47 protein-coding genes (1 of these 47 cut by a window edge) are annotated in these 56,878 nt (G+C 70.6%); 10 read left to right on the forward strand and 37 right to left on the reverse strand.

The annotated features are described in order from the left end of the window. The 7 genes from ACWIHT_RS38390 to ACWIHT_RS38420 all read right to left on the reverse strand — a co-directional run. On the reverse strand, nucleotides 1-169 hold the start of the coding sequence (locus ACWIHT_RS38390) for a beta-xylosidase (protein WP_456173141.1). 1,148 nt of this gene lie to the left of the window's left edge; the window shows 169 of its 1,317 coding nt (coding positions 1-169); its start codon is at nucleotides 167-169; its stop codon lies off the left edge, out of view. A 197-nt stretch (nucleotides 170-366) separates the two neighbouring features. Then, entirely contained in the window at nucleotides 367-852 is a 486-nt protein-coding gene (locus ACWIHT_RS38395) for a hypothetical protein (protein WP_456173142.1), read from the reverse strand. A gap of 203 nt (nucleotides 853-1,055) precedes the next feature. Continuing rightward, complete coding sequence (locus ACWIHT_RS38400; RefSeq protein ID WP_456173143.1) at nucleotides 1,056-1,409, reverse strand: cytidine deaminase; 354 nt, start codon at nucleotides 1,407-1,409, stop codon at nucleotides 1,056-1,058. Between the two features lie 36 nt (nucleotides 1,410-1,445). Beyond that, a complete protein-coding gene (locus ACWIHT_RS38405; protein WP_456173144.1) occupies nucleotides 1,446-1,805 on the reverse strand; it encodes an MmcQ/YjbR family DNA-binding protein in 360 nt (119 codons plus the stop codon). Further along, nucleotides 1,802-3,109: a hemolysin family protein gene (locus ACWIHT_RS38410; protein WP_262058241.1), complete on the reverse strand. Its 1,308-nt coding sequence runs from the start codon at nucleotides 3,107-3,109 to the stop codon at nucleotides 1,802-1,804. The genes ACWIHT_RS38405 and ACWIHT_RS38410 overlap by 4 nt, the downstream gene beginning before the upstream one ends. 21 nt (nucleotides 3,110-3,130) lie before the next feature. After that, nucleotides 3,131-3,628 carry an rRNA maturation RNase YbeY gene (ybeY, locus tag ACWIHT_RS38415; RefSeq protein ID WP_456173145.1) on the reverse strand — a complete coding sequence of 166 codons (498 nt, stop codon included), beginning with the start codon at nucleotides 3,626-3,628 and terminating at the stop codon, nucleotides 3,131-3,133. A gap of 12 nt (nucleotides 3,629-3,640) precedes the next feature. Next, nucleotides 3,641-4,696, reverse strand: a complete 1,056-nt coding sequence (locus ACWIHT_RS38420; protein ID WP_456173146.1) for a PhoH family protein — start codon at nucleotides 4,694-4,696, stop codon at nucleotides 3,641-3,643. Nucleotides 4,697-4,957: 261 nt separating this feature from the next. On the opposite strand from ACWIHT_RS38420, the gene ACWIHT_RS38425 reads away from it, so the two are divergent. Further along, nucleotides 4,958-5,710, forward strand: coding sequence for an FAD binding domain-containing protein (locus ACWIHT_RS38425; protein WP_456173147.1), 753 nt, complete (start codon nucleotides 4,958-4,960; stop codon nucleotides 5,708-5,710). Between the two features lie 61 nt (nucleotides 5,711-5,771). Here ACWIHT_RS38425 and ACWIHT_RS38430 read toward each other — a convergent pair whose 3' ends face one another. The 3 genes from ACWIHT_RS38430 to ACWIHT_RS38440 form a co-directional block, all read right to left on the reverse strand. Continuing rightward, nucleotides 5,772-6,947, reverse strand: coding sequence for a carbohydrate kinase family protein (locus ACWIHT_RS38430; protein ID WP_456173148.1), 1,176 nt, complete (start codon nucleotides 6,945-6,947; stop codon nucleotides 5,772-5,774). 187 nt (nucleotides 6,948-7,134) lie between these two features. Then, a complete protein-coding gene (locus ACWIHT_RS38435) occupies nucleotides 7,135-8,424 on the reverse strand; it encodes a glucarate dehydratase family protein (protein WP_456173149.1) in 1,290 nt (429 codons plus the stop codon). After that, complete coding sequence (locus tag ACWIHT_RS38440) at nucleotides 8,421-9,371, reverse strand: 5-dehydro-4-deoxyglucarate dehydratase (protein WP_456173150.1); 951 nt, start codon at nucleotides 9,369-9,371, stop codon at nucleotides 8,421-8,423. The genes ACWIHT_RS38435 and ACWIHT_RS38440 overlap by 4 nt, the downstream gene beginning before the upstream one ends. Nucleotides 9,372-9,489: 118 nt before the next feature. On the opposite strand from ACWIHT_RS38440, the gene ACWIHT_RS38445 reads away from it, so the two are divergent. Beyond that, nucleotides 9,490-10,272: an IclR family transcriptional regulator gene (locus tag ACWIHT_RS38445; RefSeq protein ID WP_456173151.1), complete on the forward strand. Its 783-nt coding sequence runs from the start codon at nucleotides 9,490-9,492 to the stop codon at nucleotides 10,270-10,272. Between the two features lie 22 nt (nucleotides 10,273-10,294). Here ACWIHT_RS38445 and ACWIHT_RS38450 read toward each other — a convergent pair whose 3' ends face one another. Beyond that, complete coding sequence (locus ACWIHT_RS38450) at nucleotides 10,295-11,497, reverse strand: serine hydrolase domain-containing protein (protein WP_456173152.1); 1,203 nt, start codon at nucleotides 11,495-11,497, stop codon at nucleotides 10,295-10,297. Nucleotides 11,498-11,858: 361 nt separating this feature from the next. Between ACWIHT_RS38450 and ACWIHT_RS38455 the strand changes: the two genes are divergently transcribed. Then, nucleotides 11,859-13,070: an MFS transporter gene (locus ACWIHT_RS38455; RefSeq protein ID WP_456173153.1), complete on the forward strand. Its 1,212-nt coding sequence runs from the start codon at nucleotides 11,859-11,861 to the stop codon at nucleotides 13,068-13,070. On the opposite strand, the gene ACWIHT_RS38460 is transcribed toward ACWIHT_RS38455, so the two are convergent. From ACWIHT_RS38460 to hrcA, 12 genes are all read right to left on the reverse strand, one after another. Beyond that, nucleotides 13,064-15,256 (reverse strand): hypothetical protein, encoded by a 2,193-nt coding sequence (locus ACWIHT_RS38460; RefSeq protein WP_456173154.1) that lies wholly within the window; start codon nucleotides 15,254-15,256, stop codon nucleotides 13,064-13,066. The two genes, ACWIHT_RS38455 and ACWIHT_RS38460, sit on opposite strands and share 7 nt — an antisense overlap. Next, the gene (locus tag ACWIHT_RS38465; RefSeq protein ID WP_456173155.1) at nucleotides 15,253-15,792 is read right to left on the reverse strand and encodes a hypothetical protein; all 540 of its coding nucleotides are present in this window, start codon (nucleotides 15,790-15,792) and stop codon (nucleotides 15,253-15,255) included. The genes ACWIHT_RS38460 and ACWIHT_RS38465 overlap by 4 nt, the downstream gene beginning before the upstream one ends. 156 nt (nucleotides 15,793-15,948) lie before the next feature. Continuing rightward, nucleotides 15,949-16,938 (reverse strand): adenosine deaminase, encoded by a 990-nt coding sequence (locus ACWIHT_RS38470; protein WP_456173156.1) that lies wholly within the window; start codon nucleotides 16,936-16,938, stop codon nucleotides 15,949-15,951. 20 nt (nucleotides 16,939-16,958) lie between these two features. After that, nucleotides 16,959-17,864, reverse strand: coding sequence for a ribonuclease Z (locus ACWIHT_RS38475; protein ID WP_456173157.1), 906 nt, complete (start codon nucleotides 17,862-17,864; stop codon nucleotides 16,959-16,961). A gap of 10 nt (nucleotides 17,865-17,874) precedes the next feature. Beyond that, nucleotides 17,875-18,228: a histidine triad nucleotide-binding protein gene (locus ACWIHT_RS38480; RefSeq protein WP_456173158.1), complete on the reverse strand. Its 354-nt coding sequence runs from the start codon at nucleotides 18,226-18,228 to the stop codon at nucleotides 17,875-17,877. A 117-nt stretch (nucleotides 18,229-18,345) separates the two neighbouring features. Further along, the gene (locus tag ACWIHT_RS38485; protein WP_456173159.1) at nucleotides 18,346-21,588 is read right to left on the reverse strand and encodes a S41 family peptidase; all 3,243 of its coding nucleotides are present in this window, start codon (nucleotides 21,586-21,588) and stop codon (nucleotides 18,346-18,348) included. A gap of 70 nt (nucleotides 21,589-21,658) precedes the next feature. Then, complete coding sequence (locus tag ACWIHT_RS38490) at nucleotides 21,659-22,225, reverse strand: hypothetical protein (RefSeq protein ID WP_456173160.1); 567 nt, start codon at nucleotides 22,223-22,225, stop codon at nucleotides 21,659-21,661. 88 nt (nucleotides 22,226-22,313) lie between these two features. Further along, entirely contained in the window at nucleotides 22,314-22,706 is a 393-nt protein-coding gene (locus tag ACWIHT_RS38495) for a VOC family protein (protein ID WP_456173161.1), read from the reverse strand. Between the two features lie 112 nt (nucleotides 22,707-22,818). Then, the gene (locus ACWIHT_RS38500) at nucleotides 22,819-23,577 is read right to left on the reverse strand and encodes a 16S rRNA (uracil(1498)-N(3))-methyltransferase (protein ID WP_456173162.1); all 759 of its coding nucleotides are present in this window, start codon (nucleotides 23,575-23,577) and stop codon (nucleotides 22,819-22,821) included. Then, on the reverse strand, nucleotides 23,574-24,650 hold the full coding sequence (locus ACWIHT_RS38505) for a nitronate monooxygenase (protein WP_456173163.1): 1,077 nt from the start codon (nucleotides 24,648-24,650) through the stop codon (nucleotides 23,574-23,576). Before ACWIHT_RS38505 ends, ACWIHT_RS38500 begins: the two co-directional genes overlap by 4 nt. Before the next feature lie 133 nt (nucleotides 24,651-24,783). Next, on the reverse strand, nucleotides 24,784-25,917 hold the full coding sequence (gene dnaJ / locus ACWIHT_RS38510) for a molecular chaperone DnaJ (protein ID WP_328683406.1): 1,134 nt from the start codon (nucleotides 25,915-25,917) through the stop codon (nucleotides 24,784-24,786). Then, the gene (gene hrcA / locus ACWIHT_RS38515; RefSeq protein WP_043676478.1) at nucleotides 25,918-26,934 is read right to left on the reverse strand and encodes a heat-inducible transcriptional repressor HrcA; all 1,017 of its coding nucleotides are present in this window, start codon (nucleotides 26,932-26,934) and stop codon (nucleotides 25,918-25,920) included. It abuts the gene before it with no gap. Between the two features lie 172 nt (nucleotides 26,935-27,106). Here hrcA and ACWIHT_RS38520 point away from each other — a divergent pair, with 172 nt between their 5' ends. Together ACWIHT_RS38520 and ACWIHT_RS38525 are read left to right on the forward strand one after the other, a co-directional pair. Further along, a complete protein-coding gene (locus tag ACWIHT_RS38520) occupies nucleotides 27,107-27,826 on the forward strand; it encodes an MBL fold metallo-hydrolase (protein ID WP_456173164.1) in 720 nt (239 codons plus the stop codon). A gap of 34 nt (nucleotides 27,827-27,860) precedes the next feature. Beyond that, nucleotides 27,861-28,670, forward strand: a complete 810-nt coding sequence (locus ACWIHT_RS38525; RefSeq protein ID WP_456173165.1) for a DUF3097 domain-containing protein — start codon at nucleotides 27,861-27,863, stop codon at nucleotides 28,668-28,670. Here the strand turns inward: ACWIHT_RS38525 and ACWIHT_RS38530 are convergent. From ACWIHT_RS38530 to ACWIHT_RS38545, 4 genes are all read right to left on the reverse strand, one after another. Then, the gene (locus tag ACWIHT_RS38530; RefSeq protein ID WP_456173166.1) at nucleotides 28,648-29,226 is read right to left on the reverse strand and encodes a Uma2 family endonuclease; all 579 of its coding nucleotides are present in this window, start codon (nucleotides 29,224-29,226) and stop codon (nucleotides 28,648-28,650) included. The genes ACWIHT_RS38525 and ACWIHT_RS38530 overlap by 23 nt on opposite strands. Nucleotides 29,227-29,324: 98 nt before the next feature. Beyond that, complete coding sequence (hemW, locus tag ACWIHT_RS38535) at nucleotides 29,325-30,557, reverse strand: radical SAM family heme chaperone HemW (protein WP_456173167.1); 1,233 nt, start codon at nucleotides 30,555-30,557, stop codon at nucleotides 29,325-29,327. 28 nt (nucleotides 30,558-30,585) lie between these two features. Beyond that, the gene (locus ACWIHT_RS38540; RefSeq protein ID WP_456173186.1) at nucleotides 30,586-30,774 is read right to left on the reverse strand and encodes a hypothetical protein; all 189 of its coding nucleotides are present in this window, start codon (nucleotides 30,772-30,774) and stop codon (nucleotides 30,586-30,588) included. A gap of 22 nt (nucleotides 30,775-30,796) precedes the next feature. After that, nucleotides 30,797-32,707 carry a SpoIIE family protein phosphatase gene (locus ACWIHT_RS38545; RefSeq protein ID WP_456173168.1) on the reverse strand — a complete coding sequence of 637 codons (1,911 nt, stop codon included), beginning with the start codon at nucleotides 32,705-32,707 and terminating at the stop codon, nucleotides 30,797-30,799. Between the two features lie 201 nt (nucleotides 32,708-32,908). Between ACWIHT_RS38545 and ACWIHT_RS38550 the strand changes: the two genes are divergently transcribed. Both ACWIHT_RS38550 and ACWIHT_RS38555 read left to right on the forward strand, forming a co-directional pair. After that, nucleotides 32,909-36,970, forward strand: coding sequence for a HAMP domain-containing protein (locus ACWIHT_RS38550; protein WP_456173185.1), 4,062 nt, complete (start codon nucleotides 32,909-32,911; stop codon nucleotides 36,968-36,970). Nucleotides 36,971-36,986: 16 nt separating this feature from the next. Next, nucleotides 36,987-37,571, forward strand: coding sequence for a response regulator (locus tag ACWIHT_RS38555; RefSeq protein WP_456173169.1), 585 nt, complete (start codon nucleotides 36,987-36,989; stop codon nucleotides 37,569-37,571). A gap of 23 nt (nucleotides 37,572-37,594) precedes the next feature. Here ACWIHT_RS38555 and ACWIHT_RS38560 read toward each other — a convergent pair whose 3' ends face one another. Then, nucleotides 37,595-39,487, reverse strand: coding sequence for an AMP-dependent synthetase/ligase (locus tag ACWIHT_RS38560; RefSeq protein WP_456173170.1), 1,893 nt, complete (start codon nucleotides 39,485-39,487; stop codon nucleotides 37,595-37,597). Between the two features lie 250 nt (nucleotides 39,488-39,737). Next, complete coding sequence (gene lepA / locus ACWIHT_RS38565; RefSeq protein WP_456173171.1) at nucleotides 39,738-41,612, reverse strand: translation elongation factor 4; 1,875 nt, start codon at nucleotides 41,610-41,612, stop codon at nucleotides 39,738-39,740. A 299-nt stretch (nucleotides 41,613-41,911) separates the two neighbouring features. On the opposite strand from lepA, the gene rpsT reads away from it, so the two are divergent. Continuing rightward, nucleotides 41,912-42,178: a 30S ribosomal protein S20 gene (gene rpsT / locus ACWIHT_RS38570; RefSeq protein WP_019074070.1), complete on the forward strand. Its 267-nt coding sequence runs from the start codon at nucleotides 41,912-41,914 to the stop codon at nucleotides 42,176-42,178. Between the two features lie 244 nt (nucleotides 42,179-42,422). Here the strand turns inward: rpsT and holA are convergent, their stop codons facing one another. From holA to leuS, 8 genes are all read right to left on the reverse strand, one after another. Then, the gene (gene holA / locus ACWIHT_RS38575; protein WP_456173172.1) at nucleotides 42,423-43,412 is read right to left on the reverse strand and encodes a DNA polymerase III subunit delta; all 990 of its coding nucleotides are present in this window, start codon (nucleotides 43,410-43,412) and stop codon (nucleotides 42,423-42,425) included. 122 nt (nucleotides 43,413-43,534) lie between these two features. Beyond that, nucleotides 43,535-43,780, reverse strand: a complete 246-nt coding sequence (locus tag ACWIHT_RS38580) for a hypothetical protein (protein ID WP_201056499.1) — start codon at nucleotides 43,778-43,780, stop codon at nucleotides 43,535-43,537. Nucleotides 43,781-43,828: 48 nt separating this feature from the next. After that, nucleotides 43,829-44,635 (reverse strand): arylamine N-acetyltransferase family protein, encoded by an 807-nt coding sequence (locus tag ACWIHT_RS38585; RefSeq protein ID WP_456173173.1) that lies wholly within the window; start codon nucleotides 44,633-44,635, stop codon nucleotides 43,829-43,831. A gap of 122 nt (nucleotides 44,636-44,757) precedes the next feature. Then, entirely contained in the window at nucleotides 44,758-47,376 is a 2,619-nt protein-coding gene (locus ACWIHT_RS38590; RefSeq protein ID WP_456173174.1) for a ComEC/Rec2 family competence protein, read from the reverse strand. After that, nucleotides 47,373-48,503: a helix-hairpin-helix domain-containing protein gene (locus ACWIHT_RS38595; RefSeq protein ID WP_456173175.1), complete on the reverse strand. Its 1,131-nt coding sequence runs from the start codon at nucleotides 48,501-48,503 to the stop codon at nucleotides 47,373-47,375. The genes ACWIHT_RS38590 and ACWIHT_RS38595 overlap by 4 nt, the downstream gene beginning before the upstream one ends. A gap of 175 nt (nucleotides 48,504-48,678) precedes the next feature. Next, complete coding sequence (locus ACWIHT_RS38600) at nucleotides 48,679-49,524, reverse strand: DegV family protein (protein ID WP_456173176.1); 846 nt, start codon at nucleotides 49,522-49,524, stop codon at nucleotides 48,679-48,681. Between the two features lie 108 nt (nucleotides 49,525-49,632). Continuing rightward, complete coding sequence (locus ACWIHT_RS38605; protein ID WP_456173177.1) at nucleotides 49,633-50,364, reverse strand: hypothetical protein; 732 nt, start codon at nucleotides 50,362-50,364, stop codon at nucleotides 49,633-49,635. Between the two features lie 163 nt (nucleotides 50,365-50,527). Further along, on the reverse strand, nucleotides 50,528-53,416 hold the full coding sequence (leuS, locus tag ACWIHT_RS38610) for a leucine--tRNA ligase (protein ID WP_456173178.1): 2,889 nt from the start codon (nucleotides 53,414-53,416) through the stop codon (nucleotides 50,528-50,530). 430 nt (nucleotides 53,417-53,846) lie between these two features. Here leuS and ACWIHT_RS38615 point away from each other — a divergent pair, with 430 nt between their 5' ends. Continuing rightward, the gene (locus ACWIHT_RS38615; protein ID WP_456173179.1) at nucleotides 53,847-55,139 is read left to right on the forward strand and encodes a cytochrome b/b6 domain-containing protein; all 1,293 of its coding nucleotides are present in this window, start codon (nucleotides 53,847-53,849) and stop codon (nucleotides 55,137-55,139) included. Next, nucleotides 55,136-56,749 carry an NADH-ubiquinone oxidoreductase-F iron-sulfur binding region domain-containing protein gene (locus ACWIHT_RS38620; RefSeq protein WP_456173180.1) on the forward strand — a complete coding sequence of 538 codons (1,614 nt, stop codon included), beginning with the start codon at nucleotides 55,136-55,138 and terminating at the stop codon, nucleotides 56,747-56,749. Before ACWIHT_RS38615 ends, ACWIHT_RS38620 begins: the two co-directional genes overlap by 4 nt. The last annotated feature ends 129 nt before the right edge of the window (nucleotides 56,750-56,878 follow it).

Below are 56,878 nucleotides of genomic sequence, written 5' to 3' on the forward strand. Positions count from 1 at the left end.
TGCCGTCGATCGGCGGGATCCCCGCGATCGCCGGCGGGATGCAGTGCGTGGCGAAGTCCACGTTCGTCGACGCGCCGGCCGGACAGGCCAGTGCGCCGCCCGTGGCGACCGCGAGCGCGGTCACCCCGAGCAACGACGCCCAACGGCGTCTTCGGGATGTCGTAGCCATGGCTGTGCCCCCTCCTGAGGACGGTGGGCACAGCGGCTCGTCCGCGCCCACAGGGGGCATTGATGTGGGGATCGCGCGAGAAGTCAATGGAGACGGACAAATAAACTGATGGGCCGTCAGCTCCCGCCCAACAGCGGGAGTTGACGGCCCAGTTGAGCCCGTGGGGGGAATTGTCGGGTGCCTTCTCAGGCGACTTCTCAGTCGAACACGAACGGACCCGGCGACTGCGCCCCGGTGGCCGTGCACGTCACGGCGATGCCGAAGATGGTCATCTTCAGCGAGCCGCCGTACGCCTCCAGGCTGTCACCGGAGGCGACGGTGCCACTGAGCGGACCGACGGTGACGGCGTCACCGGTCGCCATGGCCGGGTTCACCGTCCCGCTGAAGACGGTCGTGCCACCGCTCGCGTTCACGAACGTGAAGGAGGAGGCGATCGAGTTCTGCGCCAGGGCCAGCGGGGCGGTGATGGACGAGTTGACGGTGACCGTGGCCGCCGTACCGTCCTGCGTGGCCGTGATGGTGGCCGCGCCGCCGCCGAAGATGCCGCAGTTCGCGGTGATCGTCGCCGTCTGGGGAGTGACGGCGAGCGCGCTGGGCGCGAACGCCAGCGAGGTGGCCGCGAGGACCCCCGTCACCAGTGCCGCACCTGTTCCGATTCGCTTGCTTCTCAGCTTGCCTTTCATGGATCCGGATCCCTTCCCGAGTCTGGGAATGCCATGTGGGGATGGACGGGAGAAACACCTCAGCCCCACTCGCGGACGCGGTGCGGTGCGCCACGCGAGCAGAATCTGACGGTCCGTCGGAACTTACGGTTCCATTGATGCGCGGGAGACGGGGGGAGAGCAAGGGCGAAATCTGGACGGGTTACTTCCGGACACGGTTCCTGTCAGCCCGCGGTCACCGTCAGCCGCACAGCCCCGTCCGGCCCGGCCACCAGCACGGGCGTCTCCGGCCCGCCCAGATCCCGTACCGCCGCACGATCCTCGACGGACGCGGACTCCGCCTCCGTCACCACCGCCGCCGCCTCCAGCGACTTCGCGCCGGACGCCACCGCCATCGCCACCGCCGTCTGGAGCGCGCTCAGCTTCAGCGACTCAAGGGCGACGGTCCCGGCGACATACGTCCGCCCGGTCTCGTCCCGTACAGCGGCACCCTCGGGCACACCGTTGCGGGCCCGGGCCGAACGGGCCAGGGTGACGATCTTGCGGTCCTCGGGGTCAAGCGCGCTGCTCTCGGTCATGAACAGAGCATACGAAGGACCGGTCCCGCACGTCCCTCAGGGCCGGTCGAGGCGGAGCCGTTCCGCACGCGGCAGCCCCGCGACGACCAGGTCGTACGAGTCCTCGATCAGCTCCTTGAGGAGCCGGTCGGGAAGGCCACCGTCCACCGTCACCGTGTTCCAGTGCCGCTTGTTCATGTGGTACCCGGGGATGATCAGCCCCTCGTGCTCCTCCCGGAGCCGGATCGCGTCCTCCGGGTCACACTTGAGGTTGACCGTGAGGGGCCGCCCGTCCAGCCGGGTCAGCGCGAAGAGCTTGCCCAGCACCTTGAAGACGGACATCTCGGGAGAGAAAGGGAAGTCCTCCACCGTCGCGTTGAACGACAGGCAGAACGCGCGCAGTTGCTCGGGGCTCACTCCGGTTTCGTCTCCTCCTCCGGCGGACCGCCCGGGCCCACCGGCTCCACCAGCACCGTCACGATCTTGTTGCGGCGACCTGCCGAGGCCTCCGCCGTCAGCCGCAGTTCGCGCCCGTCGGGCAGCTCCACGACCGACGACGCCCCGGCGATCGGGACCCGGCCCAGCGCCTTCGCGAGCAGCCCACCGACCGTCTCCACGTCCTCGTCGTCGTAGGCCTCGAAGCCGTACAACTCGCCCAGGTCGCCGATGTCGAGGCGGGCGGTGACCCGGTAGCGGTCGTCGCCCAGCTCCTCCACCGGAGGCAGCTCCCGGTCGTACTCGTCGGTGATCTCGCCGACGATCTCCTCCAGGATGTCCTCGATGGTGACGATGCCGGCCGTGCCGCCGTACTCGTCGATGACGACGGCGACGTGATTGCGCTCCTGCTGCATCTCGCGCAGCAGATCACCGGCGTTCTTGGTGTCCGGCACGAAGCTCGCGGGCCGCATGGCCGTAGAGACGAGTTCGGACTCGGCGTCGCGGCTGATGTGCGTCTTGCGGACCAGGTCCTTCAGGTACACGATCCCGACGATGTCGTCCTCGCTCTCACCCGTGACCGGAATGCGCGAGAAGCCGGAGCGCAGCGCGAGGGTGAGGGCCTGACGGATCGTCTTGTACCGCTCGATGACCACCAAGTCCGTGCGGGGGACCATGACTTCACGCACGAGGGTGTCGCCCAGCTCGAAGACCGAGTGCACCATCCGGCGCTCCTCGTCCTCGATCAGCGACTCCTTCTCGGCGAGGTCCACCAGCGCCCGCAACTCGGCCTCGGACGCGAACGGGCCGCGCCGGAAACCCTTGCCGGGAGTGAGCGCGTTGCCGATGAGGATCAGCAGATACGGGATCGGGCCCATGATCCGCGCGAGCGGCAGCAGCACGTACGCCGCCGCCGTGGCCGTGTTCAGCGGATGCTGCCGCCCGATCGTGCGCGGTGACACCCCCACCGCGACGTACGACACAAGGACCATGACGCCGATCGCGGCGAGCAGCGCGGGCGCGGTCCCGTGGATCTCCTGAAGGCACTCGTAGGTGACCAGCGCGGCGGCGGCCATCTCGCAGACCACCCTGACCAGCAGGGCCACATTGAGATAGCGGGTCGGGTCGGCGGCGACCTGCGCGAGCTTCGCGCTGCCGCGCCGACCGGACCGTACGGCCTCCTCGGCGCGGAAGCTGGAGACGCGCGCGAGGCCCGCCTCCGCGCAGGCGGCGAGCCAGGCGACCACGACCAGGGCGATGGCGCCGACGACGATCTGAGGACTCATGAGACGTGGTGCCCCGGTCCCCTAGGAGACCGTCGGCGCCGGGGAGGGGCCGTCGTGGCCCTTCTCCGCGCGCCAGCCGTCCACGATGGCGGCCTGAAGGCCGAACATCTCGGCCTTCTCGTCGGGCTCCTCATGGTCGTACCCGAGGAGGTGCAACACACCGTGGACGGTGAGGAGTTGGAGCTCCTCGTCCATGGTGTGCCGCGTCTCGGCCTCGGCCCCCTGCTTCGTGGCGACCTCCGGGCACAGCACGATGTCACCGAGGAGCCCCTGCGGAGGCTCCTCGTCGTCCTTGCTCGGCGGACGCAGCTCGTCCATCGGGAAGGACATGACATCGGTCGGCCCGGGCAGGTCCATCCACTGGATGTGCAGCTGCTCCATGGCGTCGGCGTCCACGGCGATCACCGACAGTTCGGAGAGCGGGTGGATGCGCATCCGCGCGAGCGCGTAGCGGGCGATGTCGAGGATCGCCTGCTCGTCGACCTCGGTTCCGGACTCGTTGTTGACGTCGATCGACATGGTCGTGCTGATCTACTTCCGCTTGTCACGGGCACCCTTGTGGGTGCCGTTCTCCGTACCGTTCTCGCTGTCGTACTTCTCGTACGCGTCGACGATACGGCCGACCAGCTTGTGCCGTACGACGTCCGCCGACGACAGGCGGGAGAAGTGCACGTCGTCCAGCCCCTCCAGGATGTCCTGCACCTGCCGCAGCCCCGACTTCGTCCCGCTCGGCAGGTCCACCTGCGTCACGTCACCGGTGATCACGATCTTCGACTCGAACCCGAGCCGGGTGAGGAACATCTTCATCTGCTCGGGGCTCGTGTTCTGGGCCTCGTCCAGGATGATGAAAGCACTATTAAGGGTGCGGCCCCTCATATATGCCAGCGGCGCCACCTCGATCGTCCCCGCTGCCATCAGCTTCGGGATCGAGTCCGGGTCCAGCATGTCGTGCAGCGCGTCGTAGAGCGGGCGCAGGTACGGGTCGATCTTCTCGTAGAGCGTGCCAGGGAGGAAGCCGAGGCGCTCGCCCGCCTCGACCGCCGGGCGGGTCAGGATGATGCGGTCGACCTGCTTGGTCTGGAGGGCCTGGACGGCCTTGGCCATGGCGAGGTAGGTCTTGCCGGTGCCGGCGGGGCCGATGCCGAAGACGATCGTGTTCTTGTCGATCGCGTCGACGTAGCGCTTCTGGTTGAGGGTCTTGGGGCGGATCGTGCGGCCTCGCGAGGACAGGATGTTCTGGGTGAGCACCTCGGCCGGTGTCTCCTCAGGGCCATCCCCGTTCTCGCTCGCCCTGAGCATGGCGATCGAGCGTTCCACTGCGTCCTCCGTCATCGGCTGCCCGGTGCGGAGCACCAGCATCATCTCGTCGAACAGGCGCTGGATGAGGGCGACTTCACGGGCATCGCCGACCGCGCTGATCTCATTGCCCCGGACGTGGATGTCGGCCGCCGGGAAGGCCTTCTCGATCACCCGCAGGAGAGCGTCGCCGGATCCCAGGAGGGTCACCATGGCGTGCTGGGCGGGGACGGTGATCTCTGCTCTCGCCTGTCCCCGCGCGGGGGTGTGAGCTGTGGGTGTCTGAGTCATGGGCCGGCTCGTAGGCCTTGCTCGTCCTCCTCGATACGACTCGCCCGCCACAAGGGCGGCCTGGTGATTTCCAGGGTACGCCGGGCCACTGACATCGCCGTAGGGCTTTTCGGTGACCGTCGGGCCACGAATTGCGAGGTGTGCCCGGCGCAGGGAGCGTGCACAGGTTGACGCAGTGAGCCCTGTTCGCGCCCCCTCGTATGTACGGACAATGCGCTATGTCCGTCAGGTAAGCCATGCAGGGAAAGCAGGTCGGCCGCTGTGTTCGTGCGTCTGCCCACGTCCGTGTCCGAAGCGCAGGAGTGTCTGGCCGAGGGGGCGATACCCGTCGGCGGGGCGACGCTTGTGTGGGCCGGCTGGCAACGGGACGGTTTTCCCGAGCAGGCGGTGTCCCTGCGGAAACTGCCCGAGGCCAAGGTGATCGGGGACGGGACGCTGGGCGCGGCCGTACTGCTGCACGAGATCGACGCGCGGGTGCCGGAGGTGCTGCGGCGGGCGGCGGCCGGGGTGGGGACGGGTGCGGTGCGCCGGGCCGCGACGGTCGGCGGGAACATAGTGGGCAGCACGCTGCGCTGTCTGCTGCCGGCCGCGCTGGTGCTGGACGCCCGCGCGGTGGTCCTGGAACCGGACGGTCCCGTCGAGACCGACCTCGCCGAGCTGCTGGCGAAGCGCCCGCTGCTGCTGAGTCTGCGGTGGCGGGAGCCGGTGGCCACCGGTTATCGCAAGCTGACCGAGGTGCTGCGGGGCGAGGTTCCGTTCGTGGTCGCGGTCGCCGTGACGGGGGTGGACCGGCTCACTCTGCGGGTCGCCGTGCGTGACGGGTATGACGTGCTCAGCGAGGCCGTTCCCTACGACACCCACGACACCGACGGCGCCCACGGCGCCCACGACACCGACGTCCGGCGGATTCTCGGGGCCCTGGCCCTCACCCCGCTCGGCACACTGCCGGAGGCGGTCTTCGAGGCCGTACGGGAAGAGGTCGTCGGGGTGGTGGAGCGGGCGGGGGCCCGCTGATCCGGACAGTGCAGGAACGGTTCACCCGACCCGGGCAGCCCGGGGGCCAGCCGACAGCCCCCTACGTCGACCTGCCGAACCCGATCGTCGGGACCGCCCTCCGCAGCGGCCAGGGACTGGCCTCGCCCTGTTCCTCCGGGACGAGTCCCGCCAGGAACGCGTACCGGTTCAGGGCGGTCGGGTCCTGGCCCTCGACGGACTGGACCTTGCGCCACCAGGCGCCGATCTCCGACCAGCCCGGTGCGGAGAGGGAGCCGCCGAACTCCTGGACGGAGAGGGCGGCGGTGAGGCCGGCGAAGGCGAGGCGGTCGGCGAGCGGCCAGCCGGCCAGGGTGCCGGTGACGAAGCCGGCCACGAAGACGTCCCCGGCGCCGGTGGGGTCGAGGGCCTCGACGGCGATGGCCGGGACCGAGGCGGATTCCCCGGTGCGGCGGTCCACGGCGTAGGCGCCGTCCGCGCCGAGGGTGACGACCGCGAGGGGTACGTGTTCGGTGAGGGCGTGGGCGGCGGCGCGGGGGCAGTCGGCGCCGGTGTAGCGCATGGCTTCCTCGGCGTTCGGCAGGAACGCCTCGCAGTGCGCGAGGTCGGCGAGGCCCGCGAGGTCCCAGGCCCCGGTCTCGTCCCAGCCGACGTCGGCGAAGATCTGGGTGCCCTCGCTCGCGGCCTGGGCGACCCAGGGGGCCTGTTTGCCGGGGGTGAGGGAGGCGATGGCGGCACGCGCGCGTGGCGGGCGGTCGGGAGCTCCGCCTTCGCTGAACTCGGTCTCCGGGGGCGGCTCGTGGCCGTGGGAGACCATCGTGCGTTCGCCCTCGTAGGCCATCGACACGGTGACCGGGGAGTGCCAGCCGGGTACCGAGCGGGAGGCTGAGAGGTCGATGCCCTCGCCCTGTTCCAGCGCGTCCCAGCAGTACTCGCCGTAGTGGTCGTCGCCGAAGGCCGCGGCGAGGGAGGTGCGCAGGCCGAGGCGGGCGAGCGCGGTGGCCATGTTCGCCACTCCCCCGGGGCTCGACCCCATCCCGCGCGCCCAGGACTCGGTGCCGCGCACGGGGGCGGATTCGAGGCCGGTGAAGATGATGTCGAGGAAGACGGTGCCGGTGAGGTACACGTCCCAGGGCGGGTCGTCCGGCGCGCGCAGTCCGGCGAGGGGATCGACCTGGGCCGGACAGGATCTCCTCTCCCGGTCGCCCTCCTGGTCGGCCGACGATCCCTCTCCGGTGGACGCGGTGGACGCGGTCACGGTGCGCTCCCTGACGTGATGCGGATCAGGCCAGTGTGCACCACCACGCACGTGTGAGGGCGGCTCCCGCTCCGGACCCGCCCGTCGCGCCCGTGTCGGGCAACCGCAGGTCCGGGCCGTACGGTGCGGACCGGGTGCCCCTCGGCCGCCCGCGACGGGCGGCCGTCAGGATCCGGTCACGCGGCGCCTACCAGCGGGGCATCGAGGGCGCCACCCACTCCGGGTCGGTGATCCGCATCGCCGCCGCGTCGTCGCGCTCGCGCAGCGAACCGTCGTCGTCGAGCCACCGCTGGTGCAGCAACTCCAGCTTGGCGCGGTCGAGTTGGACGCCGAGGCCGGGCGCGTCGGAGACGGTGACCTTGGCGTCGGTGAAGGTGAGGCGTTCGGTGAGGACGTCCTCGGACTGCCAGGGGTAGTGGGAGTCGCAGGCGTGGTGGAGGTTGGGGACCGTCGAGGCGACGTGGGTCATCGCGGCGAGGCTGATGCCGAGGTGGGTGTTGGAGTGCATGGAGATGCCGACGCCGAACGTGCGGCAGATGGCGGCGAGTTGCTGGGTGTTGCGCAGTCCGCCCCAGTAGTGGTGGTCGGAGAGCACCACCTGTACGGCATCGCGCGTGAACGCCTCCTTGATCTCGGCGAAGGTCGTCACGCACATGTTGGTGGCGAGCGGCACGTCGGTCCCGGCGGACACCTCGGCCATGGCGGGGGTGCCCAGCGCCGGGTCCTCCAGGTATTCGAGGACGTCCCCCAGCTCCTTCGCCACCTTCAGTGAAGTCTCCACGGACCAGGCGCCGTTGGGGTCAAGGCGCAGGGGGTGGTCGGGGAAGGCCGCGGCCAACGCCCGTACGGCGGCGATCTCTTCGTCGGGCGGGAAGACCCCGCCCTTGAGCTTGAAGGAGGTGAAGCCGTACCGCTCCTTGAACTTCCGTGCCTGCTCGACGACTCCGGCCGGGTCGATCGCGGCGCCCCAGTCGTCCTTCTCGCTCGCCACGCCCTCGGGGTGGTCGGCCCACTTGTAGAACAGGTAGGCGCTGTACTCGACCGCGTCCCGCACCTTGCCGCCGAGCAGCGCGTGCACGGGAAGGCCAAGTGCCTTGCCCAGGGCGTCGAGGCAGGCGACCTCGAAGGCGGAGACGACGGACAGGCGCAGCTTGTCGGCGGTCTGGACACCGCGCAGTCCGCCGACGTCGACCTGCGAGGAGGTCCGGGAAGCGTCGACCGCGACCTCGTCGGCGACGGTGAACAGGCCGTTCAGGTCACTGACTTGACGGCCGATCAGTTTGCGGGCATACGGCCGGGCCAGTTCCAGGTACTTGGTGTCGCCGTAGGTCTCGCCGAGGCCGGTGATGCCGCCGGCGGTCTCGATCTCGACGATCAGGCGCGGGGTGTAGGGCTGGTGGACGCCCTGGGTGTTGAGCAGCGGCGGGTCGGCGACCAGGATCGGGGTGAGCCGGACGTCGGCGATGGCGAGGTTCACAGCGCGGCTCCTACGAGGTCGAGTCCGGTGGTGAGCAGGGCGGTGAGGTCGGCCAGGTCGGCGGCCGTGGGGTCGGTGAGCGGGGCGCGCACGGGGCCCACCGGGCGACCGCGCAGCCGGGCCGCCGCCTTGACGAGCGAGACCGCGTATCCCGGTACCCGGTCGCGGAGTTCGACGAACGGGACGTAGAACTCGCGGAGCAGTTTGTCGACCGTCTTGTCGTCGCCGTCCCGCAGCGCGGCGAAGAAGGCGTTCGCGAGTTCGGGGGCGAAGGCGTGGACGGCGGAGGAGTAGGCGGGGACGCCGACGGTGGCATAGGCGCGGGCCTGGATCTCGGCGGTGGAGGCGCCGTTGAAGAAGAGGAAGCCCTCGGGGGCGGCGAGGGTGAGGCGTTGGAGCCGGTCGAGGTCGCTGTGGCCGTCCTTGAGGCCGATGACTCCGGGGATGCCCGCGATGCGCTTCAACGAGTGTGCGGTGAAGGCGACTTGGCCGCGCTGGTAGGCGATGAGCGGGAGCCGCGTGCGGGCGGCGAGCTGTTCGAGCTGGGCCACCAGGCCGTCCTGCGGGGCGGCGACGAGGTAGTGCGGGAGGACAAGGAGCGCGTCGGCGCCGGCCTCCTCGGCGATGCGGGCGAAGCGGGCGGCCTGGGCCCAGCCGTAGCCGACGCCCGCGACGACGGGGACGCGGCCGGCCGCCTCCTCCACCGCGATGGTGACGACCGTGCGGTACTCGTCCTCGTCGAGTGAGAAGAACTCGCCGGTGCCGCAGGCCGGGAAGATCGCGCCGGGGGCGGTGGCGGTCTGGGCGGCGACATGGGTGCGGAAGCCGTCGGGGTCGAGGGAGCCGTCTTCGTGGAAGGAGGTGAGCGGGAAGGAGAGCACGCCGCCCGCCATCCCGTCCCGCAGCCTGCGCACCACGGTCTCCGTTTCGCCGTTCACCTGGGCCATCTCTTGGCCATCTCCCTATGTAGACGTCATCCACGTATGAAGACAAAGGTTAGGTACGCGAACCGCAGCCGTCAATGGGGCCCGCCGCGCCTCGGCCACCGCTCGCTACCATCTCCCCATGTCAGAGCCCGGTGGCGTCCGCGAGGTGAAGTCCGCCGCCCGCACGGTCGAGCTGCTCGAACTGCTCGCCGCGCGCGGCGACCGTCCCGCGCGCCTCCAGGAACTCGCCGACGAACTGGGCGTACCGCGCAGCTCGATGTACGCCCTCCTCCAGACCCTGATCGCACACGGCTGGGTCCGCACCGACAGCACCGGCTCGCTCTACGGCATCGGCATCCACGCCCTGCTCACCGGCACCAGCTATCTGGACTCCGACCCGCGCGTGCGGACCGTACGGCCGTATCTCGACGAGGCGTCGCAGGCGCTCGGCGAGACGATCCACCTGGGGCGGCTGGACGGGCGGGACGTCGCCTATCTCGCGACGCGGGAGTCGCACGAGTACCTGCGGACCATCAGCCGGGTGGGGCGACGGCTGCCCGCGCATGTCGGCGCCCTCGGCAAGGCGCTGCTCGCGGAACGGGACGACGCCGAGCTACCGCCCGGGCCGTACGAGGCCGCGACCCCCAACACCCGCACCACACGGGAGGCGTTGGCCGCCGACCTCGCGGCGGTCCGCGCCCGCGGCTACTCGGTCGACCGCGAGGAGGGCGTCCTCGGGATCGTCGGCTTCGGCTTCGCGCTGCGCTACGACAACCCGCCGCTGGACGCGATCAGTTGCTCGGTGCCGGTGGTCCGGCTCACGCCGGAGCACGAGGGGCGGATCGTCGCCGTGATGCGGGAGGTCAGGGCGAAGATCGAGGCGACGGCGCCCGCGGCCGGCGGAGCGGTCCACTGGCGTTAGCGGTGGCTCGCCGGTGAGCCGGTCAGTCGAAGAGGGCGCAGTTGAGCGCGTCCATCAGGGCCGCGCCGGTCTGGTGCGCCTGCCTGGTGGGAAGCGTGGACGTGGCGAAGAAGAAGGAGGCCGTGCGGCGGCCGGTGGAGTCGGTGACGTTGTAGGTCGCGTAGCCCGGGACGATGCCGACGTGGTCCCAGACCGTGCCGCAGTCGGTCTTCGCCGTCTCGATGCCCAGCCCGTAGCCGAGTTCGTCGGGGTCGTCCGGCCCGATCTCCGGCACGGTGGTGCGCATCTCGGCCAGTTGGGCGGCGGGCAGCAGGCGGCCCGACATCAACGCGCCGTAGAAACGGGACCAGTCACCGGCGGTGGACACGACCGCGGCATCCGCTCCGTCGGCCGTGACGTAGTCGCCGGTGACGTCCACGTGGTCGTCGTGCCGCGGTCCCGCGTAGTTCCTAAACTCCTCGGGGACGCCCGGTGGCATGTGGGCGGCGTCGGGTTCGTAGCCGTGCGCGTGCCGGTCGCGCCAGGCGGGGCCGGTGGCGTAGAAGGTGTGCCGGAGCCCCAGGGGTCCCGCGATCCGGTCCCGCACCAGCGCCGCGAGGCTCTTTCCGGTGGCCTTCTCCAGGACGGCGCCGATCGCGATGTAGTTGGTGTTGCTGTACGACCACTCGGTGCCGGGCTCGAAGAGTGCCGAGTGCCCGCGCACCAGGCGCAGGATTTCCCTCGACGTCCACACGTGGGTGTCCTGGCCGGTGAGGGCCGGTGCGAGGGCGGGGTCGTCGGTGTAGTCGAACAACCCGCTGGTGTGGTTGAGCAGCATGCGCAGGGTGATCGCCCCGCCGTCGCGCACCTGGCCGGGCAGCCACTTGTCGACCGGGTCGGTGAGGGCGAGCCGGTGCTCGGCGACCAGTTGCAGGACGAGGGTGGCCATCACCGTCTTGGTGTTGGACGCCTCCCGCACCTCGTCGTCCACGCCGAGCCGATGGTCCTTCCTCGTCCAGGCGGCCTGCTCGGAGATCTCGATGGGCCGACCGTGACCGTCGTCCACCCGCACGGTCACCCCGGGCACGCCTTCCTCCACCAACTCCCGCGCAAGCTCCCGCAGTTGAGCGCGTCTCTCCGCGGTGCCGTCCTGTCGTACCGCCACGCTCCGGGGGACCGTGCTCGCACTCGACGGGGTCGCGGCGAGGGGCACGACGAGGGCCGCGGACACCGCGACCGCCGCCATCGCCCGTAACCCCGCCCGTCGCGGGCGCCGTCCGACGCCCACATTCACACGCACATTCATATTCACACGCACTTCATGCTCCTTCGAGAATCCGGGAAGACCATGGGGCTGTGGGGCTGTGGGGCACGAACTGGAACCGACGCGCCCGGTCCGCACCCGTCGGCACGGGAAATTGGGCGCTCGTTTACCCGACGCTCCCCGCACCAAACACAACGTGCCCCACATCACACCCCCCGCCCTCCTTTCGCCCTTTTTTCACAACCGTGTGCTTGATACAAATTGCCCGCGCGTTCCTGTCCGTCGACGGTCGTCGCCCATCCCCCTTTTTGAGCCGCTTCTTTCGCATGCCCTGGGAACGCCCGTGTCCGCCCGCAGCACCACCACGCCCTGGCCCCTCGTCGCCCTTTTCACGGCCGGGTATCTCGCCCCCTACCTCCTGCCCACCACCGTCGGCCGCCTCGACGCCGGGCTTCCGCTGTCGGCCACGCAGGCCGGTGCCGTCGGCAGCGCGCTGCTGCTGAGTTCGGCGGCGGCGGGCTTTCTGCTCGCCTCGCGCGTCGACCGGATCGGCCCGCGCACCCTCGCCCGCATCGGCCTCGCCCTCGCCGTCCTCGGCTACGGCTCGGCCGCCCTCACCCACTCCGTACCGGCGGTCATCCTCGGCGCGATCGTCGGCGGCTTCGGATCGGGTACGGCCACCACGGTCGCCGCGTCCGGCATCGCCGCCGAGCGAGACCCTCACCGCGCTTCCACCGTCGGCCTGTTGTGCGTGTCCGCGCTCGCGAGTGCCGTCTATCTGACCGTGCCGCATCTCGGCGCGGGCCACGGCCAGCCGCTCGCCGCGATCGCGCTGACCGCGCTCGTCGTATGGCCACTCACCGGCCGCCTCCCAGTGCGTACGGCGACGACGGGGCACGCGCGCGTGGAGGCTGCCGGGCTCCCCCACCGCCGGGCCGGACTGGTCCTCGCCGCCACCCTGCTGTGCTGGTCCCTCGCACAGAACTCCCTCTGGGGCGTCAGCGGCCGCATCGGCATCACCCAGGCCCACCTCTCCGAGGTCACCGTCGGCGCGGTCTTCGCGATCGCGCTCGGCACCGGGCTCGTCGGCGTGATCGGCGCGGGCGCGCTCGGCTCCCGGCTGGGGCGCGCGGTACCGATCGGCGCGGGGACGGCGCTCATCGCGGGCTGCATCGTGCTCAGCGCGTCCGCGCACGACCTGAGGACGTTCGCGACCGGCGAGATCGCCTGGAACACCCTCTACCCGATCGTCCTGTCCTACGTCCTCGGTCTCGCCGCCTCCCTTGACCCGCGCGGGCGTTGGGCGGTCCTGGTCGGCTCGGCCTCGTCGCTGGGGACGGCGGCCGGGCCGCTCGCGGGCAGTGTGCTGTCGGCGTCCGCCGGGTTCCCGGCGATGGGCGCGATCCTCGCGGCGGGGCTGATCGTGATCGCCGTACCGATGACCGGAGTCGCCCTGCACGCCGGTGGACGACTGCTGCCGGGCACCGTCCGGCGGCGCGGCGGCACCCCGGCGGGCGAGCGCCGCCCCGGGGTCCGGGAAACCGTGACCTACTGAACCGGGCGGGCGCCTCCACGCGCCCGGCGGTGCAGATACCAGCCTGCGCCGGTGAGCAGCGCGGCCAGGACGACCACCGTGCCCACGGCTGCTCCGGTGGCGGCGAGGCTGCCGGTGGTGGAGGGGGAGGGGGAGCCCTCGGTGGTCGTGCCTCCTGTCGTACCCGCTCCCGTAGTACCGCCCGTAGTCAAACCGGGCGTGCCACCGGGCGTGCCACCGGAGGTGCTTGTCCCGCCCGTAGTACCCGTACTACCCGTGGAACCCGTAGTACCTGAGCCGCCGGACGTTTCTCCGCCCGTGGTCCCGCCGTCCGTCCCGCCGTCCGCTCCCCCGTCCGTGCCCTCGCCGGGCTCGGTGACCGTGAGGGTGATCGGTGAAGTGCGGGTCGTGCCAACGGAGTTGGCGAACTCGGCGCGGTAGCGGTAGCCGTTCTGCGAGGTCTTCGCGGTGAAGGTGTACGCGTTCTGCGTGGCGCCCTCGATCGTGGACCAGGTCTGGCCGTCGTCGGGGCTGGTCTGCCAGCGCACGGTGGGCTGCGGGGTGCCGTCGGCCGCCGCGACGAGGGTGACCTCGTCGTCGGGTGCGGCGGACTGGTCGGTGGGTGACTGGGTGACCTTCGGGGACATCCGGCGGTCGAGTCTGAGGACCTTGGCCTCGGCCTGGTCGGTGACGTAGACGGTGGCTCCGCCGGGGGTGACCGCGACGCCCGCCGTCGTGTTGGCGCGGCTGCCCGGGAGGGCCAGCGTCTCGGCCGCCTTCTCGAAGGTCGCGCTGTCGAAGACCTGGAGGGAGCCGATGAAGTCGGCGCCCGCGTCGGCGTTCCCGTAGTCCTCGCGGAGGACGAACGCACGGTGGGTGGACGTGTCGAAGGCCATGGCGGTGGCCCGGTCCACGTCCTCCAGTGTGGCGAGGAGCTTGGCATCGCGGTCGTAGACGAGGACCGAACTGCCGCTGCCCACCCAGACGTTGCCGGTCTCCGGGTCGGGTTCGACGAAGTAGACGGCGCCTTCCGGGAGTTCGGCCGTGGCGGTGACGGTGAAGGTGGTCGTGTCGATGCGGCGCAGTTGGCCGCCGGAGAGGCCGGTGGACCAGGCGGCCAAGTGCGCGGTGTCCACGCCGAGTTCGGAGCCGCCGTCGAGGGTGAGCGTGCGTCGCACGACACCCGTCGCGGTCTCGATCTCGGAGAGCGTCGGGCCCTGAGCCACCAGGACCGTGCTCGCGGTGGTGCCGGGGCCCGCGCCGGTGACCGCCGCGCCCGTCAGCCAGACGCCCTTCGCGGCCGTGTCGCCGTCCTTCGCCGTACCGGTGCCCCTCAGGGGGTAGTGGAAGACCACGCCGTCGCCGGAGAGCGGGGCAATGATCTGCGGGACCACGCGGGCGGCGAGCGCGCCGGTGGAGCCGGGGGCCTGCGGGATGTGGCTGAGGAGTGTGCCGTCGGCCGGGTCGAGGGCGTAGAGGCCCTGTTCGCTGACGTCGGCCGTGTCGACGATGTTGTCCGAACCTACGTACAGCTTCCCGGAGTTGGGGTGCAGCATCAGGTCCAGGGGGCGGCCCGCCGTGGTGAACTCGGCCGCCCGGACGTAGCTGACGGTGCCGGCCGGGACGTCCACGCCCTCGCCGCCGTCGCCGTCGCCGTTGCCGGGGTCCTGGCCCTCGAAGGCGACGGGGATGCGTACGTCCTGCGTACGGTCGCCCGCGTCGCGGTGGTCGACGCGGGTGACGACCGAGCAGACGACCTGGGTGCAGTCGAGGCTGCCGTCCTTGGCGGTGACCTCGATGTCGACGGCGAACGTGCCGCCCGTGCCCCAGAGTTGGGCTAGTCCGCCCGCGTACGGGTCGCCCTCGGGGACTATCCACGCCGACGAACCACCCGTGCCGCTCGCATCGGCGCCGCCGAGGCAGGGGCTGGGGATGCGGTTGTCGCCGTTGTCCTTGCAGACGGCGACGTAGATCGCCTTGGCCGTGTCGTAGCCCTCGCCGGTGACGTGGAGCGTGTCGCCGGCCGGGGCGAGTCCGGTGGAGGCGGAGACCGTGAGCCGCTGGCCGTCCTTGCCCAGGGCCGTCCTCGGGGTGCCGGCGGCGGCCTGCGCGCTCGGGCCGGTGCCGAACGCGCCGAAGGCCAGGGCGGAGGCGGCGGCAAGGGCGGCGGCGCCCAGGAGCGCCGCCGGACGTCTGGCGACCGTCACTGGAAGGTGACCGGGACGTGGACGTCGTACTTGCGGTCCTCGCTGTCGAAGTGGTCGGCGCGGGTGACGATCGCGCAGTCCACGTCCTCGCCGCACACCCGGCCGTCGTCGAGCGTGGCCTTGACGAAGATCGACACGCTGAACGTGCCGCCGGTGCCGAACTTGGAGCTGTTGGCGAACAGTCCGCCGAAGGTGTTGTTGACCCAGTGCGAGGCGCCCGTCGTGCCGCTCTCGTCCTGGCCGCCGAGACACGGCGTCGGCTTGGCCGCGCCCTGCGCACCGCTGACCGCGCACAGGCCGACGTAGACGCCCTGGCTCGTGTTGTAGCCGGAGCCGCTGACCGTGACGACCTGGCCCGCCGCCGTCGCCGTGCCCGGCGCGGTCAGCGACAGGTTGTACGTCGTGCCGCCGTCGACCACCGAACGGGTCGAGGTCGCGGCGGAGGCCGAGGTCGCCAGGCCCAGGGTCAGCGCGGCGGACGCGGTGACGGCCAAGGCGGCACGGGCGGCGGTGCGGGTGGACAGGACGGATCTCATGGTGGGAGTGCCTTCCGGTCGGCGGCCGGATCGACGGCCGCATCAACTTAGGTAAGGCAAACCTAAATACGATCTTCAGTTGTTTGTCAAGGAAAGGCAAAGGACTTCGGCCGGCCTCAATCAGCCGATTCCCTAAGGAAGTTGGGGGCGCGACGGCTAGAAGACGTACGCCTCGACCTCGGCGAGATACCGTGCCCGGCGTTCCTCGTCGTCCTCCAGGAAGGACGCGACGAAGGAGTTCCGGGCCAGTTCGCGCAGCCGGTCCTCGGTCAGGCCGAGCGCCTCGCGGATCGCGTCGAAGTTGTCGCCCGCGTAGCCGCCGAAGTAGGCCGGGTCGTCGGAGTTGACCGTGCACAGCAGGCCCGCGTCGAGCATGGCGGGGAGCGGGTGCTCGGCGAGGACGTCCACCGCGCGGAGCCGGACGTTCGAGAGCGGGCAGAGGGTCAACGGGATGCGGTCCCGGACCAGCCGCGCCACCAGGTCCGCGTCCTCCATGCAGCGCAGGCCGTGGTCGACGCGCTCGACGCCGAGCACGTCCAGCGCCTCGGTGATGTAGGCGGGCGGGCCCTCCTCACCGGCGTGCGCGACCCGTCGTAGGCCCAGCGCGGCGGCGGCCTCGTAGACCTCGCGGAACTTGACCGGCGGGTGGCCGACCTCGGCCGAGTCGAGGCCGATGCCGGTGATCCGGTGGAGGTACGGCTTCGCCGCGTCCAGGGTCTCCATGGCCGAGTCGGCGGACTCGTCGCGCAGGAAGCACATGATCAGCCGGGTCGAGATGCCGTGGTTGGCCTCGCTGTCGCCGAGCGCTCGCCACAGGCCCTCCACCACCGTGCCCATGTCCACGCCCCGCGCGAGGTGCGCCTGCGGGTCGAAGAAGATCTCCGCGTGCCGTACGCCCTGCGCGGCGGCGCGGGCGAGATAGGCGTTGGCGAGGTCCTCGAAGTCCCGCTCGGTGCGCAGGACGGCCATCAGCTCGTAGTAGAGGTTCAGGAAGAACTGGAGATCCTCGAAGAGGTACGCCTTGCGGAGGTCTTCGGTGTCCGCGTACGGCAGCTCGACGCCGTTGCGGGTCGCGAGCGCGAAGGCCAGCTCGGGTTCGAGGGTGCCTTCGATGTGCAGGTGCAGTTCGGCTTTGGGAATGGGCATCGAAGTATCGTACGGGTGTTTTATCGCCGTTTCGGAACCGGCACCCTGAGTAGATCGTGCGCCACGGTCAGCTCCCCCTCGAAGCCCGCCGCCCGCGCCTGCCGCTCGAACTCCTCCGGCTCGGAATAGCGCTGGCTGAAGTGGGTGAGGACCAGGTGGCGGACTCCGGCGTCCCGGGCCACTCGGGCCGCCTGCCCGGCCGTCAAGTGGCCGTGGTCCACGGCCAGTTGCTCATCCTCGTCGAGGAACGTCGACTCGATCGCCAGCAGGTCGCAGCCCTCCGCGAGGGCGTGCACTCCGTCGCAGAGGCGGGTGTCCATGACGAACGCGAAACGCTGGCCGTGGCGGACCTCGCTGACCTCGTCCAGCGTGACGCCGTCGACCGTGCCCTCGCGCTGGATGCGGCCCACGTCCGGGCCCTTGATGCCGTGCGCGGCGAGGCGGTCGGGGAGCATGCGGCGGCCGTCGGGTTCGGTGAGACGGTAGCCGTAGGACTCGACGGGGTGGGAGAGCTTGTGGGTCTCCAGGGTGTAGGCCGGTGTGGTGGCGATCGCTCCGTCATCCGACACCGGCGACTCCGTGATGCCCACCGTCTCGCGGTACGCCGTGGCGTAGCGCAGGCGGTCGAAGAAGCGCTGGCCCGAGCGTGGGTAGTGCGCGGTGATCTCGTGCGGGACGCGGTCCAGGTTGATGCGCTGGATGACGCCCGCGAGGCCCAGGGAGTGGTCGCCGTGGAAGTGCGTGACGCAGATGCGGTTGAGGTCGTGCGCGGCGACACCGGCGCGGAGCATCTGGCGCTGGGTGCCCTCGCCGGGGTCGAAGAGGATGCCCTCGCCGTCCCAGCGGAGGAGGTAGCCGTTGTGGTTGCGGTGCCGGGTGGGGACCTGGCTGGCGGTGCCGAGGATCACCAATTCGCGTACGGACATGGTGAGTTGGCTATCCGGGCGGCCACTGCATGCCGCGGCCGCCCATGACGTGGGCGTGGGCGTGGAACACGGTCTGGCCCACGCCCGTGCCGGTGTTGAAGATCACGCGGTAGCTGTCGAGCTTCTCGTCCGCCGCGACCTCGCCGGCCTCGCGGAGGACGTCGGCGGCGATGGCCGGTTCGGCGGTGGCCAGGGAGGCGGCGTCGGGGTAGTGGACGCGGGGGATCACCAGGACGTGGATCGGGGCCTGGGGGTTGATGTCCCGGAACGCGACGGTGGTGGCTGTCTCTCGGATGATCGTCGCCGGGATGTGTCCTGCGACGATCTTGCAGAACAGGCAGTCGTCCTGAGGGTCCCCTGGCATGTGCCGCTCCTCAACAGATTGATCGAATATGGGGCATCGTAGCGTCGTTGAGTGCGGCGCCGTCGTGGCTGGTCGCGCCCACGCGGCGGAGCCGCACATCGATACAGCCCCGCGCCCCTAGGTGGGCAAGGTGGGCGGGGTTTTCGCGGGACTGGTCTCCAGTGACTCCAACGCCAGGCGGATCGCCTCGTCCAGTTGGGTGTCCCTGCCCGCCGCGTAATCCTGAGGCCTCTGGACCACCTCTACGTCCGGGTCCACGCCGTGGTTCTCCACCCCCCACCCATAACCCTCAAGCCAGAACGCGTACTTGGGCTGAGTGATGAGTGTGCCGTCGACCAGGCGGTAGCGGCTGTCGATGCCGATCACCCCGCCCCACGTGCGGGTGCCGACCACCGGGCCGATGTCCAACGCCTTGATCGCCGCGTTGACGATGTCGCCGTCGGAGCCGGAGAACTCGTTGGCCACGGCTACGACCGGGCCGCGAGGGGCGTCCTCGGGGTAGCTGTAGGGGCGCATGCCGCGCGGTCGGTTCCAGCCGACGATGCGGCGGGCCAGTTTCTCCACCACCAACTGGGAGGTGTGGCCGCCTCGGTTGTAGCGGACGTCGACCACCAGGCCCTCGCGGGCCACCTCCACGCGCAGGTCGCGGTGGATCTGGGCCCAGCCGGGGGCCTGCATGTCGGGGACGTGGAGGTAGCCGAGTCGGCCGCCGGACTTCTCGTGGACGTAGGCGCGGCGGTCGGCGACCCAGGCGTGGTAGTAGAGGGGTTCCTCGTCCGCGAGGGGGACGACCACTGCGTGGCGGGGGTCTCCGCCGTCCGCCGGGGAGATGGTCAGCTCGATGGGTTTGCCCGCGGTGCCTACGAGGAGCGGGGCCGGGCCGGTGACCGGGTCGACCGGTTGTCCGGCCACCGCGAGGATCGCGTCGCCCGGGCGGACGGCCACGCCGGGTGCGGCGAGCGGGGCGCGGGCGGCCGGGTCGGAGGTCTCGGAGGGCAGGACGCGGTCGATGCGCCAACTGCCGTCCTCGTGGCGGGAGATGTCGGCACCGAGGAGGCCCTGGCGTTCGCCGTTGCCGTAGCCGCCGCGGGGGGTGACGTAGGCGTGCGAGGTGCCGAGTTCGCCGTGCACCTCCCAGAGGAGGTCGACGAGGTCGTCGTGGGTGGCGACGCGGTCGAGGAGCGGGCGGTAGCGGTCGAGGACTCCGGCCCAGTCGACGCCGCTCATGTCGGCGCGCCAGAAGTTGTCGCGCATGATGCGGCCGGTCTCGTCGAACATCTGGCGCCACTCGGCGGCCGGGTCGACGGTCTGGCGGACGCGGGAGAGGTCGACGTTGATGTTCGAGTCGCTGTCGTCGTCCTCGGAGGAGGCGCGGCGGTCGCTCGGGACGACCCGCATCTTGTGGTCGGTGCGCAGCAGGACGCGTTTGCCGTCGCCGCTGACCTCGAAGTGCTCGGCGTCCCCCGCGAGGTGCTCGATGCGCTGCTGGGCGAGGTCGTAGCGCTCCAACTCGGTTTTGGGGTCCGGGTCTTCGGGGGTCGCGCGGGTGGCGCCGAGGACGCCCTGCACGGGGTGGCGCAGCCACAGGACGCCGTCCTTTGCGGCGCGCAGGTTGGAGTAGCGGCCGGCCTCGACGGGGAACGGGACGATGCGGTCGGCGAGGCCTTCGAGGTCGATACGGGTGGTGGGGCGGCCCTCGCTGTCGGGGGTCTCGTCCTTGTCGGGGGTCTCGAAGGGGCGGCCGTGGCGCTGCGGTCCGAAGGGGGACGGGGTGGTGGCGGCGAGGGTGATGAGGTGCGGGCGGTCGCCGACCACGAAGGCGAGGTCGAAGACGTGTTCGTCGTAGACCGGGTCGAAGGAGCGGGTGGAGAGGAAGACCAGGTGCTTGCCGTCGAGGGTGAAGGCGGGGGCGTAGTCCTGGAAGCGGAGCGGGGTCGCCTCGGTGACCGAGAGGTCGGTGGTGTTGGCGAGTTTGAGCTGGCGCAGCGGGCGCGGGCCGGGGTGCGACCAGGCGAGCCAGGCGGAGTCGGGCGAGAAGGAGAGGCCGGAGGCGTCGCCGTCCTCGCTGCGGTCGACCTCGTGGACCTCGCCGGTCTCGCGCTCGACGAGGAGGACGCGACCGTCGTGCGAGGCGACGGCGACGCGGCTGCCGTCGGGGGCGACGGTGAGCGCGAGGACGCGGCCGAGCTGTCCCGCGGCGATACGGCGCGGGGTGTCGCCGGGGGCGAGGCCGGTGGCGGGGGCGAACTCCAGGGCGTCGTCTCCCTCGGCGTCCGTCGCCCACACCACCCACTCCTCGCCGTCGACGCGGAAGGTGTGGGGCAGCCGGGCGCGGACGCCGGGGGTGGCGGCGAGGGCGCGGGCGGGGCCGGAGCGGTGGGTGATCCAGTGGACGGCCCCGCGGACGGCGACGGCGCTGCCGCGTGCGGTGTGGTCGGGCGAGGCGGAGCCGAACCAGCGGGCGGCGGACACCGGGAACGGCTGCTGGTCGGTGCGCTGTCCGCCGAGCCGGATGTCGAGGCGGCGGGGTTCGGCGCCGTCCAGATCGTCGAGGAGCCAGAGTTCACCGGCGGAGGAGTACGTGATCCGGGTGCCGTCGCCCGCCGCGTGCCGGGCGTAGAAGCCGTCGAGGGGGGTGTGGCGGCGGAGGTCGGTGCCGTCGGCGAGGGAGGAGTAGAGCGCGCCCGTGCCCTCGTGGTCGGAGAGGAACGCGATCCGCTCCCCCGCCCACACCGGGTACTCGATGTTGCCGTCCAACTCCTCGTGCAGGCGCGTGAATTCGCCGGCACCCTCCCCGTCGCGGACGTCCCGGTCGATCCACAACTTGCCCGCGGTGCCGCCCCGGTAGCGCTTCCACCAGGCGGCCTCGCGGCCCATGGGGGCGGAGAGCAGGACGGTGGCGGCGGGGCCGACGGCGACATGGCCAACGGGCCCGTACGGGAGGGTGGTCGCGGGTCCGCCGTCCAGTGGGATGGTGCGGGCCCAGCTGCGGCGGAGGTTCGCCTGACCGTGGGTGCTCAGCGCGAGGACCTGGCCGTCCGCCGTCCAGCCGCGCACCTGGGTGCGTGAACTGCCCCAGTGGGTGAGGCGTTTGGCGGGTCCGCCGTCGACCGGGGCGATGTGCACCTCGGGGGCGCCGTCCCGCGTGGAGGTCCAGGCGACGGTGGTGCCGTCGGGCGAGATGCGCGGATGGGTCACCGGCACGTTCTCGGCGCTGACCCGCCAGGCCCGGCCGCCGTCGAGGGGGGCCAGCCACACGTCGTCCTCGGCGGTGAAGGCGATCAACTCGCCGTGCAGGTGCGGGAAGCGGAGATAGGCCCGAGAACCGGCCTGGGCTGCGGACGCTGAGGGCTGAGTCACCTGATCAGCGTATGCAGCGGCGGCCTGTGAAGACAGCGGTTTGGATCACTTATCCGCTGTGGAAGGACTGTCACTTGCCTTCCACGGGCCAGCAGGTCGGGTCGCCCTTGCACCACATGGTCTTGGTGACCGTGACGGTGACGGTCGGTCCGGGGCCGTAGGTGAGGCTCGGGTTCGGGTTGACCACGGACGAGGGCGTCGCCGCGTCGCAGTCGCCGAGCCCGGTCACGTGGAACACCTGCTTGCCGCCCACCTTGCCGACCAGGTCGCCGCGCACACAGGCGCCGTCGACGGCCCGGGTGACCTTGCCGGTGACGGTGATGTCCCGGTTGTCGTTCGTCTGCCCCTGGCAGTCCACGGAGACGATCGTGGTCTCGGTCGGCGAGGGCGTCTTCCCGGGCGTGTACGCCTTGTTGCCGCTGCCGTAGTTGCCCGTGCAGGTCAGATAGCGGACGCCCACATGGTCCCGCTTGAGCTCCGCGGTCGCCGTCTTGTCGGTGGTGTACGCGACGGTCGCGGCGCTGAGATCACCGGGCTGGCACGCTACGACCCCGCCCACGGACACCATCGCGAGCCCCGCCACGGCGGCCACCCGCCGTCCGCGGGGCCGACGCCAGTTCTGCCTCAAAGCCCCCATGGACGGCAGCCTGCCACCGTCGGGGCGCACACGGAAGAGCGCATACGGCCACCCGTGCGCCGGGGGCGCGGTCACCGGCGCACGATCGTCAGCCCCGGAGCAGCAGCCACTCCTGAAGCTCCACCACATTGCCCTCGGGGTCCTTGAGATGGGCGACCCGCATCCGGTCCGTCATCGGCGCCGGGCCGTGCAGCAACACGGCCCCGCGGTCGGTGATCTGCGCGCAGTAGGCGTCCAGGTCGTCGACCCGCAGCACCACCAGCGAGCGGTGTCCGGTCACCGACTCCCCCAGCTCACCGAGGACTTGGGCCATCATCGCCCGGTCCTGAAGCGCGATCCCGGCCGACCCGACCGCCGGGCTGAACTTCTCGTACGGTCCCTCGGTCGCCCCCGACTGGGGCTTCAGGCCGAGGACTTCGGCGTAGAAGCGGTAGCAGGCGGCGAAGTCGGTGACGAGCAGCCTCACTTGGGCGAGTTCCACGGTGATCTCCCCTGTGGGTTCCTGTGGTTCTGGTTCCGGTGGTTCTGGTTCCGGTGGTTCTGGTTCCGGTGGTTCTGGTTCCGGTGGTTCTGGTTCCGGTGGTTCCTGTGGTTCAGGACCAGCGTCCGGTGCGGCCCAGGAGCAGGGCCGTGGCCGCTGTGCCGGCGGTCGATGTGCGCAGCACGCTGCGCCCGAGCCGGTAGGCCCTCGCCCCGGCCTCCTCGAAGAGGGCCAACTCCTCGGGCGAGACGCCGCCTTCGGGGCCCACGACCAGCACGATCTCGCCCTCGGTGGGGAGTTCGGCGGTGGCGAGGGGTTCGCTGCCGTAGTCGCGGTCCTCGTGGAGCACGGCGGCGAAGTCTGCTTTGGCGAGAAGTGCGGCAACCTGTTTGCTCGTTGCCGCGTCCGCGACCTCCGGGAAGCGCAGTCGGCGGGACTGCTTGCCTGCCTCGCGGGCGGTGGCCCGCCACTTCGCGAGGGCCTTCAGGCCGCGCTCGCCCTTCCACTGCGTGATGCAACGGGCGGCCGCCCAGGGGACGATGGCGTCGACGCCGGTCTCGGTCATGGTCTCCACGGCCAGTTCGCCGCGGTCGCCCTTGGGGAGGGCCTGGACGACGGTGATGCGGGGCTGCGGCTCGGGCTCCTCGGCGGCGGACTCCAGATCCATGACGACGAGCCGGTCCTTGCCCTCGGCCGCCTTGACGACACCCGCGATCCACCGGCCGCGTCCGTCGGTGAGGACGACGTCCTCACCGGCCCGCATCCGCCGTACGGAGACCGCGTGCCGCCCCTCGGGGCCGTCGAGGACAACCTCACCGCCGCTGAAATCCGGGACCTTCAGCGGATCGAGAATGAACACCGGCGCCGTCATCGCAGCTCACCCCCGGCGGACAACGCCGTCCGGGCGGCGGCCAGTTCGGCGGCCAGGACCTCGACCAGCTGACCGGCCGACAGCTCGCGGGCCATGCGGTGGCCCTGTCCGGCCCACAGCGCCATGCCCTGCGCGTCACCGGCCGCGGCGGCCTTCTTGCGGAGCGGCGAGGTCAGGTGGTGGACCTCGGGGTACGCGGCGGGGGCGTACGGGCCGTGCTCGCGCATGAAGCGGTTGACCAGGCCGCGGGCCGGGCGGCCGGAGAACGCGCGGGTCAACTCGGTACGGGTGAAAAGGGGGTTGGTGAGTGCCTGCTTGTGCACGGCGTTCGCCGCGGACTCGGGGGTGGCGAGGAACGCCGTGCCGAGCTGGGCAGCGCTCGCGCCCGCCGCGAGGGCGGCGGCGATCTGGCTGCCGCGCATCAGACCACCGGCGGCGACGATCGGCAGGCTCACGGTCTCGCGGATCTGGGCGACCAGGGAGAGCAGGCCTATGCCGGAGCCGTCGTTCTCCGGGAGGTCGCGGTGGGTGCCCTGGTGGCCGCCGGCCTCGACGCCCTGCGCGATCACCGCGTCGGCACCGGCCCGCTCCACGGCGAGGGCCTCCTCGGCGGTGGTGGCGGTGACGAGGGTGAAGGTACCGGCCCGGCGCAGCGAGTCCAGCACCTCACGGGTGGGGACGCCGAAGTGGAAGGAGGCGAAGGACACCGGGTTGTCGAGCAGTACGGACAGCTTCGCGTCGTAGCCGTCCTCGCGGCCGCTGTCCGGGTCGCCGAGTTCCGTGTCGTACCAGGTGGCCTCGCCGGCCAGCTGATGGGCGTAGACGTCGACGGCCGCCTTGTCCGCGTACTCGGGCTGCGGCATGAAGAGGTTCACGCCGAAGGGGCGGGACGTCAGGCTCCGCAGCTGCTTGATCTCCTGGTACATGCCGTCGGCGGTCTTGTACCCGGCGGCGAGGAATCCCAGCCCGCCGGCCTCGGACACGGCCGCGGCGAGCTGCGGGACGGAGACACCGCCCGCCATCGGGGCCTGCACGATCGGATGAGGGAAGAGATCGGTCAGCGCGGAGGACATGACGGCATGTTGTCACGTCCTCCGAACAAGTCCGAATCCGGCCATCCGCCCGGCATAGGACAGACGCATGCCCGCTACGGGGCACGCTTTCCCCTCGGGCGGAGGCCGGTTCGACGACCGTTCGACGATCGGTTCAGCGACCGTTGAACGCGTCCTTCAGGCGGGAGAACAGGCCCTGCTGCCCGGGCTGGAACGTCCCCATGGGGCGCTCCTCGCCGCGCAGTTTCGCCAGTTCCCTCAGCAGGCGTTCCTGCTCCACGTCGAGCTTGGTCGGGGTGGTGACCTCGACGTGCACGATGAGGTCGCCCCGGCCGCCGCCACGCAGATGCGTGATGCCTCTGGTGTGCAGCGGGATCGACTGGCCGGACTGGGTGCCCGGTCGGATGTCGACCTCCTCCATGCCGTCCAGCGTCTCCAACGGCACCTTCGTGCCGAGGGACGCGGCTGTCATGGGGAGGGTGACCGTGCAGTGCAGGTCGTCGCCGCGGCGCTGGAACATCGCGTGCGGCAGCTCGTGGATCTCGACGTACAGGTCACCGGCGGGGCCGCCGCCGGGGCCGACCTCGCCCTCGCCCGCGAGCTGGATCCGCGTGCCGTTGTCCACACCGGCCGGGATCTTCACCGTGAGGGTGCGCCGCGAGCGGACGCGGCCGTCACCGGCGCACTCCGGGCACGGCGTCGGCACGACGGTGCCGAAGCCCTGGCACTGCGGGCAGGGGCGGGACGTCATGACCTGGCCCAGGAAGGACCGGGTCACCTGCGAGACCTCACCGCGACCGCGACACATGTCGCAGGTCTGCGCGGAGGTGCCGGGGGCCGCTCCCTCGCCGTTGCAGGTGTTGCAGACGACGGCCGTGTCGACCTGGATGTCCTTCGTGGTGCCGAAGGCCGCCTCGTCCAGCTCGATCTCCAGCCGGATCATGGCGTCCTGGCCCCGGCGGGTGCGCGAGCGCGGTCCGCGCTGCGACGCCGTACCGAAGAACGCGTCCATGATGTCCGAGAAGTTCCCGAAGCCGCCCGCGCCGAAGCCCGCGCCCGCGCCGCCCGCCTGCGAGAGGGGGTCACCGCCGAGGTCGTAGACCTGCTTCTTCTGCGGGTCCGAGAGCACCTCGTAGGCGGCGTTGATCTCCTTGAACCGCTCCTGGGTCTTCGGGTCCGGATTCACGTCCGGGTGCAGCTCGCGCGCGAGCCGGCGGAAGGCCTTCTTGATCTCATCCTGCGACGCGTCGCGACGCACGCCGAGAACGGCGTAGTAGTCCGTGGCCACTTAGGACTCCGCCAGGATCTGTCCGACGTACCGTGCCACTGCGCGTACCGCTCCCATCGTTCCCGGGTAATCCATGCGGGTCGGTCCGACCACGCCGAGCTTGGCGACTGCCTCGCCGCCCGAACCGTAGCCGACCGACACCACGGAAGTGGAGTTGAGTCCCTCGTAGGCGTTCTCGTGACCGATCCGTACGGTCATGCCCGAATCCCCCGCCTCACCAAGCAACTTGAGGAGGACGACCTGCTCCTCCAGGGCTTCCAGGATGGGGCGGATGGTGAGGGGAAAGTCATGTCCGAAGCGGGTGAGATTGGCGGTGCCGCCGATCATCAGCCGCTCCTCGGTCTCCTCGACGAGGGTCTCCAGGAGGGTGGAGAGCACCGTCGCGACCGTGCCGCGGTCCTCGTTCTCGAAGGCGTCCGGCAGGTCCTGCACGAGTTGCGGCACGTCCGCGAAGCGGCGGGCCGCGATCCGGCTGTTGAGCCGCGCGCGTAGATCCGCGAGCGAGGACTCCCCGAAGGGGGCCGGGCAGTCCACCATGCGCTGCTCGACCCGCCCGGTGTCGGTGATCAGCACGAGCATCACGCGCGCGGGAGCCAGCGACAGCAGCTCCACGTGCCGGACGGTCGAGCGGGTCAGCGAGGGGTACTGCACGACGGCGACCTGCCGGGTGAGCTGCGCGAGCAGCCGTACCGTACGGCCGACGACGTCGTCGAGGTCGACCGCGCCGTCGAGGAAGTTCTGGATCGCCTTGCGCTCGGGGCCGGTCATCGGCTTGACGCCGGCGAGCTTGTCGACGAAGAGGCGATAGCCCTTGTCCGTGGGAATGCGCCCGGCGCTGGTGTGCGGCTGGGCGATGTAGCCCTCGTCCTCCAGGGCGGCCATGTCGTTGCGCACGGTCGCCGGGGAGACGCCGAGGCTGTGCCGCTCGGTGAGCGCCTTGGACCCGACCGGCTCCTCGGTGCCGACGTAGTCCTGGACGATGGCGCGCAGCACCTGAAGCCTGCGTTCGCTGAGCATCGCGCACACCTCCAGTTCTGGTCGCCGTTTTGTTGCCGGGCTGCCCTTTCCTGGCACTCTGTGCGCGTGAGTGCCAGCGTTCCCCGGCCCAGTGTACGGCCGTGAGGTACACCCCGGGCAAGGCCGGTCCCGCGATGTCAATCCCTGGTGCCCTCACCGTTAGCGTCGCCGTATGACGGTGACTTGGGAAGAGGCGGGGTGGGAGCGGCTGGCCGCCGGGGTGGGCCGGTGCCGGCTGCCTGGCTGGGACTGCACGGTCGGACTGGTCGTCGGAGGCGGCTCGGCGCTCATGATCGACGCCGGGTCGAGTGTGGCGGAGGGCGCGCGGTTGCGTACGGCGGCGCAGGCGCTCGCCGGGGGCCGTGTGACCCATCTCGCGCTCACCCACGCCCATTTCGACCATGTCTTCGGGGCGGCGGTCTTTGCCGGGGCGACGGTTCTCGCGGCCGGGGGCCTGAGCGAGGTGTTCGAGGGCGGCGGTGAGGAGTTGCGGGCCGACGCGGTGCGCAACGGTCTGGATCCGCGGGCGGCGGAGAACGCGGCGGACACCCTCGTGTGCCCCAGTGAATACGTGTGGGGCACCGAGGTGCTCGACCTGGACGGCGGCCCGGAGGTCCGGCTCGTGGCGACCCGCGGACACACCGCCCACGATCTCGCGGTCCTCGTCCTCGGCTCCCCGGCGGTCGTGTTCTGCGGCGATCTGGTCGAGGAGTCCGGCGCACCGCAGGCGGGCCCGGACGCCGTACCGGCGCACTGGCCGGCCGCGCTCGACAGGCTCCTCTCCCTCGGCGGCGAGGACGCGCTGTACGTGCCCGGTCACGGAGCGGTGGTGGACGCGGGGTTCGTGCGGGCCCAACGGGACGCGTTGGCAACCCGTTTCGGCGTGTCGTGAAACCGGGCGGGCCGGTTCTCCTATCGTCATCCGAATGCGCCAGTACTCCGCCGACCTGACCCCGCCGTGGAAGAAGCCGAAGCCAGTACCCGAGGTCGCCGCGGAGGCGGGCCTGGTGGTCGAGGAGCCCGGCACCGGTTTCTGCGGCGCGGTGATCCGCTGCGAGGCCGGCACGGTCACCCTGGAGGACCGCTTCGGCAAGCACCGGGTGTTCCCCCTGGAACCGCGCGGCTTCCTCCTGGAGGGCCGCGTGGTGACCCTGGTGAAACCGGTGTCGAGTCCGCTACGGCCCACTCGTACGGCGTCCGGTTCGGTCGCCGTTCCCGGTGCACGCGCGCGCGTGGCCCGCGCCGGGCGGATCTACGTCGAGGGGCGGCACGACGCGGAACTGGTCGAGCGGGTGTGGGGCGACGACCTGCGCATCGAGGGCGTGGTGGTCGAGTACCTGGAGGGCGTCGACGACCTGCCGGCCGTCGTGGACGAGTTCGCTCCGGGCCCGGACGCGCGGTTGGGCATCCTGGTGGACCACTTGGTGCCGGGCACCAAGGAGTGGCGCATCGCCCAGTCGGTCACCAGCGAGCACGCGCTCGTCGTCGGCCACCCCTACATCGACATCTGGGAGGCCGTGAAACCGTCCTCCGTGGGCATCGCCGCGTGGCCCAGGATCCCGCACGGGCAGGACTGGAAGACGGGGGTGTGCCGGTCCCTGGGTTGGCCGGAAAACACCGGTGCGGTGTGGCAGGCGATTCTGGCCAAGGTGGGGTCGTACAAGGATCTTGAGCCGGAACTGCTGGGGCGGGTGGAGGAGTTGATCGACTTCGTCACGGATAGCGGTGAGGTCTGACGTCGGGGAACGTTCCGAACTCGCTGGTGTCCAGTTCGAGTCCCAGAACCTCAAGCGGGACCGGATTGCCGAACTTGATGATCTCCTGGCTGAGGTAGTCGGCATCCTCACCCTGGCCTGCGGGCTTCGTGAGCAGGACGCATTGCGCCATGATCGGATCGAGAATCAGATACGCAGGGACCTTACCCGCCGCGTAAATGGACCTCTTGACCAAGTAATCCTGATGAACGCTGGACTTGGAGACGACCTCGACAACCATGGTGACCAGCTGGGAGGGCAGAAGATGACCCGAAGCAGGCAGCACATCAGGGGCCACCACGACCAGATCCGGGATGGGCACACTCTCCTCGCCGACGATGTCGACATCCTGGGTCTGGATGGGATACCAGCGATCCATGGGGATCTGCCGCTGTGTGTGCAGCACGACCAGGTTGTGCACCAGATCTGGGCTGGCCATCATCACAATTACCCCCCGGAGGAGCTCAGCCTTGACGCCCTCAGGAGGCTCGAACTTGTCGAGGTAATGGGCCAATCCGCGCTCGTCCACAACGGTCATCTCCATGACCTCCCATCCGCCGCGTCCTTTTGGCGGCAGCCTACGAACCAGGTTAGGGACCGAACCCGCGTTCCGCACTGATTCACTCCCCCGAGTGATCAGTCCACCAGGTCCCGTACCACCGCGTCCGCCAGCAGCCGCCCCCGCAACGTGAGCACGGCACGCCCCTCGTCGTAGGGCCGCTGCTGCAACAGTCCGTCGGTGAGGGCACGGCGGGACGCCTTGAGGCCGTCCTCGTGGAGGAGGTCCAGCGGCGCGCCCTCCCGGAGTCGTAGCTCCAGCAGGATCCGCTCCACCCGGCGGTCCTCCGCCGTGAGGATCTCCCGGCCCGCGCCCGGGGAGCGCCCGGCGGCGAGGGCGCCCGCGTACGCGCCGGGGTGCTTCACGTTCCACCAGCGGACGCCGCCGACGTGGGAGTGCGCTCCGGGGCCCGCGCCCCACCAGTCGGCGCCGCGCCAGTAGAGCTCGTTGTGCAGACAACGGCCGGAATTCGACGTCGCCCAGTTCGAGACCTCGTACCAGTCGAAACCCGCCGCCGACATCACCTCGTCGGCGATGAGGTACCGGTCGGCGTGGACGTCGTCGTCCGTCATCGGGACCTCGCCGCGGCGGATGCGGCGGGCCAGCTGGGTGCCCTCCTCGACGATCAGGGCGTAGGCGCTGATGTGGTCGGGGCCCGCGCCGAGGGCCGCGTCGAGGGAGGCGCGCCAGTCGTCGTCGCTCTCGCCCGGGGTCCCGTAGATCAGGTCGAGGTTGACGTGGTCGAAGCCGGCCGCGCGGGCCTCGGACACGCAGGCCTCGGGGCGGCCGGGGGTGTGGGTGCGGTCCAGCACCTTCAGTACGTGCTGTTTCGCGCTCTGCATGCCGAAGGAGACGCGGTTGAAGCCGCCGTCGCGGAGGGCCGCGAGGTAGGCGGGGTCCACCGACTCCGGGTTGGCCTCCGTGGTGATCTCCGCGTCCGGGGCGAGACCGAACTCGTCCCTGATCGCGCCCAGCATCCGGACGAGATCGCCCGCCGCGAGCAGCGTGGGGGTGCCGCCGCCGACGAAGACCGTGCGGACCGGGCGCGGGTCGTCGCCGAGGACCTTGCGGGCCAGGCGGACCTCGTCGATCAGGGTGTCCGCGTAGTTGTCGCGGGAGGCCAACACTCCGCCCGTGCCGCGCAGCTCGGTCGCCGTGTAGGTGTTGAAGTCGCAGTAGCCGCAGCGGGTCGCGCAGTACGGGACGTGCAGATAGAACCCGAGGGGGCGGTCTACGGCCCCGGCGAGCGCCTGCGCGGGCAGGGCGCCGTCGTCGGGGACGGGATCGCCGTCGGGGAGTGCGGAAGGCATGTCCTCCATTGTCCCGTACGCGGGCGGACTACTCGGCCTGGAGCACCAGCAGCGCCATGTCGTCCTCCGGCGGACGCCCCCCGAACTCGTGCACCAACCGCTTGATCCGCTCCGCGATCAGCTCGGCGCTCAGGCCCGCGCAGCCCGGCGAGCACGGTCGCGAGACCGTCGCCGTCGTCGTCATCGCGCTGACAGAGCCGGAGCCGCGCTCGGCCACCGCCCAGCACCCGCACAACCGGCTACTCCACCCGCCCCTCCGATTCCGCCTGGAGCACCAGCAGCGCCATGTCGTCCTCCGGCGGACGCCCCCCGAACTCGTGCACCAACCGCTTGATCCGCTCCGCGATCAGCTCGGCGCTCAGGCCCGCACAGCCCGCGAGCGCCGTCGCGAGGCCGTCGCCGTCGTCGAACTGGACGGGGCCCGAGCGGCGCTCGGTGACTCCGTCGGTGACGCACAACAGGCTGTCGCCGGGGCGGAGTTCGAAGGTCTCGCTGGTGTAGGTGACGTCCTCGATGACGCCGAGGAGGGTCTGGGGGCGGGCGGCCGTGGCCACGGAGCCGTCCGGACCGAGGAGCAGGGGCAGCGGATGTCCGGCGGAGGCGAGGGTGCAGCGGACGCCGCCGTCGAAGGGGACCAGCTCGCCGTAGAGGAGGGAGAGGAAGCGGGGGCCGTCCCCGACCGGGCCCGGCATGCCGCCCGCGGCGACCAGGGCGTGGGCCGCCGCGTCGGCCGCTTCCGTGGCGTCGTCGAGGAGGAGCTGGTTGAGGCGGTCGAGGACGTCGGCGACGCCGTAGCCCTCGCGGGCGAGGAGGCGCAGCCAGGGGCGGGCCAGGCCGATCACCACGGCGGCCTCGGGGCCCTTGCCCTGGACATCGCCGAGGGTGAAGCACCAGCGGCCGTCGCCGGCCGGGAAGAGGTCGTAGAAGTCGCCGCTGGGGCCGCCCTTGTCGCACGGTTCGTAGACGAGGGCACTGTGCACGCCCGGGATCTCGGCGACCGCGCCGGGCAGCAGGCCGCGCTGGAGGACGCGGCTGATGGTGGCCTGGCGGGCGTACTGGCGGGCCGCGCCGATCGCGAGCGCGACCCGGCGGCTGAGGTCCTCGACCAGGCCGGTGACCTCGTCGGGGAAGCACGGCAGCCCGGACCGTCCGATGACGAGCGTGCCGAGCGGACGGCCGCCCGCGATCAGCCGGTACGCGAGTGCCGCGCCGTGGGTGCCGTGCGGGCCGAGGGCGTCGCCGGGCCAGGGGTAGGACGCGGGCCGCAGTGAGTCCTGCGGGCGGGGCGGGTGCTTCTCCAGGGCGCCGCGCAGTTCCTCGATGCGGTTCTCGCTGCCGTGCCAGACGCGGGCGAGGCGCGGTCCGGCCCCGGCCCCGGCGTCCTCGCCCCAGCCCCCGCGGCCCATCGACTCGTCCTCCAGCCATACGGCGCACCAGTCGGCCAGTCTCGGCACGATGAGCTGTCCGGCGAGCGCGGCGACGAGGTCCTCGTCGAGCTGTCCGGCGAGAAGGTCGGAGGCCTCGGCGAGGAAGGAGAGGGCGCCGCGGCCGAGCCAGTCCCGGTCGCGTTCGGCGCGCCGGGGTTCGGGGGCGAGGATCTCGGCCACGCGCAGGCCGCGTTGACCGCCGTACGTCTCCAACTCCTCGGCGGCCGGGCTGCCTTCGGCGGGCAGGCGGGCCCACACCGTCTTGGTGCCGGTGCGGTAGGTGACGCCCCAGGCCTCCGCGAGCGTGGAGACGAGCCGCAGCCCGCGCCCGAACTCCGGTGTCTCGTAAGCCGGTTCACCGCTGTTGTCGCGCGGCGAGCGGGAGGGGTGGTGGTCGGCGACCTCCACGACGACGGACCGGGTGTCCTCCAGGCGGCAGATCAACTCGACGTCCGTACCCGCGTGTACGACGGCGTTGGTGACGAGTTCGCTGACGACGACCATCGCGTCCTCGGTCAGCCGGTCGGTGAGGTGTTCGCTGCCGGGCAGGGCGAGTTCGGTCCATTCGCGGAGCGCGGCGCGCACCAGGCCACGGGCGGAGCCGGGCGCGAGGGGGCTTCCGGAGAGCGTGGCGCGCATGGTCGTGCGCGGGTCCGCGCCGTGGTGCGCGGGCGCGCCGGGAGCACGCGAAGTGGTCTCCCGTTGCGTCGGAATTGCCCCCATGCACAGCTCCCCGAGCAGATCGGACGAATACGCCTCGGTCGATGCGGACAGAGTGACAGACTGGCCGCGGCCATAAGCGCCGAGTTACCGAAGTGGGCCGCCATGAGTGAGAACAGTGCTACGCGTGTGCTCGAAGACGGACACGAATCCGTCGCGGACGACTGGATTCGAGCATCGGATCTCCGCCCGCTGCTCGCCGTGATGACGGCGGCGCGCGACGGCGACTTCACGAAGGCACCGGAGACGGGTCACGGCCTGGTGGCCGAACTGACCGCCGCCTTCAACCAGATCATGGACCGCAGCACCCACTTCAACTCCGAGACGCAGCGCGTCAAACGGGAGCTGATCCGCCACGGCCGCCTGGACGAACGCCTCTCGGCCAGCCCCGGCCAGGGCGGCTGGACCTCCCGCGTCAACGACGTCAACCAGCTCCTCGACGCCCTGGTCGCCCCGGCCGCCAACGCGACCCGCGTCCTGGACGCGGTGGCGGGCGGCGATCTGACCCAGCGCGTCGATCTGCACGACGGCAGCAGGCAGTTGCGCGGTGATCTACGGCGGCTTGGCCGGGCCGTGAACAAGATGGTGGACCAACTCTCCCTGTTCACCGGGGAGGTGACCCGGGTCGCCCGCGAGGTCGGCACCGAGGGCAGACTTGGTGGACGCGCCAAGGTGCAGGGCCTGTCGGGCAGTTGGCGTGATGTGACCGAGGCGGTCAACACGATGGCGTCCCGGCTGACCGCGCAGGTGCGGGACATCGCCCTCGTCACGACGGCGGTGGCGCGCGGCGACTTGACCCGTACGGTCACCGTCGAGGCGACCGGCGAACTGCTCGAACTGAAGCTCACCGTGAACACGATGGTCGATCAGTTGTCGGCTTTCGCGGACGAGGTGACGCGCGTGGCGCGCGAGGTGGGCACCGAGGGCCAGTTGGGCGGGCGGGCACAGGTGCGGGGCGTGTCAGGGGTCTGGAAGGACCTCACCGACAACGTCAACTTCATGGCGTCGAACCTGACTTCGCAGGTCCGCAACATCGCCCAGGTGACGACGGCCGTGGCGAACGGCGACCTCTCGCAGAAGATCACGGTCGACGCGCAGGGCGAGATCCTCGAACTCAAGTCGACCATCAACACGATGGTCGACCAGCTCTCCGCCTTCGCCGACGAGGTCACGCGCGTCGCCCGCGAGGTCGGCACCGAGGGCAACCTCGGCGGACGCGCCCAGGTGCGGGGTGTCTCCGGCGTCTGGAAGGACTTGACCGACAACGTCAACTTCATGGCGGACAACCTGACTTCACAGGTCCGCAACATCGCGCTGGTGTCGACGGCCGTGGCACAGGGCGACCTCGGCAAGAAGATCACGGTGGAGGCGAAGGGCGAGATCCTGGAGCTGAAGTCGACCATCAACACGATGGTGGACCAGCTGTCGGCCTTCGCGGACGAGGTGACGCGCGTGGCGCGCGAGGTCGGCACGGAGGGCAACCTCGGCGGGCAGGCGCAGGTGCGGGGCGTCAGCGGGGTCTGGAAGGACCTGACGGACAACGTCAACTTCATGGCCCTGAACCTGACTTCACAGGTACGGAACATCGCCCAGGTGACCACCGCCGTGGCCAACGGCGACCTGTCGAAGAAGATCACCGTCGACGCGCGAGGCGAGATCCTCGAACTCAAGGACACCGTCAACACGATGGTGGAGCAGTTGCGCGCCTTCGCCGACGAGGTGACCCGGGTGGCCCGCGAGGTCGGTACCGACGGCCGACTCGGCGGCCGGGCCCAGGTGTTGGGGGTCTCCGGTGTCTGGCGCGACCTGACCGACAACGTCAACTACATGGCCGACAACCTGACTTCACAGGTCCGGAACATCGCGCAGGTCGCGACGGCGGTGGCGCAGGGCGACCTGTCGAAGAAGATCGACGTGGACGCGCGCGGCGAGATCCTGGAACTGAAGACCACCATCAACACGATGGTCGACACCCTCTCCTCCTTCTCCTCCGAGGTCACCCGGGTGGCCCGCGAGGTCGGCTCCGAGGGCCAACTCGGCGGCCAGGCAAGGGTGGAGGGCGTCTACGGCACCTGGAAGCGCCTGACGACCAACGTGAACGAACTCGCGCTGAACCTCACCACACAGGTCCGCGCGATCGCCGAGGTGGCCTCCGCGGTGGCGCAGGGCGACATGTCCCGCTCGATCACGGTGGAGACCCAGGGCGAGGTCACCGAGCTGAAGGACAACATCAACCTGATGGTGGCCAACCTCCGCGAGACGACCCGCGCGAAGGACTGGCTGGAGTCCAACCTGGCCAGGCTCGCCGCGCTGATGCAGGGGCACCGGGACCTGATGGAGGTCGCCGACCTGATCCTGCGCGAGCTGACGCCGCTGGTGAACGCCCAGTACGGGGCGTTCTTCCTGGCCGATCCCGACGAGGACAGCCTGCGGGCCGCGATCCCGGCCAAGGGCCTCGCGTTCATCGCGGGGTACGGGTCCGCGCAGGCCGCGACCGTCGACACGGGCGGGATGCCGGTGCACGGTCTGGTACGGCAGGCGGCGCGGGAGAAGAAGCGGATCCTGGTGGAGGAGGCCCCGCCGGGCTACATCAAGATCAACAGCGGGCTCGGGGAAGCCGCCCCGGCGAGCGTGGTCATCATCCCGATCATCTTCGAGGACAAGCTCCTCGGGGTCATCGAACTGGCCTCCTTCTCCCGCTTCTCCGACGTCCACCTCGCGTTCTTCGACCAGTTCGTGAACACCATCGGCGTCGCGATCAACACCATCATCGCCAACTCCCGCACCGAGTCCCTGCTCGGCGAGTCCCAGCGGCTCGCGATGCAGCTGCAGGAACGTTCGGACGAACTCCAGAAGCAGCAGGCCGAGTTGCAGCGCTCCAACGCCGAACTGGAGGAGAAGGCGGCCCTGTTGGCCACCAGCTCCCAGTACAAGTCGGAGTTCCTAGCCAACATGAGCCACGAACTGCGCACCCCGCTCAACTCACTGCTGATCCTGGCGCGCTTGTTGTCGGACAACCCGGACGGTCATCTCTCCGACCAGGAAGTGCAGTTCGCGACCACGATCCACCGCTCCGGCTCGGACCTCCTCCAGCTCATCAACGACATCCTCGACCTCTCGAAGATCGAGGCCGGCCGGATGGACGTACGCCCCAAACGACTCCCCCTCATCAAGCTCCTCGACTACGTCCACGCCACGTTCCGCCCGCTCACCCTGGACCGGGGGCTCGCCTTCGAGGTGTCGGTCGGCGAGGACGTACCGCGCGAGATGTGGTCGGACGAGCAGCGGCTCCAGCAGATCCTGCGCAACCTGCTGTCCAACGCCATCAAGTTCACCGCGACGGGACGGGTCGAACTCCGCGTCAACCGGGTCAAGGACCCCGACCACCGCTACTCCCACGACAGCGACGAGGTCATCGCGTTCGCCGTCTCCGACACCGGCATCGGGATCGCCGCCGAGAAACTCCCGGTGATCTTCGAGGCGTTCCAGCAGGCCGACGGCACCACCAACCGCAAGTACGGCGGTACGGGGCTCGGGTTGTCGATCAGCCGGGAGATCGCCGGGCTGCTCGGCGGCCGTATCGTCGCGGAGAGCGAGCCGGGCCGCGGCTCGACCTTCACGCTGTACGTGCCCGTCGTCAGCCCCGGGCACGCGGCGACCGGGCGGACCTCCGAGGACCGGGAACTGCCCGCCGTGGACGAGCAGTTGTCCGCCGAGCCGTTCACCGGGCACGAGGTGGACGACTCGTGGCCCACGCCCACCAAGCTGGAGGCGTGGAAGGCCGGTCGCGCGGGTCAAGTGCTGCCGGGGCGGCGGGTGTTGATCGTGGACGACGACATCCGCAACGTCTTCGCGCTCACCCACGTCCTGGGCCGCGTCGGCATGCCGGTGCTCTACGCGGAGAACGGCCGCGAGGGCATCGAGACCCTGGAGCGCAACCCCGACGTCGAACTCGTACTGATGGACATCATGATGCCGGAGATGGACGGCTACGAGACCATCGCCGCCATCCGCCGCGCCCCGCGCTGGACCGGCCTGCCCATCGTCGCGCTCACCGCCAAGGCGATGCCCGGCGACCGGGAGAAGTCCATCGCGCGGGGCGCCAACGACTACGTGCCCAAGCCCGTGGACGTGGACCAGCTGCTGACCGTCGTCTGCGCCCTCCTGGACCCCGAGGCCGAGGCCGAGGCCGAGGACGGCGCGGCGGCGGACATCGCGGGGACGGATGCGGGTACCCGGGGAGACGGCGGCACCGCCGAGGACTGAGTGAGGCACAGCCATCATGAGCGCTGAGGCAACGACCGACGACAGTGCCGGCATCCTCCTGGTCGACGACATGGAGGACAACCTGATCGCACTGGAGGCCGTCCTGGGGTCCCTCAACGAGCCACTGGTACGCGCCCGTTCGGGCGAGGAGGCGATGAAGGCTCTGCTGCGGCAGCGCTTCGCCGTCGTCCTGCTGGACATCCGCATGCCGGGCATGGACGGCTTCGAGACCGCGGCCAACATCAAACGGCTCGACCAGACCAAGGACGTCCCGATCATCTTCCTGACCGGCTCGGACTCGGACGCGGGGTACGCGTTCCGGGGGTACGCCACGGGCGCCGCCGACTACTTGACCAAGCCGTTCGATCCGTGGGTGCTGCGGGCGAAGGTGACCGTTTTCCTCGAACTGCACCGGAAGAACCAGCTGTTGGAGCGGATGCTGGCGCGTGAGCAGAGGCAGTTCGAGGAACTGGCGTCGCGACTCAAGGAGATCGAGGCGCGGGTGGCCGCGAGCACGGTGGACGAGGTACAGGAACTTCGGCACCAGGTATCGGAGATGGGACAGCTGGTACGGGACATGCGCCGAGGGCGGGGACGTTAGGCCCCACCCCCGGCATCCCCCGGTCACGCCTCGCGTGAACCCGCGTACATGTCGTCGATCAAGTGCTTGTACTCCCGTTCCACCACCGGGCGCTTGAGCTTGAGGCTCGGGGTGATCTCGCCGTGTTCCACGTCGAGGTCGCGCGGGAGGAGGCGGAACTTCTTGATGGTCTGCCAGCGCTGGAGGCCCTCGTTGAGTTCCTTGACGTAGCCCTCGATCAGGGCGACCGTCGCGGGGGCGGCGACGACCTCGGCGTAGGACCTGCCTTCGAGGCCGTTCTCCTTCGCCCAGTCCAGGATGGACAGCTCGTCGAGGGCGATGAGCGCGGTGCAGAAGTTCCGGTCGGCGCCGTGCACCAGGATGTTGGAGACGTACGGGCACACGGCCTTGAACTGGCCCTCGACCTCGCTGGGCGCGATGTACTTGCCGCCGGACGTTTTGATGAGGTCCTTCTTGCGGTCCGTGATGCGGAGGTAGCCGTCGGGGGACAGTTCGCCGATGTCGCCGGTGTGGAACCAGCCGTCCGGCTCCAGGACCTCGGCGGTCTTCTCGGGCAGCCCGTGGTAGCCCTCCATGATGCCGGGGCCGCGCAGCAGGATCTCGCCGTCGTCCGCGATGCGCACCTCCGTGCCGGGCAGCGGCTTGCCGACCGTGCCGGTGCGGTAGGCCTCACCCGGGTTCACGAAGGAGGCCGCGGAGGACTCGGTCAGGCCGTAGCCCTCCAGGATGTGGATGCCGGCGCCGGCGAAGAAGTAGCCGATGTCGGGCGCGAGCGCGGCCGATCCGGAGACGCAGGCGCGCAGCTTGCCGCCGAAGGCCTCGCGGATCTTCGCGTAGACCAGCGCGTCCGCCACCTTGTGCTTGGCGGCGAGGCCGAAGGGCGCGGTGGCCGTGCCGGTGCGGCGGAAGTTGTCCTGGGTGACCTTGGCGTACTCGCGGGCAACCTCCGCCGCCCACAGGAAGATCTTGTACTTGGCCGCGCCACCGGCCCGCGCCTTGGCCGCGACCCCGTTGTAGACCTTCTCGAAGATGCGCGGAACGGCCGCCATGTACGTCGGCTGCACGATCGGCAGCTGCTCGATGATCTTGTCGACCCGGCCGTCCACGGCAGTGACGTGCCCGATCTCGATGTGGCCGGACGTGAGCACCTTGCCGAAGACGTGCGCCAGCGGCAGCCACAGGTACTGGACGTCCTCGGGGCCGAGCAGCCCGGTCGCGGCGATGGCCTTCGCGAGATACGACCAGTTGTCGTGCGGGAGGCGGACGCCCTTGGGGCGGCCGGTGGTGCCGGAGGTGTAGATGATCGTCGCGAGCTGGTCCTTGGTGATGCCCGCGATCCGCTCCTTGATCAGATCCGGGTTCTTCTCCAGGTACGCGGCACCACGCTGCTCCAGCTCGGCCAGGCTCAGCACCCAGTCGCCGGTCTCGCCGGTCTCGCTCGTTTCTACGCCGGTCGGGTCGATGACCACTACATGCGTCAGCTCGGGGAGTTCGGCGCGCTTCTCCACGGCCTTGGCGAGCTGCGTCGCGTCCTCCGCGATCAGGACCTTGCTGCCGGAGTCGGCGAGGATGAACGTCGACTCGTCGGCGTTGGTCTGCGGATACACCGTGGTCGTGGCGGCACCGGCGCACATGATGCCCAGGTCGGCGAGGATCCACTCGATCCGGGTGGCGGAGGCCAGCGCGACGCGCTGCTCGGGCTGTACGCCCAGTTCGATCAGACCGGCCGCGATCGCGAAGACCCGCTCGGCGGCCTGCGCCCAGGTCAGCGACTTCCAGTCGTCGGGGCCCTCGCCGGAGGCCGCGGGCACCGGGTGACGGTAGGCCTCGGTGTCCGGCGTGGCCGCCACGCGCTCCAGGAAGAGGCCCGCGACGGACGGCGGCCGGTTCTCGATCAGGGTCTGTGTGTCGCTCACGACGTCCTCCGGGGGCCCGCGACGGTGCGGCTGGCTCAGTGCTACGGCTGTTGTTTAACTCGCGAGTAACCATCGAGCAGTGATCAGAGTAAAGCGCGACCGCCCGGTGCGTAAGGGGCGGCGGACTGTCGCTTCCTACAGAGCCAGGACCCGGGGCCCGCCGCGCGACAGCACGACGGGCCCCGGGGATCGCCTCGGTTGCTCCGGAATCCCGGTACGGTTTCCTCCGGAATCCCGGTGTACGGGCCCGCTACTTCTTGCCCTTGGCTCCGGGACCGCTGTCGTCGCTGGAGAGCACCGCGATGAACGCCTCCTGGGGAACCTCCACGGAACCCACCATCTTCATCCGCTTCTTGCCCTCCTTCTGCTTCTCCAGCAGCTTCCGCTTACGCGAGATGTCACCGCCGTAGCACTTGGCGAGGACGTCCTTGCGGATGGCGCGGATCGTCTCGCGGGCGATGACCCGGGAGCCGATGGCCGCCTGGATGGGCACCTCGAAGGCCTGCCGCGGGATCAGCTCGCGCAGCTTGGCGACCAGCCGCACGCCGTACGCGTACGCCGCGTCCTTGTGCGTGATCGCCGAGAAGGCGTCCACCTTGTCGCCGTGCAGCAGGATGTCGACCTTGACCAGGCTGGAGTCGACCTCGCCGGTGGGCTCGTAGTCCAGCGAGGCATAGCCACGGGTCTTGGACTTCAGCTGGTCGAAGAAGTCGAAGACGATCTCCGCGAGGGGCAGCGTGTAGCGGATCTCCACCCGGTCCTCGGAGAGGTAGTCCATGCCGAGCAGGGTGCCGCGCCGGGTCTGGCACAGCTCCATGATCGAACCGATGAACTCCGACGGCGCGAGGATCGTCGCGCGCACGACCGGCTCGTAGACCTTGTCGATCTTCCCCTCGGGGAACTCGCTCGGGTTGGTGACGACATGCTCGCTGCCGTCCTCCATGTCGACCCGGTACACCACGTTCGGTGCCGTCGCGATCAGGTCGAGCCCGAACTCGCGCTCCAGCCGCTCCCGAATCACGTCCAGGTGCAGCAGCCCGAGGAACCCGACGCGGAAACCGAAGCCCAGCGCCGCCGAGGTCTCCGGCTCGTAGACCAGCGCGGCGTCGTTGAGCTGAAGCTTGTCGAGGGCCTCGCGCAGCTCCGGGTAGTCGGACCCGTCCAGCGGATACAGGCCCGAGAAGACCATCGGCTTGGGGTCCTTGTAACCGCCGAGCGCCTCGGTCGCGCCCTTGTGCAGGGTGGTGATCGTGTCACCGACCTTGGACTGGCGGACGTCCTTCACCCCGGTGATCAGATAGCCGACCTCGCCGACCCCGAGCCCGTCCGCGCCGAGCATCTCCGGCGAGTTCGTCCCGATCTCCAGCAGCTCGTGCGTGGCGTTCGTGGACATCATCCGGATCTTCTCGCGCTTGGTGAGCAGTCCGTCGATGACACGGATGTACGTCACGACACCGCGGTAGGAGTCGTAGACCGAGTCGAAGATCATCGCGCGGGCGGGCGCGTCCGCGTTCCCGACGGGCGCCGGGACCTCCTTGACCACCTTGTTGAGCAGTACGTCGACACCGAGCCCGGTCTTCGCGGAGACCCTGAGAACGTCCTCGGGGTCACAGCCGACCAGGTTCGCCAGCTCCTCCGCGAACTTCTCGGGCTGCGCGGCCGGCAGGTCGATCTTGTTCAGCACGGGGATGATCGTGAGGTCGTTCTCCATCGCCAGGTAGAGGTTGGCGAGGGTCTGGGCCTCGATGCCCTGGGCGGCGTCCACGAGCAGCACGGTGCCCTCGCAGGCGGCGAGCGACCGCGAGACCTCGTACGTGAAGTCGACGTGTCCCGGGGTGTCGATCATGTTGAGGATGTGGGTACTGCCCTTGTCGGCCCCGTCGGTGGGAGCCCACGGCAGACGCACCGCCTGGGACTTGATCGTGATGCCGCGCTCGCGCTCGATGTCCATGCGGTCGAGGTACTGAGCACGCATCTGCCGCTGGTCGACCACTCCGGTCAGCTGGAGCATCCGGTCGGCCAGGGTGGACTTGCCGTGGTCGATGTGCGCGATGATGCAGAAATTGCGGATCAGCGCCGGGTCGGTACGGCTCGGCTCGGGCACATGGCTGGGGATCGCGGGCACGCAGGGTCCTGATTCTTGAGGCGTCCGCAGTGTCTGCGGTCTCGGGTCGGATCGATACGTAGGCTCCATGGTCCCACGCGTGGGAGGTGCGGTCCGGTTTGGGCCGGTGCGAGACGGTAACGGATCGGGCCGCGGTAGCCGGGTGGAAGCTGGTTTGGGTGGGTCGGTGGGCTGCTGGTAGCCTGAGTAGCTGTGTCTCATGCCCTCTCTTGCACGAGTTCGGCACGGGACACACCCCAAGAAAAATCATCGGCCCGGGACCCGTGCGGCCCCGTGCCAGAACCTGCAAAGGCTCATTCGTGGCGAACATCAAGTCCCAGATCAAGCGGATCAAGACCAACGAGAAGGCTCGGCTGCGCAACAAGGCCGTCAAGTCCTCCCTGAAGACCGCGATCCGCAAGGCCCGCGAGGCCGCTGCCGCGGGTGACGTCGAGAAGGCCACCGAGTACCAGCGCGCTGCCGCGCGTCAGCTCGACAAGGCCGTCTCGAAGGGCGTCATCCACAAGAACCAGGCCGCCAACAAGAAGTCGGCGCTTGCTTCCAAGGTCACCGCGCTCAAGGGCTGATCCTTCCGCACTTGCCTCGGCCCGCGCTCGCGCGGACCGGACCAGTAGCAATCCGCCGTGAGGACAACGTCGAGCCCTCTACCTCGATTCACGGACAGACATCGTGGTCGCCACGCCACGTACAGTGCCCCCGGACCCACTTCGGGGGCATTGCTGTTTTCCGGCCGGATGCCTCCGGGGGCCTGCCGCCTGGCTAAGGGCAGGGCAGACGGTCAGAAGGGCATGAGGTCAGGAGGGCATGAGGTCAGGATTGTCCCCGGGACCTAGCGGCCCGGGCGATCGTGACGACCGCCTTCTCCAACGCGTACTCCGGATCGTCCCCACCACCCTTCACTCCCGCGTCCGCCTCGGCCACCGCCCGCAGCGCGACGGAGACCGCGTCCGGTGTCCAGCCCCGCATCTGCTGCCGCACCCGGTCGATCTTCCACGGCGGCATCCCCAGCTCACGCGCCAGATCCGCCGGCCGCCCGCCACGCGCCGACGACAGCTTCCCGATCGCCCGCACACCCTGCGCCAACGCGCTGGTGATCAGCACCGGCGCCACCCCGGTGGACAACGACCACCGCAGCGCCTCCAGCGCCTCCGCCGCCCGCCCCTCCACGGCCCGGTCCGCGACCGTGAAGCTCGACGCCTCGGCCCGCCCCGTGTAGTACCGCCCGACGACCGCCTCGTCGATGGTCCCCTCGATGTCGGCGACCAACTGGGAGACCGCGGCCGCCAACTCCCGCAGATCACTGCCGATCGAGTCGACGAGCGCCTGGCAGGCCTCCGGCGTGGCCGATCTCCCGGTCGCCCGGAACTCGCTCCGCACGAAGGCCAGGCGGTCCGCCGGCTTCGTCATCTTGGGACAGGCCACCTCCCGCGCGCCCGCCTTGCGCGCGGCATCGAGCAACGCCTTGCCCTTGACCCCGCCCGCGTGCAGCAGCACCAGGGTGATCTCCTCGGCGGGCGCCCCGAGATACCCCTTCACGTCCTTGATCGTGTCCGCGGACAGATCCTGCGCATTGCGTACGACCACGACCTTGCGCTCCGCGAAGAGCGAGGGACTGGTCAACTCGGCGAGTGTGCCGGGCTGTAGCTGGTCCGAGGTCAGGTCACGTACGTCCGTGTCGGCGTCGGCGGCCCTGGCGGCGGCCACCACCTCCTGCACGGCACGGTCGAGCAGGAGGTCCTCCTGGCCCACGGCAAGCGTCACCGGGGCGAGAGGGTCGTCATTCGCAGTCTTCTTGGCCATCTCGTAAAGCATCGCACGCGGCACTGACAACGGGGTGCGGGTGAGGGCGGGTGCCTGCGGGGGCATGGAGCGGGGCCGGTGTCGGTGTCGGCGCTGTCTGCCCGTGGGTGGGCTCGTGACTGTTACGGCTCCTCGCGCCAGCCGTCCCACTCCCCCGCGAACGCGTCCAGCTCACCGGGGTCGAGCCGTCCGTGCTCGTCCCGCAGCACAAGCAGCCACTGCGCGTCCTCGGCATCGTCCTCACCGGCCAGCGCGTCCCGCACCAACTGCGGTTCCTCGTCGAGGGCGAACCGCTCCCCGAGCGCCTCTGCCGCCTCCTCGGCCGTGTCACGGTCGGGCAGCACCAGCACATGTCTCACATCACTCACGGGAACATCTTCCGGTACGGCCGCGGGCTCGCGCGCACACCCCCACGATCACGCCGGTGTGCGCACCGTCGGCACCTCCCCCAGCTCGATCCCGAACCGCTCCCGGTACACCGCCAACACCTCCTCGTCCGTGGCCAGTTCACGCACGTCCCGGGTCCCGTCCGCCGCCGTCACCGTCAGGCCGCGACCGCTGAGCGTGATCCTCCCTCCGTCGTCCGTGAGCCGCGAGCAGACCAACGACTGCGTGAAGTGCGACGCCGGCGAGGTGGTCTGCCACCACGCCGCTGCCACGAAGTCACCGAGCACCCGGGGCCGCGTCTCCAGCCGGTACTCGGGCTTTCCGTTCCGGACCACGTCCAGGTCCGTCTCCGCCACGTCCCCGTCACTGGCCGACGCGGCGACCCTGAACATGCCGCCGGGATCCTCCTGTTCACCCCGTTCCTCATAGGCCAGCGGATAGTGGCTGTGCGTCCCGAACCCCACGTCGGCCAGCCACACACTCCCGTCCACCGTCCGCACCCGCAGCGCAAGATGGTCGTACGGGATTCCCAGCCGCCCGCCGTCCCCGTACACCCGCGCCGACAGCAGCGCGACATCGAATCCCAGCGCGGTGAGCAACGCCCCGAACAATCCGTTCAGTTCGTAGCAGAACCCGCCCCTGCCCGCGCCCACGATCTTGTCCAGCAGCCGCTTCTCCTCCAGCACGATCTCCTCTCCCAGATGAATCGACAGATTCTCGAAGGGCACGGTCTGCAAATGGCGCAGATGCAGTTCGCGAAGGACGTCGACGGTGGGCAGCGCCGGGCGCGGAACTCCCAGCCGGTGGAGGTAGGCATCAACCTGTGCGGGATTCATGCCCCCAGTCTCACGCCAGCGGCGGCTGGGTGCCTGTGCGGCGGGGCTCGACGCCGGGGGGAGGGCCCCCTCCCCCCCCTCCCCCCTCCCTCCCCTCCCCCGCCCCCACCTCCCCGCCTCCCTCAGTTCCGTGTCACCCGCAGCCCGGCCCCTTCGCCTCCCACCGCCAAGGCCCCGTCCAGGTCCGTCCGCAGGACCACCGCGCCCATCTCGCGGAGCGCCGCGACCGTGGTGGGGGCCGGGTGTCCATAGGGGTTGTCCGCACCACAAGAGATCAGCGCCAGCCGTGGGGCCACCCTGCGCATCAGGTCCGGGTCCTGGTAGGCCGAACCGTGGTGGGCCACCTTGAGGACGTCCACGCCTCCCAGCAGCGCCGCCGCCGGTGACCTCAACAGCTCCTGCTGGGCCGGGGGTTCGAGATCCCCGAGCAGCAGTAGGCGCAGCCCGGCCGTGCGGACGAGCAGCGTGACACTCGCGTCGTTCGGGCCGTCCTGGTCCGGTACCGGTTCCGGTGGCGGCCACAGCACCTGCCAGGAGAGCGGACCGGCTCGTCGCTGTTCCCCGGCGACGGCACGGGTGATCGGGATGTGTCGTTCCGCTGCCGCTCTCCGTACGAACTCGGCCTGGTCCGCGGGCTCTTCAAAGGATGTCGTCTCGATCGCGCCCACCGAGCGGCCCCGCAGCACTCCGGGCAGCCCGGCTACGTGGTCGGCGTGGAAGTGGGTCAGGACGACCAGCGGAATCCTGGTGATGCCGAGCGTGCGCAGACACTGGTCGACCAGCTTCGGATCGGGTCCGGCGTCCACGACCACACCGGTGCCCTTGCCCGCCGCGAGCACCGTCGCGTCACCCTGTCCGACGTCGCACATCGCGAACCGCCAGCCCGGCGGCGGCCATCCTGTGATCACCCGGGTGAGCGGCGCCGGCTCGACCACGATCAGCAGGAGCAGCAACCCGCAGACACCGCACAGCCACGGATGCTTCAGCAGCCGCCGGCCGACCAGCGCGAGGACCGCGACGGCTACGGCGAGCAGCAGCGCCCCCGTCCAACTGCCCGGCCAGTCCACTCCCCCGCCGGGCAGCGCCGCGCCGGTCCGGGCCACGTCCGCGATCCACCCGGCGGGCCAACTCGCGCCCCAGGCAAGGACCTTGGCCACCGGCATCATCACCGGTGCCGTCGCCAGCGCCGCGAAGCCCAGCACCGTGGCCGGGGCGACGGCGATCTCCGCGAGCAGGTTGCACGGCACCGCGACCAGGCTGACCCGCGCCGACAGCACGGCCACGACCGGTGCGCACAGTGCCTGGGCGGCGGCAGCGGCTGCCAACGCCTCGGCCAGCCGCGGGGGAACCCGGTGCCGCCGCAACGTCTCGCACCAGCGGGGCGCGAGCGTGAGCAGGGCTCCGGTGGCCAGCACGGAGAGCAGGAAGCCGTAACTGCGGGACAGCCACGGGTCGTACAGCACCAGGAGCAGTACGGCCGTCGCCAGTGCCGGGATCAGTGATCTGCGGCGTCCGGTCGCCAGGGCGAGCAGTGCGACGGCACCGCAGGCCGCGGCCCGGAGCACGCTCGGGTCGGGCCGGCACACGACGACGAACCCGAGTGTGAGTACCCCTCCGAGCATTGCGGTCGCCCGGAGGGAGATCCCCAGGCGCGGTGCCAGACCTCGGCGTTCGACGAGTTGGGCCAGACCGGGCGGTCCGATGAGGAGGGCGAGCAGGATGGTCAGGTTGCTTCCGGAGACGGCGAGGGTGTGCGCGAGGTCCGTCTCCTTGAAGGCCTCGTCCAGCTCGGGTGTGATGCGTGCGGTGTCGCCGACGACCAGCCCCGGCAGCAGGGCTCGCGCGTCCGCGGGCAAGCCGTCGGTGGCCTCACGCAACCCGGCCCGCAACCGCCCCGCGAACCGCTGCGCTCCGGACGGCTTCCCCACCACCTCCGGCACCGGCTGGTTCCGTACGCGCAGCACGGCCGCCACTCGGTCCCCGCTCGTCAGGGAGGGCGCCAGCCGCGCGGTCACCCGAAGCCGCGTGGACGGCAGCAGCCCAAGCCAGGGCGAGTGCTCCGGCCCACCGGCGGATGTGCGCGGATCGACGATCAACAGCACCGGTGCCCGTGTCTCCACGACCGTCCCGTCCGTCCGCTCCACCCGCCGTACCTCGCCCTCGATGAGCACGGAGACCGGAGCCGCGTGATCCCCGCTGATCCGGGGCCGGGTCAACCGTGGATCGGAACCCACGTCCACCTCCGCGGTCACGGACGCGTACTGCCGCGCCAGCTCGGGCACCGGCCCACGGCGCAGATCCGCCCCGTGCAACCCGGCGGAGGCGGCGGCTGCCGCGATGGAGAGGAGCAGGGCGGCGATGGAGGCACGGGGCCAGGAGGCCCGGGAAGGATGGGCCGGTGTTGGGGGTGGCTCGGGGTGAGTGGGCGGTCGGGAGACGGCACGGCTGCCGCCCACCCCGCCCCGCCGTCGCGCCAGCAACAGCACAATCCCCGCCACCAGTGCGGCAACCCCGACTCCAGTGACCCAAGCCGGTGACGCGTCCAGCGCCAGCGCGGCTGTCGCCCAGGCGGCGAGCGCGGGCGGTACGAGGCGTAGGTCTGTCGGGCCTTCCTGGTGGGGGTGCGCGGCGCCCCGCCGGTTCCCGGAGGAGGTGTGCACGGTACGGCGGGACGAGGCGTCGTGCTGCGGCGTGGGGCGTGGAGTCCCGGCCTCGCGCGAGTCGTCGTGGACGTGGGTCATGGCCGGACCAGATCCCGTAGATCGGCGAAGCGGCGGTCGCCGATGCCGTTGACCTGGCGCAGTTCGTCCACCGAGCGGAAACCGCCGTGCTGGGTGCGGTAGTCGATGATGTGCTGGGCCAGCACAGGGCCCACCCCCGGCAGGGTGTTGAGCTGGTCCGCGGTGGCCGTGTTGAGGGAGACCGGAGCGCCTGGAGCGGCCGCCACGCCGGTGCCCGTTGCTCCCGTCGCACCAGGCACCGCGGCGGGTGTCGGCCCCCCGACGACGACCTGCTCGCCGTCCACAAGGAACCGAGCGAGGTTGAGCCCCTCGGTGTTCGTGCCCGAACGCAGCCCGCCCGCCGCCCGCAGCGCATCCGTCACCCGCGAACCGGCCGGAAGCCGATGAACCCCGGGTTCACGGACCTTGCCGCTGACGTCCACGACGATCTCGCCGCCGGCGGCGCCTGCCGCACTCGATACGCCCGTCGCCCCGGCCGAGGTACGCGGCCCGGCCGCTTTGCCCGTGGTGCCGCCCCCTTCACCGCTCCCTGTCCCGTAGGGAGCCGCCGCCCGCACCACCTCCGGGGCCCGCACGGGCTGGGTCCGGCCCACCCAGAAGTGCTGCACCGCGAAGACCGCGGCCACCACGAACAGCACACCGAGCGCGACCACGCTCCGCCGCTCCAGCCCACACCGCGTCTGCACCCACACCGGCATCCGCTCCCGCAGCGCCGCCTTGGCCCGCTCGCGCCAGGCCCCTACCTCACGGCCGCCCTCGGCCCCGGCATCTTCAGCATCCCCGGCGTACGAGGCGTCGGACTCCGGCCCAACACTCGCCGGCCCAACACCCCCCGTCCCAGCACTCGCCAGCGCTCCCGTCCGAGCCGACGCCCGGGCCGCCACCCACTCCCCCGGCGCCGGAACCACCCGTTCCCCACCCGGTGGCCCGTTCCCCAACTCCCTCCGTTCTCCTACGCGTTCGGCGAAAAGGAGTTCCGCGCGTCGCCGGAGTTCGTCGGCCGAAGCCTGGCGGTGTGCCCGGCCCCGGGTCGGTGTGCGGCGATGGCGGGTGCGGCCGTCCGAGGACGGGGCGCGGCCCGGGCCGCTGGTCGCGGTCGCTGTGTGTGAGCGTGATCGAAGTGCCATGCGCCGAGGATCGGGCATCTCGCCACTTCGCGATGATCTTGGTCAATTCCCGGGGACGGCCGCCCAGTTGTGGATAACTCAGTCACCCGCACGAGTGACCGGTCCCGGCGAAAAGCTACGCACGCCACAGACGCCAGCCGTAAGCCACCAACCGTCAGCCGTCAGCCGTCAGCCGTCAGCGCGGCGAAACCACAGCCCCCAACAGCCCAGGCCCGGTGTGCGCCCCGATCACCGCCCCGACCTCGCTCACATGGAGGTCGGCCAGGCCGGGCACCCGTACCCGAAGGCGCTCCGCGAGGGCCTCCGCGCGCTCAGGTGCGGAAAGATGGTGGACGGCGATGTCGACCTGCGCGCTGCCCGCCCGCTCGGCAACGATCTCCTCAAGGCGGGCGATCGCCTTCGACGCCGTCCGGACCTTCTCCAGAGGTTCGATGCGCCCGCCCTCCAGCTGGAGCAGCGGCTTCACGGCGAGCGCGGAGCCCAGCAGGGCCTGTGCGGCGCCGATACGGCCGCCCCGGCGCAGATAGTCGAGGGTGTCGACGTAGAAGTAGGCGGAGGTGCCCGCGGCCCGTTTCTCCGCGGCCGTGACCGCCTCGTCGATCGTGCCGCCCGCCTCCGCGGTCTCGGCCGCGGCGAGTGCGCAGAAGCCGAGCGCCATCGCGATCATGCCGGTGTCCACGACCCGGACCGGTACCGGTGCCTCGCGGGCCGCGAGGACGGCCGCGTCGTAGGTGCCCGAGAGTTCGGCGGAGAGGTGGAGGGAGACGATGCCGGTGGCGCCGGACTCGGCGACCTTGCGGTAGGTCTCGGCGAAGAGCTGGGGGCTGGGGCGTGAGGTGGTGACCGGGCGTCGCTTCTGCAAGGCCTGGGCCAGGGAACGGGTCGAGATCTCGGTGCCCTCTTCGAGTGCCCGGTCGCCGAGGACCACGGTCAGCGGCACTGCTGTGATGCCGTGGCGCTCCATCGTCAGCGGCGGCAGGTAGGCCGTTGAATCGGTGACGATCGCGACATGGCGGGACATGAGCTGGAGGTTACCTGCCGTAGCGGCCGGGCGGCAGCCCGACCCCTTTCACCTGGGCCGGAACCGGCCGGATCACACCGTGCCGCACGCTCGGGCGGTGCCGCCCGGTCAAGTCGTGCTCTCGGGGCGGGGTTTCTTCTGCCAGGGGTAACTGGGTCGCCGGGCCGGCGGGGTGATGGCGGAGGGTGCGGGCTCCTCGGTGGCGGGGCGGGAGCGCGGGGTCTCGGGCCATGTCTGGTGGGCCGTCGTGGCGTCGGCGGCCGGGGCGTCGGGCCATGGGGGTGGTGCGTGCTCCGACTTCGTCCAGTGCCGCAGGGCTCCTGCCTCCACGTCTATCTGGGCGCTGAGCGCGTCGAGGTCGTCCTCCGCGAAGCGGCCGGCGCGGTCGCGGGCGGCCCAGCGCAGCGAGTCGGCGGATGTCGTGATGCGCTCGGTGCGCTCGCGCAGGGCGGGCAGTCGCTCGGCGAGCATTCTGCGGTCCGGCTCGGACTCCAGGCGTTTGAGTTCGCCGTCGAGTTCACGGCCGTGGGCGCTGAGGCGCTCGAAGAGGCCGAGGGACTCCTTGAGTGACTCGTCCTCGGTCGCTCCCGCGCGCAGCGCGTCCTGGGTCGCACGCATCGATGTGCGCAGCGCGAGCCGGAGTTGGGCCACCTGTCCCTGCGGGCCGGGCTGGGCGAGGGACTTGGCGCGCAGGGTGTGGTCCTCGACCGAGCGCCGGGCCTGCGCGACCGTACGGTCGACGCCTCGCTTGGCCGCGCCGACCGCCTTCACCGCCGCATAGCCGCCCGCGACCACGAACAGCAGGAAGAGAAGGGCGAAGACTGCGATCACGGCTTCCAACGCTCCTCCACCGGCTCCGGGCGGCACACGCCGCGCCGCTCTTCAACGGTAAACGCAAAGGGCAGGCCCGGAGTTCCAAAAGAACCCCGAACCTGCCCGTAGGGGACTACCCCGAGGCGCTCACCGCGCCCCCGTCGAAGGACCGCGGTGGAGCGCCGAAGGACTACGCCGGAACGATGTTGACCAGCTTCGGCGCCCGCACGATGACCTTGCGGATGCCCGCGCCCTCCAGCGCGGCGACGACCTTCTCGTCGGCCAGCGCGACCTTTTCCAGCTCGGCGTCGGAGATCGTCGGCGGGACCTCCAGGCGTGCCTTGACCTTGCCCTTGATCTGCACGACGCAGGTCACGCTCTCGTCCACGACGTACGCCGGGTCGGCCACGGGGAAGTCCTGGTGGACCACCGTGTCGGTGCGGCCCAGCTTGCGCCACAGTTCCTCGGCGACGTGCGGGGCCAGCGGGGCGATCAGCAGGACCAGGGACTCGGCGACGGAGCGCGGCACCGCGCCGCCCGCCTTGGTCAGCTGGTTGTTCAGCTCGGTGATCTTGGCGATGGCGGTGTTGAAGCGCAGCCCGTGCAGGTCCTGGCGGACGCCGTCGATCGCCTTGTGCAGGGCACGCAGCGTCTCCACGGGGATGTCGGCGTCCGGGACGTCGACGACGGTGACCTCGCCGGTCGTCTCGTCGACGACGTTGCGCCACAGCCGCTGGAGCAGTCGGTACTGGCCCACCACCGCGCGCGTGTCCCACGGTCGGGACACGTCCAGGGGGCCCATGGCCATCTCGTACAGGCGCAGGGTGTCGGCGCCGTACTCGTCGCAGATCTCGTCCGGAGTGACCGCGTTCTTCAGGGACTTGCCCATCTTGCCCAGCAGCCGGGAGACTTTCTCGCCCTGGTAGTAGTGGGCGCCGTCGCGCTCCTCGACCTCGGCGGCCGGCACCGGGAAGCCGCGGCCGTCCCGGTAGACGTAGGCCTGGATCATGCCCTGGTTGAACAGCTTGTGGAACGGCTCCGGGGACGAGATGTGGCCCAGATCGAACAGCACCTTGGACCAGAACCGGGCGTACAGCAGGTGCAGTACGGCGTGCTCGGCGCCGCCGACGTACAGGTCGACGCCGCCGTGGGGCATGCCCGCGCGGGGGCCCATCCAGTACTGCTCGATGGCCGGGTCGACCAGCTTCTGGTCGTTGTGCGGGTCCAGGTAGCGCAGTTCGTACCAGCAGGAACCGGCCCAGTTGGGCATGGTGTTGGTCTCGCGGCGGTACTTCCGGGGGCCTCGTCCGTCGCCCAGGTCGAGGGTGACGAAGACCCAGTCCTCGTTGCGGGACAGGGGTGTCTCCGGGGACGTGTCGGCGTCGTCCGGGTCGAAGGTGCGCGGGGAGTAGTCCTCGACCTCCGGCAGCTCCAGGGGCAGCATCGACTCGGGCAGCGAGTGGGCGACGCCGTCCTCGTCGTAGACGATCGGGAAGGGCTCGCCCCAGTAGCGCTGGCGGCTGAACAGCCAGTCGCGCAGGCGGAAGTTGACGGTTCCCTCGCCGATGCCCTTGCGGGCCAGCCACTCGGTGATGCGGGCCTTGGCCTCGGCGACGGGCAGGCCGTCCAGGGAGATGTCGTCGTTCGAGGAGTTGATGATCTTCGCGTCGTAGGACCCGAAGGCGTTCTCCCAGGTGGACGTGTCGGTGCCGCGGCCGTCGGTGGGCTCGACGATGCAGGTGATCGGCAGCTCGAAGGCGCGCGCGAAGTCGAAGTCGCGCTGGTCGCCCGCGGGGACGGCCATGATCGCGCCGGTGCCGTAGCCCATCAGCACGTAGTCGGCGATGAAGACGGGGATGCGGTCGCCGTTGACCGGGTTGGTGGCGAACGCGCCGGTGAAGACACCGGTCTTGTCCTTGGCCTCGGCCTGCCGCTCGACGTCGGACTTGGTGCCGGCCTGCGCGCGGTAGGCGGCGACGGCCTCCCCGGGGGTGGCGTGCGAGCCGGTCCACACGTCGTGGGTGCCCTCGGGCCAGGTGGCCGGGGTGAACTTGTCGACCAGAGGGTGTTCGGGCGCCAGCACCATGTAGGTCGCGCCGAACAGGGTGTCGGGGCGGGTGGTGAAGACGGTGATGTTCTCGCCGTCGACGGGGAAGTCGACGCGGGCGCCCTCGGAGCGGCCGATCCAGTTGCGCTGTTGCAGCTTGATGGCCTCGGGCCAGTCCAGCTCCTCCAGGTCGGACAGCAGCCGGTCGGCGTAGGCGGTGATGCGCATGTTCCACTGGCGCAGCTTGGCCTTGAAGACGGGGAAGTTGCCGCGCTCGGAGCGGCCGTCGGCGGTGACCTCCTCGTTGGCCAGGACGGTGCCCAGGCCGGGGCACCAGTTGACCGGCGCTTCGGAGGCGTACGCCAGGCGGAACTCGCCCAGGACGTCGGCTCGTTCGGTGGCGGTCAGGTCCGGCCACGCGCGCGTGTGGCCCGGTACGGCGCGCTCACCGGACTCGAACTGGGCGATCAGCTCGGCGATCGGGCGGGCCTTGTCGGCCTCGTCGTCGTACCAGGAGTTGAAGATCTGAACGAAGATCCACTGGGTCCACTTGTAGTACTCCGGGTCGATCGTGGCGAACGACCGGCGCTTGTCATGACCCAGGCCCAGGGCGCGCAGCTGGACCTTCATGTTCTCGATGTTGGCCTCGGTGGACACGCGCGGGTGCGTGCCGGTCTGCACGGCGTACTGCTCGGCGGGCAGGCCGAAGGCGTCGAAGCCCAGGGTGTGCAGCACGTTGTGACCGGTCATCCGCTGGAACCGGGCGAACACATCGGTCGCGATGTAGCCCAGGGGGTGGCCGACGTGCAGGCCCGCACCGGAGGGGTACGGGAACATGTCCATGATGAACTTCTTGGGGCGGGCGGCCAGTTCGGGGTCTCCGGCCAGGTCACCGCTCGGGTTCGGGGCCTCGTAGGTGCCCTCGGCGTCCCAGAAGTCCTGCCAGCGTGCCTCGATGTCCGCGGCCATGGCGGCCGTGTAGCGGTGCGGCGCGACCACCTCGGCGGCGGCAGCGGGGTTCGTCTCGCTCATGATCCTCAAAGCTCCATCGATCGTCTCTGCCAGCGGCTGCGTCGTTCGGGCTGTGATATTCACCAAACGAAAAATCCCCTCGCACAGGAGGGGACGCCGCGCCGATTCCGACCTCACCGCTCACCGGTGGTCGGGACTGATCAGCGCGGCTCGCTAAGCAGAAGGCGTACGGCACGCATGGCATGAGGGTACCGCAGCGCTTGAGCACAACGCGACGCGCTTCCGTATCACCCTTGGCACCCTGACCACACCGACCAACACTGAACCAAGTTCAAGGACTACCTTCGCGTACCACCCACTACGGGACATCGCAGCAAGCGCATTGTCGTTTGATAACAACGCAATAACTCAAACCTCGTACCCACCGGTATGGAGCCACTTAGAGTTCGGCAGCGGGACCGCTTTCCCGATACTGCTCGGAGTTGCCCCCATGAACGCTCGTCGTAGTACCAGTTCGCTCCCCAAGCCGGGCCGTTCGGCCTATGGCGTGGTGAGCCTCGTCGTCCTGATCTTCATACCCGTGTTCGTGCTGGCCGGAGGCAGCCAGGTACAGGACTTCCTCAACTTCGGCGCAGGCGTCCTCTGCCTCGTCTCCCTGACCTGCTCGGTGATCTGGGGGCTCGTCGCCCAGGACCGGGTCGTCCTCAACATCCGCCAGCGGATCGTGGCCCAGGGCATCCACCGGGTGACCGCCGTCGGCTCGATCGCGTTCCTCGTGATTCACATCACGGTCAAGCTGGCGCTCGACCACACCGTCCTGATCGCCGCGCTGATCCCGTTCAGCCTCGGCGTGAAGGGCAGCGCCGGGCTCATCGGCCTCGGCTCCCTGGCCGGCCTGCTCATGATCTTCGTGGGCATCACCGGCGCCCTGCGCAACCAGTTCGCGTCGCCGGCGCCGGTGGCCGCCCGCTGGCGCGCGATGCACATGCTGGCCTACCCGGCCTGGTGCGCGGCGCTGGTCCACGGTCTGTTCGCGGGCCGCGCGGCGAAGCCGTTCTTCATGATCTCGTACGAGCTGTGCCTGGTCGGGGTCGCCGCGGCCCTCGCCCTGCGCTCGGCGCCCCGCCCGTTCAAGCGCAAGTTCGCCGACAGGATCGCCATGCTCCTGGGCAACGAGGAGCGGCCGGGTCTCGACGAACTCGACGCGAGCCGGGGCCGCGTGGGCGAGTCCGCGCTGCCGGGCTTCGAGAGCCGGCGTCCGGCCGAGGGCCGGCGCGCCGCGCGGCAGCCCTCGTTCACCGAGACCGGGTCGATGCCGCGCGTGGACCCGGCCGCCGCGCAGTACGAGACGAGGTCCATGACCCCGGTCGCCGACACCAACGGCTTCGCGGCCGCCTACCGCACCGCCACGCCGGAGTCCACCGGCCAGATGCCGTACGTCACCGACCAGACCCCGCGCGCGGACAACGGCGGCAGCACCTCCGGAACCTGGCCGGTCCCGTCGCCGCCGCCGGTCGGCGAGGCGCCGCCGTCGGCCTACGACCCGCTCCAGGACACCGGCTACAACATCCCGACATACAACAACAATGCGGGCGCCGGCGGGTACGGCGACGGATACGTGTACCCCACCGGTGAGTCGAACGGCACCTCCGGTACGTACAACCCTGGTGACACGTACAACAGCGGTCCCGCCACCGATCAAACGCCCAACGCTTCGTACGACTTCGACGCGCAGGGCGGCTCGGGCGAACCTTGGAACACGCCTTCCGGAGGCTATAGGTGAACGAGGCCCTGCCCGACGTCCCAGAAGTCCGCGTCGTCGGGCTTCCTCAGCTCACATCGGGCTTCGACCTTGTCGAGAGACTTGACCTGCCCATGCACCTCAAGGTGCACGGGCCGCTCGAACCGATGGGCGGGGAGCAGCTCGCGAAGCTCTCCGAGGCCATCAACCTGAAGGGCCGCGGCGGCGCGGGTTTCCCCTTCCACAAGAAGCTGCGTTCGGTCGCCGAGGCAGCGATCAAACGCGGTGTACGGCCGGTCGTCGTCGTCAACGGCAGTGAGGACGAACCGGCCTGCCGCAAGGACACGGTGCTCATCAACCGTGCCCCGCACCTCATCCTGGACGGCGCCCTGCTGGTCGCCGAGGCCCTGGGTGCCCGCACGCTCGTGGTGGGGGTCACCCGTGAGTCGACGCAGCGCTCCATGGAGCAGGCTCTCGCCGAGCGCGGCCTGAGCAACACCCGCCGCTCGGCACTGAAGGCGTTCGTCCAGCGCAACCCGGTCCGCATGGTCACCGGTGCCGCCGCGTCGCTGATCCGCTCGATCGACGGCGGCCCGGCGATCCCGCCCGGCCGCAAGGTCAGCGCCTCCCAGAACGGCGTCGGCGGCGCCCCGACCCTGCTCTCGAACGCCGAGACGTTCGCCCAACTCGCCATCGCCGCCCGCATCGGCCCCGAGCGCTACGGCAACACCGGCCTCTACGACGAGCCCGGCACCGTCATGCTCACGGTCTCCGGGGCCGTCGCGCGCCCCATGGTGCTGGAGGTCCCCACGGGTGTGCCGCTGCGCTACGTCCTTCAGCTGGCCGGCGCCCCGCCGGTCCCCCAGGGGGTGCTGACGGGCGGTTACCACGGCAAGTGGATCGACGCGGCGACGGTCAACGAGGCGATCGTCTCCCGCAACTCCCTTGACGCGGTGGGCGGTGCGCTCGGCGCGGGCGCCATCATGCCGATCACCCAGGAGACCTGCCCCCTGGGCGAGTCACTGCGCGTGGCCCAGTGGCTGGCCGACGAGAGCGCGGGACAGTGCGGTCCCTGCTACCTCGGTCTGCCCGCCGCCGCGCGCGGCATGGAGGACATCCTCAACGGCGGCGGCCCGGCCGCCCTGGAGGCGCTGAAGCAGGTCGCCAAGGCCGTGAAGCGGCGCGGTGCGTGCTCGCACCCGGACGGCTCGGCGATGTTCCTGGAATCGACCATCAAGGCGTTCACGGACGACCTCGCCGCCCACGTCCTCGGAAACGGCTGCGGAAGGCCCGTGGAGGGCGTTCTGCCGCTCTTCGAGGGCGGCCAGCTCCCCGCGGGCATCACGAGCGGCGCGGAGGCCGAGGACAACGGTCCCAGCCGTCAGAAGATCTACGTCGACTGGACGCTGTGCCGGGGCCACGGTCTGTGCGCGGACATCCTCCCGGAGGTCTTCGAACTCGGCGCGGACGGCTTCCCCACCGTCGCGCAGGCCCAGGTGCCGCGTTACGCGGAGGCGAAGGCGCTCCGCGCGGTGCGCCGTTGCCCGGCGCTGGCCCTCCGCCTGGAGGAGGAGACGGCACGGGACAAGGGGCCCGCGCGCAACCTGCCGGTCCTCTCCCAGGGCCGCGGCCGGCGGGCACTGGGCCGCTGAGCACACGGACGGCGGGCCGCCCTCTTCTCAAGAAGGGGCGGCCCGCTGGACGAGTTCGCGCTGATCCTCTACCTCGACGACGTGTACTGGACCGAGGCGGGCCGCAAGAGCGTCGAGGCGGTGGTTCTC

Source organism: Streptomyces sp. NPDC002276, from assembly GCF_053891435.1.

Bases quoted from the DNA above. Each gene is read 5' to 3' on its own strand.
- ACWIHT_RS38615 (WP_456173179.1), top strand. From the start codon at position 53,847: ATGAACGCTCGTCGTAGTACCAGTTCGCTCCCCAAGCCGGGCCGTTCG.
- ACWIHT_RS38500 (WP_456173162.1), bottom strand. From the start codon at position 23,577: ATGACGGCGCCGGTGTTCATTCTCGATCCGCTGAAGGTCCCGGATTTC.
- ACWIHT_RS38395 (WP_456173142.1), bottom strand. From the start codon at position 852: ATGAAAGGCAAGCTGAGAAGCAAGCGAATCGGAACAGGTGCGGCACTG.
- ACWIHT_RS38490 (WP_456173160.1), bottom strand. From the start codon at position 22,225: ATGGGGGCTTTGAGGCAGAACTGGCGTCGGCCCCGCGGACGGCGGGTG.
- ybeY (WP_456173145.1), bottom strand. From the start codon at position 3,628: ATGTCGATCGACGTCAACAACGAGTCCGGAACCGAGGTCGACGAGCAG.
- ACWIHT_RS38465 (WP_456173155.1), bottom strand. From the start codon at position 15,792: ATGAGATCCGTCCTGTCCACCCGCACCGCCGCCCGTGCCGCCTTGGCC.
- ACWIHT_RS38590 (WP_456173174.1), bottom strand. From the start codon at position 47,376: ATGACCCACGTCCACGACGACTCGCGCGAGGCCGGGACTCCACGCCCC.
- ACWIHT_RS38450 (WP_456173152.1), bottom strand. From the start codon at position 11,497: ATGGCGGCGGTCGCGGTGTCCGCGGCCCTCGTCGTGCCCCTCGCCGCG.
- ACWIHT_RS38600 (WP_456173176.1), bottom strand. From the start codon at position 49,524: ATGTCCCGCCATGTCGCGATCGTCACCGATTCAACGGCCTACCTGCCG.
- ACWIHT_RS38400 (WP_456173143.1), bottom strand. From the start codon at position 1,409: ATGACCGAGAGCAGCGCGCTTGACCCCGAGGACCGCAAGATCGTCACC.
- ACWIHT_RS38550 (WP_456173185.1), top strand. From the start codon at position 32,909: ATGACGGCGGCGCGCGACGGCGACTTCACGAAGGCACCGGAGACGGGT.
- ACWIHT_RS38545 (WP_456173168.1), bottom strand. From the start codon at position 32,707: ATGGGGGCAATTCCGACGCAACGGGAGACCACTTCGCGTGCTCCCGGC.
- ACWIHT_RS38520 (WP_456173164.1), top strand. From the start codon at position 27,107: ATGACGGTGACTTGGGAAGAGGCGGGGTGGGAGCGGCTGGCCGCCGGG.
- ACWIHT_RS38410 (WP_262058241.1), bottom strand. From the start codon at position 3,109: ATGAGTCCTCAGATCGTCGTCGGCGCCATCGCCCTGGTCGTGGTCGCC.
- leuS (WP_456173178.1), bottom strand. From the start codon at position 53,416: ATGAGCGAGACGAACCCCGCTGCCGCCGCCGAGGTGGTCGCGCCGCAC.
- ACWIHT_RS38595 (WP_456173175.1), bottom strand. From the start codon at position 48,503: ATGGCACTTCGATCACGCTCACACACAGCGACCGCGACCAGCGGCCCG.
- ACWIHT_RS38505 (WP_456173163.1), bottom strand. From the start codon at position 24,650: ATGTCCTCCGCGCTGACCGATCTCTTCCCTCATCCGATCGTGCAGGCC.
- ACWIHT_RS38530 (WP_456173166.1), bottom strand. From the start codon at position 29,226: ATGACCGTTGTGGACGAGCGCGGATTGGCCCATTACCTCGACAAGTTC.
- holA (WP_456173172.1), bottom strand. From the start codon at position 43,412: ATGGCCAAGAAGACTGCGAATGACGACCCTCTCGCCCCGGTGACGCTT.
- ACWIHT_RS38475 (WP_456173157.1), bottom strand. From the start codon at position 17,864: ATGTCCGTACGCGAATTGGTGATCCTCGGCACCGCCAGCCAGGTCCCC.
- hrcA (WP_043676478.1), bottom strand. From the start codon at position 26,934: ATGCTCAGCGAACGCAGGCTTCAGGTGCTGCGCGCCATCGTCCAGGAC.
- ACWIHT_RS38585 (WP_456173173.1), bottom strand. From the start codon at position 44,635: ATGAATCCCGCACAGGTTGATGCCTACCTCCACCGGCTGGGAGTTCCG.
- ACWIHT_RS38445 (WP_456173151.1), top strand. From the start codon at position 9,490: ATGTCAGAGCCCGGTGGCGTCCGCGAGGTGAAGTCCGCCGCCCGCACG.
- ACWIHT_RS38555 (WP_456173169.1), top strand. From the start codon at position 36,987: ATGAGCGCTGAGGCAACGACCGACGACAGTGCCGGCATCCTCCTGGTC.
- hemW (WP_456173167.1), bottom strand. From the start codon at position 30,557: ATGCCTTCCGCACTCCCCGACGGCGATCCCGTCCCCGACGACGGCGCC.
- ACWIHT_RS38440 (WP_456173150.1), bottom strand. From the start codon at position 9,371: ATGGCCCAGGTGAACGGCGAAACGGAGACCGTGGTGCGCAGGCTGCGG.
- ACWIHT_RS38420 (WP_456173146.1), bottom strand. From the start codon at position 4,696: ATGACTCAGACACCCACAGCTCACACCCCCGCGCGGGGACAGGCGAGA.
- ACWIHT_RS38470 (WP_456173156.1), bottom strand. From the start codon at position 16,938: ATGCCCATTCCCAAAGCCGAACTGCACCTGCACATCGAAGGCACCCTC.
- ACWIHT_RS38525 (WP_456173165.1), top strand. From the start codon at position 27,861: ATGCGCCAGTACTCCGCCGACCTGACCCCGCCGTGGAAGAAGCCGAAG.
- ACWIHT_RS38480 (WP_456173158.1), bottom strand. From the start codon at position 18,228: ATGCCAGGGGACCCTCAGGACGACTGCCTGTTCTGCAAGATCGTCGCA.